We start from the raw sequence: 57,671 nt of genomic DNA on the forward strand, positions 1-57,671 counted from the left end.
ATTATGTCCTCATCTTAACCACTAAAAAATCACAAATTTCACTCAGTTAACTTCGTTATTTTTTTCCAACTCTTAACCGACAATACCAGTTTGCGAATATCAATCAGATCTTCATTCATTCTTATTAATTGGAAAACAACCATTAAATCATCACCATATAAATTCAGTGCTAAAGCATTTAATTTATCGGCAACCTCTCGATGACAACCCTCACAAAACTCATAGACCTGACCACTTAAATACGTCGATAATTCAACTAATTGACTATCAAGCTGCGCACCTATTTCATCAATTAAAGGCAAAATAGAAGGCGATGTCAGCCTGCCCCTATGTGAAGCTAATGCCGATAAATGAGAAAGATAGGCATGCAATTGGCCCGTTAATAAATAAAGTGTAGCTGATTCTACGCGTTTTGAACTAGGCTCGGCCAATAAAGCTTGCCAATGCTCACTTAAGTTCGCTTCACTCAGGCGAGCACGAAAACGAACTCTTCTATACTGTTGATCTTCAATACGTTGTTGATTTAAATATTGACTAAAAATAGCTTCTTGATACACCCGAATGCAATCAATATTATTCGCAATCACAGCCCGTGATCGCGTACGTAACCAATCTGGCCAAAGATAACTTACCGCCAAAAACGCGATACCTGCAGCACAGGTTGTAATTAAGATACGTTTTACAAATAAGGTTTCTGCATTCAAACCATAGAACTGCAAAATAATAACCACATAAATAGACACACACGCTACGGCAATACTGTACCTTTTTTGTAAATACCAAAAAAAGAAGAATTTAGCCGTCGCCGCAATAGCAATAAGCACCAGAACAGGCAAGCTGAGTAAATATAAACCAGTGGCCAATACTATCCCTAAAATCGTGCCAATAATACGTTGAGTAAGCCTCAATTTAGTGGCTGAAAATGAAGGTTTAGTAATGAAGAGTATCGTCAATAAAAACCAATAATTCTGACTATCTTCAGGTAATGTTAGAATAATTAAGTACCCAACTAACATGCAGGTCGTCAGCCTTGCCGCATGACGAAATAATGGGGTATTAGGGTTTTTAAATAAAGCCCAGTAGTAACGCCAGCCTAATGGTTTTTGTTCATCAAATAAAAAATTTTGCGATGGAAACTCAGTCTGTGTTTGCGTCAACTCACACACTTTTTTCAGATTCTCTAATAAAAATCCAAGTTGAATTGCACAGGACTCACTAAAGACCTTACGTTTTGCGAGTCGTTTTGTACTTTCTTCTAAGGCCTTTAATTCACTTTCCACATTATCATTCATCTCATAATTAGCAAAACGACGGAAACGTGGTTGTCTTAACATTCTTTTAGACAGTCCGACCATCACCCGCTGAATGCGAGCCGTTAAAGAAGTATCGGCAAGCTCTTCACGTAATTCTCGATAAACAATATGAGAAGAGCTCAAACGTTCGAGCAACACTTGCGCCTTAAAGAACTGCTCTAAATAGCCAACACCATGATTTGCACTTTTCTGTTTTTGCTGCCGTAAAATAAGTTGTTGCTGCACATTTGAAAGCTCATCGGAGGCCTGAGCACCTAGTTTTGCTAACTTTAATCGAATATCAGTGGGATCTGAATTGCTATCAAAGAAACGTGCTTTAAGAAGCTGATATTTAGCAAGTGTTGAAAATAACTGCTGATTATCATGCTCAATATTAAAATTAGGAATGACATACTGAACCAGTGTCGAAAGGACAAAATAACAAACGGATCCACCGACAATAAAGCCAGGTAATACCCAAGGTGCGGGATAATGGGAATAACTAAGCATTGAAAATATCGAAACAGCTAATGCCCCAAAGCTCATTTTTCCAAATCGAGGCCCTAAACCACTGGCAATCATTAAACAAAAAGTGCCAATACATAAACCTATCAAGAAAAAAATAGGTTTATCATACAATGCAACCACTGATACAGCGGCCCCGCCAAAACTAATTACAAGTGTAAAAAAAGCGCTCAAACGACGATGATACTGAGCCGGATGATCCGTGAGTGCCGCCGCACTGACCCCCATCGACATGGTACTCATTTGAACTAAATGATCCGTTGCTATACCAATTAACAAAAATGTAGCGGTTAAAAAACATGCCTTAATTGCAGTTACCAATAAAGGTGAACGCGTCGACGGTAATGCAAAAAAGGCTAAATACTGTATCGGTTTCACCATAAAATCAGACCTAATTAACTAGAGCCTATTGACCAAAAATCAATCCCTTAAATAGATAATAATCTAATATTTATGTTTTTGTAATAAAAGAAATATAATATTAGTACTTTGCTAATTAACGCCTCTATACTTTAAAAAAAGGACATTGATAGTTCTTAAATTTTTTAGAACCATCTTGAATACATTTCAATATCAAGGAGCACAGATCATTCTATCAATAAAATCATCATGCGCTAGATCGTCGGGAATGAATTTAACTCCTATCAAAGGTAGATGGCAGCATTACCGCTACCTTTTGCTATTTCTTCTGTTATTTGCTTTTATTCAACCGGGGACTGCACAAACGACCTCAGATGAGTTTCGCACTAGACCGTTTTTATTGGCGATTAACCGCCCAGAAGGAAGCCTTGCTTATACCTATCTAAGCTTGATTTATAGTGAAGTATTTAAACGTTTAAACATGGCATTTGAAATAAAATATATTCCTTTAAAAAGGGGGTTTGAGAATGTCGCATCTGGAAAGCTTGATGGAGAAACAACGCGAGTATTTACCTATCAAGATTCACACCCAACCTTAATACGCGTGACAGAATCACTATATAGCACCAATGTTAGTGCATTTGCGTTATCTGACGTTAAGTTACAACTTCATGGTTGGAATAGCTTAATAGGACATCACTATAAAGTTGAGTACCCAAGAGGTGTCTATATTTCAGAACTGAATTTAAACAAAGTCGTTCCCCCTGAGCATCTTTCAATGATTAAAACAGCGACACAGGGGATTAAAAAATTACTCATAGGCAGAACAGATATTTTCATTGATGATGAATTAGTTGTTTACCCATTATTAGACTCATTAAAGGATTTTTCTGCCAATACTGTTCACAAAATTGGCGTAATGCAGCCAGTCCCGCTTTATATGTACATACATGAAAAAAACAAATGGCTTGAACCGCGTTTAAGCGAAATAATCAAGGAGATGAAGGACGAGAACTTAATGAAACAATACCGAAAAATTGTTTTTAATTTTTAAATATAGGCTCATCGGAAATAATCTAATTTCCGATGAGCTCACTATTATTTTAACTTAGCAATAAACTGATCTGACTGTGCAATCGCAACATTCATTTCCTGCAACAAATCATTAATATCAACTTTTAATTGACTAAATTCCCCCTGAAGCCCAGCCACGGCTTGTGCATTAAGATTATGTTTAAGATATAACATATTATCGCGTAATGTATTTAATACGGGTGTCATTTTAGATTCAGCACGTTCCATCGAAGTAATTAACTGTTTATATTCAGATTGGGTTTGACGTAATTTTTGACGACTATCTGCCTTTAGTTTAGTCGACGTATACTGCTCTAACTCCCCTTCCCATTCAACAAACAATGCTTCAGCAACATCTTCAATATCATCGATTCGCTGCGAAACATCTTCCGCTGCGGCTTCACTTTCATCGTAAGCATCTTTAGTACTTTCATAAGCAGTCGCTAACTTTCCACCATCGAATTGGGTGAGAGAAGTTAATTGCTCAAGCGCTGAAGTAAATTGTTTTTGTGCTTCTTGCTGAGACTCTTTTGCATCTTCAACACGATCAACCAAAATTTCTCTTTTGTGAATACCAATTTTTTCCATTGCGCCGTAATAAGCCGTCGAGCAGCCCGCTAATAATAATAACGCCATTAAACTACTGACCAGTGATAGTTTCTTCATTTGTTTTATCTCCCTATTAAACTGCCTATAAATAAGTATCGTAAATAAATATTGTTCTTCTAAATATTTCTATGTTGGCGCTTCTTGCGAAATACAATAAACAGGCCCATTGCAAATAAAACAATGCCCATCAACACACCACTAAAATTACTAATTAATTCATTCATACCTTCCAAACGACTGCTGAAAGTATAACCCAAACTACCAAATAAAAGCAGCCAAGTTACTTGTCCTGCAACACCAAACAAAATAAAGCGAGGAAAAGCATAACCGGCAGTCCCGGCAACTAAGTTCGTCGGTAATGCTAATGGTGTCAATAACCAACGAGTCAAATAAATTGCAACACCACCTCGACGATGAAGGTTTTCCTGTGCTTTTTGCCAAACTTTTAATTCACCAAAACGGGTTAATGTAAATTGCTTTGCACTATGTCCTATCCAATAGCTGAGTGAATCGCCAAGAATAGCCCCTAATAAAGCGGTTATAAAAACCGTATATAGATCTAATACGCCTTGGTGGACAAACGCCCCTGCCGCCAACACCAAAAAAGTGGTTGGCATCGGAATGCCCATTGCACCAATCAAGATCACCAGAAAAATTAAAGGTGAACCATAAATAACGGTATAAGTAAGTAAATAATCTGATAATTCAACAGCTGAAAACATTATTGGTTACCTTGGTCTCGACTTAATACATTTTCTATATTGTCGATCAAATGTGTTATTCCACCTTCAAAATCTGATTCGTTGACTAAATTTTTAAGTGGTTTAAATCCATTATTATTATCCGCAGTGATATTTAACTGAGAAAAAAGATCTTCAATCGGCGTTCCCGTGCTATTCGCGATATATTGAAGCGTCATCCAAGGACGTATATCTTTTAAACCTGATGCTACAGGGTTTTGTCTATAAGCCGTGATAGTATCACCAACAATAAGAATAAACGTCGAAACATTATTGTTTTCACTTTGTGGTTGAAATTGGAATTGTTGTGTCAAAGAGCCGAGTGTTTTATTACTGTTTTGACGGTTATGAGGTATATTCAAACTATCAAAAATATATTCCTGAGGAACCGCATAGGCAACACTCACATAGCGCATGGTCATCCAAGGTCTAATTGCACCAACATTAGCACCACCGGTATTTATCCCTTGGTGTTGAATATATTGCCATTGTTGGTAAGCATGATAAGCGCGTAAACTGTAAACAGAGATGCACATCCCGCCGATCACTAACAACGCAATCGCGATACATTTTTTATTATTTAATATTTTTTTCATTCAAAAATGCCTCTATTGCGTTGTTCCATGAAGATACCTATAAAACAAATTGCTTTAAAACTTCACCGGAAAAATCCAATACTTTTAACGTATTATGTTCAAAAATACCATAACTTGGTAGAAACCCACCCTTCGGAAAAGTGATTGACCCAGGGTTATAGACAAAAAACGAATCAACTTGCTCAGCAACGGGGATATGAGTATGACCATGAACAATAATATCACCCTCCTTTAATGATGGATGATTATCGCCATTGTAAATATGCCCATGGGTTAAAAATAATCGTTTACCATCCTCAAGTAATACCCAGGCATAACTTTCTAACATCGGGAAATCCAATAGCATTTGATCAACTTCACTATCACAATTACCACGTACAGCAATGATTTGGCTACTGTAATTATTTAACAGTTCAGCCACGGCTGCTGGTTGATACCCATCAGGCACCGGATTCCTTGGACCGTGATTTAAAATATCCCCTAAAATCACCAAATGTTGTGCACCCGATTGATTATACTTTTCCAACATTTGCTTCGTTGCGGGTAGCGAACCGTGTAAATCCGATGCAAAAAACAATTGCATGTTAATGACTCCTATGGTTAATCGAGGACATGGTCTTCAAGATAATGAGCAACGGCTTGGTCATTACAACTGCCAATAACGTCGTTGTCGGGTAAAGCAGCTTTCACCTTATGATGTGCACTGCCCATTACTAAACCTTTACCGGCCATGGTCAGCATTTCAACATCATTCATACCATCACCAAAGGCGATACAGTCTTTTAATTGATAACCTAACATTGTTGCTATTTCGTCAAGTGCATAACCCTTTGACACCCCCGCATCCATGACTTCCAGACAATAAGGTGAAGAAAATGTAATATTCACTTTATCGCCAAGCAATGCTTTAATTTTATCTTCCCATATCACCAGTTTCTCATGGTCTTTATCTTCGCGAATAAAGAAAAGTTTAACCACGTCTTCTACTGGCGGATTGTTAAGATCAAAGAAGTCGTAGGTAAAATGCCCTTTACCGAACTTTAATTTTTCCTCTTTTCGATTCACTAACCAATCATCTTTACGGAAGATATTAATCAATATTTCTTGATCACCTTTCACTAACTCAAGGATCTGACTAACAATATCAGTCGGGATATATTGTTGAAAAATCATTTCATTATCACTGTTATGTACACAGGCCCCATTCGAAGTAATCATATAAGCTGGGATGCCCAATTTGTCACGCATTTTTCCTACATCAACATGATGACGACCCGTTGCAAAAATAAATTGTTTTCCCTGTTGATGTAATTGCGTCAATATTTGCTGAGTAAAGGGGAGAATTTGATGGTCAGAAGTCAGTAAAGTGCCATCTAAATCAGATGCTACAATCTTATACATATTATTGTCTCTTAATTATTACGTATTAAAAACACGCTCAATAAGTGTCAGTTTAAGGTCGAAATACAAACACATATCAAGCGTTATGAAACAATCTACTCCAATATAGATTTCTCTTCTAAATCATCCATTGAAAAACTAAATATAGGGGTAGAAAAACGATCGGTTTTCGCTCTTGCAATGATACTTGGATGTTGTTTTACCTTGCCCGTTTGCGTGTTTTTAGTGTAGTAATACATCTCACTCACACCATGATACATATGCACAGCAAGTACGTCTAAATAAGAGGTTTCACCAGAGGTATCTACCCAAAAAATAGGAATTGTCAAACCAAAGGTGTCACTATCCGTACCGAGAGAAGTAAAGAAAAAATCCAATTGATAATCGGCTTTATCGGGTGAATTAACCAAATTTAAATTGAAACGACTCGTTAACTCTGCATATAAACGTTGAGTGGCATAGGTTAATACAGGAGAACGTTCAATAAAATGACTTTGAACATAAACGGGTTTTCCTTCGAACTCGTTAAAATCAGTTGAGGGAATTTGAACCATCAGATCATTAATACTGTAGGTTAACAAACGTTGGCTAGTTGATCCTTTGTACTTATCTGTACTCTCACGTGTAGAACAGGCACTCAGTAAACTTCCTATTAATAACACCAACAAAATCCGTATTTTAAACTGCATAAGTACTCCTTAAAGTTATTATCTTTTAAAGCTTAACACAGTTAAAAGTACAAGGGGTATTACTGAACGCATTGTCACTGAACATTTTTCTGCCATAAAAAAACACGTCGAAGAATCTCTTCCTAGACGTGTTTAAAAATGATGACCGGACATTCAAAATAAATCTATACCCGTTACCATTCAAGATGCAAAATCAACCCTAACTACGTTGTGAGTTTTGAAGTGAGAACAACTATCTCCTGCAACTCACGCCTTGTTAGTGCTTATTTTTCCTGCGCAAGACTTGATCACTTACTTAATTCCTTTGGTATTAGTTGTAACTGATATTTACTCAGCAATAATATACATATCCTTTGAATAAAGTTTATCTTCGGCATTATGAGCGGCATAACCCCCAACATGAGGATTAACAAGACGTGTTTGTACATATTGATAGATAGGAGCAATCGGCATATCTTTTGCCAGTAAAGTTTCTTCCTGGTTATAGATTTGCGAACGCTCAGCTTCTGAAGTAGAGGCTATTGCTTGTTTTACTAGATTGTCGTACTCGGCGCTTTGGTAAAGTGTACCGCCAGTACTATTACTGCCTTCCATTAGAGATGTAAAGGTAGATGCTTCATTATAATCACCACTCCAACCTGAGCGAGAAACCTGGAAATTACCCTCGCGTGCTGATTCTAAGTAGGTTTTCCACTCTTGATTTTCCAGCGCGACCTCTACGCCCAATGTTTTTTTCCACATAGAAGCAATAGCAACGGCTAGTTTCTTATGGTTTTCACTGGTGTTATATAACAAACTAAATTTAAGTGGATGAGATTTATCATACCCCGCTTCAGCCAATAACTCTTTTGCCTTAGCATTACGCTCTTTTTGCGTCCATTTGGCATACTCAGGTAGCTCAGGATTAAAGCCCGCAACAATTTCAGGCGTTAAGAAATAAGCTGGTTTCTGGCCCTGCCCCAATATCGCTTTAGTAATGATATCGCGGTCGATGGCATAAGAAATGGCCTTACGCACTCGTACATCATCAAAGGGTTTTTTATGGGTATTAAATTGGTAATAATAGGTTCCCAATATACCTTTTGTTTTAACCTCTTCAGGATGTTTTTTAACTAGATTACGATAATGTTCATTAGAAATTTCATAGGTCATATCGATTTCACCGGAAAAAAACCGGTTCATTTCAGCAACCTGGTTTTCAATCGGCAGATAAGTCACTTTGGTTAAGACGGTATGCGCATTATCCCAGTACTGTTTATTAGGCGTTAATACTAGGCGTTCATTAACTACCCACTTATTGACGACAAAGGCACCATTACCCACAAAGTGCTCTGGTTTAGTCCATTGATCGCCATACTTCTCGACCGTTTCCTTATGTACAGGCTTCATGCTTGTATGACCCATCATCATTACAAAATAAGGAACAGCATGCTCTAGTTGTACTTGAAAGGTGTAATCATCTATGGCCTTAACACCTAAAGTCGACTTATCTTTTTTACCGTTAACAATATCGGCAGCATTCAGCATGGAAGACATTTCCAGATACCAAGCATAGGGAGAAGCCGTTAACGGATCAACTAAGCGCTCAAAACTATAAACAAAATCATGTGCAGTAACGGGATCACCATTAGACCATTTAGCATCTTTGCGCAGGTAGAAGGTAAAGGTTTTATTATCCTTTGTTTCCCAACGCTCGGCAACACCAGGAATAGTATTACCATCGGCATCTTGGTTGACCAATCCTTCCAAAAGATCACGAATAACCATGGCTTCAGGCAAGCCATCTACCTTTTGTGGATCAAGTGATGCGACCTCGGATCCATTACCACGAACCAACTCTTGTTTTACAGCTAATTTAACACCTGCTGGTACGACAGCAGCCGTGGTTGAGAATGACGTAGCAGCAAAGGAGAGCCCCGCAGCTAAAAGCATTATTTTAGTAATTTTATTTTTGTACATAGTTAATATCTCTTGTTTTGTACATATTTAAGATTAAGTACTCCCAAAGTAATTCCCATATTGAAAATCGATAAAAAAGTACAAATATCAATGAAAAATAGGGTAATTATTAGCATCCAGAGTACCAAAAAACAAAACATAGACAGAAAACACCAACAAAAACCACAAGAAAAGACAAACCCACTACAAAATAACAAATGAGCAGCTTTTCCGGCCAAACACTTTACATTAAAACAGAATAAAATAAAGATATAACAAACAAAAAAGCACCTGAAAACAAACTAGTTTTATCTAACAAAAAAGTCGATCGCAGATCTAACCTAAAGATAGTTTTAAAGAGAATAGTAAAAAGAGAGGAGTTTTAGACAATACATTTTAAATGTTGATAGCTCATAAAAAAGACGCATTAAGATTTCTCCTCATGCGTCTTTTTAGATTAATCAATTAAGCCCGCAATAAGCAGGATTGATAGTGTGAATCATCACCTTTTAACTGAGGTTTTTCAGTACCGCATCTTTCCGTTGCTATCGGGCAACGGGTTCTAAAAACACAGCCCGATGGGGGATTGATAGGTGAAGGTAAATCCCCTTCTAGCATTTGAATTGTTTTACTACGTTCCAATTTAGGATCGGGAATCGGAACCGCCGACATCAAGGCTTGTGTATAGGGATGTTTAGGATTAGCAAACAGTTTATCACATTCAGCGAACTCAACTGGGTTACCTAAGTACATAACTAATACACGGTCAGAAATATGCTTCACAACCGATAAATCATGGGCGATAAAGACCAGACTCAAACCAAGTTCATTCTGTAACTCTTTAAGTAAATTAACCACCTGCGCTTGAATCGATACATCTAATGCAGATACAGGTTCATCACAAATAATCATTTTAGGTTTGAGAATTAATGCACGAGCAATACCAATACGTTGACACTGGCCACCAGAAAATTCATGTGGATAACGGTTAATTACGTTGGGCAATAAACCGACCTTCGACATCATTTCCTTAACCTGCGCTTTTACTTCATCTTTACTTAAATTAGGGTAAAAAGTACGTAATGGTTCAGCAATAATATCCCCGACATTCATACGAGGGTTCAATGATGCAAGCGGATCCTGGAAAATCATTTGAATTTCTTTACGCTTAAGACGAAGTGATTTGTGATCAAGTTTAGTCAGATCTTCTCCCATCCAAACAACACTACCTTCACTAGCAGGCACAAGCCCAATAATGGCCCGTGCTAATGTAGATTTACCACAACCAGACTCACCAACTACCCCGAGTGTTTCACCTTCATAGAGTTTTAAACTCACACCATCAACAGCTTTCAAGCTAGATGGTTTTGCCCAAGGCAACATCGACTTAGAAGGAATATTAAATTTTACTTTCAGATCTTTAATATCAAGAATTAATTTTTTTGAACTACTCATGACCAAGTCTCCCAGTCAGAAAAACAAGCACGTGAACGCTGTTCTGCAAAAGGTGTTAATACCGGTGCTTCTTTCTTACAACGATCCATCACGCGATGACAACGATCTTGATAAGGACACCCTTCAGGTAGAGATAATAAGTTTGGTGGATTACCAGGAATAGTCGGTAAAATATCACCTTCAGTATCAAGACGCGGAATGGATTTTAATAATCCTTCCGTATACGGATGACTTGGTTTATAGAAAATTTCATCAACGGTACCATATTCCATCGTACGGCCCGCATACATCACTAATACTTTGTCACAACTTCCGGCAACCACACCGAGATCATGGGTGATCATGATAATTGCAGTATTAAACTCGTCTTTCAATTCATTCAATAATGCCATAATTTGTGCTTGAATAGTTACATCTAGCGCCGTCGTAGGTTCATCTGCAATCAACAATTTAGGACGACATAAAAGCGCCATCGCAATCATCACACGCTGACGCATACCACCTGAGAACTCATGGGGATACATATTAATCCGCGCACGTGCTTCTGGTATTTTAACCGACTCTAACATTTTAACTGACTCTTCAAAGGCTTCATTTTTGGACATGCCTTTATGCAGAGTGAGTACTTCCATCATCTGTGTACTCACTTTCAAATACGGATTCAATGATGTCATTGGATCCTGAAAAATCATTGAAATTTGTTGTGCACGTACTTTATTTAACTCTTTCTCGGGAAGGTTAAGGATCTCTTTACCTTCAAATTTAGCACTACCAGAAATAATCCCGTTCTTTGCTAACAGGCCCATTAACGCAAATACCGTTTGCGATTTACCCGAACCTGACTCACCAACAATCCCCAAGGTTTCACCAGGTTTTAGTGAGAAATTTAAATCATTGACTGCGGTTACGTCACCATCTTGGGTGGTAAATTCTACACGCAGATCTTTAACATCTAATAAATTCATTATTTTTCCTTTTATCTGTCTTTAGGATCAAGTGCGTCGCGTAAACCGTCACCGATATAGTTAAAACAGAACAGGGTGATCACCATAAATACAGCCGGGAAAGCAAGCTGCCAAATAGCTACTTCCATGGTCTGAGCTCCCTCTTGTAATAAAGCGCCCCAACTAGTCATTGGCTCTTGCACGCCTAAGCCCAAAAAGCTCAGAAAAGATTCAGTCAAAATCATGCTTGGCACAAGCAGTGTTGAATATACCGCCACAATACCTAGTACATTAGGGATAATATGGCGACGAATAATATTCCAATTACTGACCCCACAAACATGTGCCGCTTCAATAAACTCTTTATTACGAAGACTCAAGGTTTGACCACGTACAATACGAGCCATATCCAGCCAAGAGATTGCCCCAATCGCCACAAAGATTAAAACAATGTGACGACCAAAAAAGGTCACCAGTACAATCACTAAAAACATAAAGGGAATTGAGCTAAGGATCTCAAGAAATCGCATCATCACGCGATCCAGTTTGCCACCGATAAACCCCGACGTTGCCCCATAAACCGTACCGATAACAACGGCAACCAAGGCACCTAACACCCCCACCATCATGGAGATACGGCCACCAATAAAGGTCCGCACAAACAGATCGCGACCGAGACTATCGGTGCCAAAGAGATGTACAAAAGAAGGTGCTTCATGTAATGCATACCAATCGGTATCATCAAAAGAAAATTCAGCAAACATAGGCACGAAAATAACTGCAAGTGTGATCAGGCAAAGGATCATTAAGCTTACCATCGCCGCTTTATTACGCATAAAACGAATTCGACCATCCTGCCACAGACTTCGCCCTTCAATTTCTAAATTTTCAGAGAAGTTATCAAGCGCTTCTACATTTTGTTTTTTAGTTAACATAAGCTCCGTCCTTTATAAACGAATTTTAGGATCGACATAGGCGAGAAGAATATCGACAATGGCATTAAAAAGAATAAACAACAAGCCGATAAGAATGGTCACTCCCATCACTAATGAATAATCACGGTTAAATGCAGCATTAACGAATAATTTACCAATCCCCGGTAAACCAAAAATTGTTTCAATAACAACGGATCCGGTAATAATACCAACAAACGCAGGTCCCATATAAGAAACAACGGGTAACATTGCAGGTTTTAAGGCGTGTTTAAAAACGATATAAGAAAAACTCAATCCCTTAGAGCGAGCAGTACGAATAAAGTTACTGTTTAAGGTTTCGATCATACTACCACGTGTAATACGTGCAAAGGTCGCCACATACATCATTGACATACCTAATACGGGTAACACCATATATTTAGCTGAGCCATCTAACCATCCCCCTGCTTGCAACCAACCTAACTTAATAGGGAAGATATAAATCAATACCGGTGCCAATACAAACGAGGGCATCACAATCCCCAACATGGCCGTTGACATTACACTGTAATCTAGCCAAGTATTTTGCCGTAGCGCGGCAATAGTGCCGATCCCCACGCCCAAAAAAACAGCAAACAGAAAAGCGACCGAGCCAATTTTTGCAGAAACAGGTAACGCGGCACCAACCAGTTCATTCACGGTGTAATCTTTATATTTAAATGATGGACCAAAATCTCCCTGGAGTACATTGGTCAGATAAGTCGTATATTGCTCCATCACAGGTTTATCAAGACCATATTTAGCATTAATATTGGCCATTACCTGTGGTGGTAAAGTACGTTCGCTTGAAAATGGACTGCCCGGGGCGAAACGCATTAAAAAGAAAGAAACGGTAATAAGGATTAGCAATGTAGGAATTGCTTCAATCACTCTTTTGAGTATGAATTTAAACATAATTAACTCAGTTTAGTTAAACGAAAAAAGAGGCTAAAAAAGCCTCTTCACTTGGAACTATGTATTGTTATTTAGCAATAATATACATATCTTTTGAATAAAGTTTATCTTCAGCATTATTTGCTGGGTAACCACCTACATGAGGATTTACCAAACGTGTTGTAACATATTGATAAATTGGTGCAAGAGGCATGTCTTTTGCTAGTAGCTTCTCTTCTGCGTAGTAAAGTTTAGTACGCTCTGCATCGGAAGTTGTTTCCATTGCAGCTTTGACTAATTTATCGTAATCAGCACTTTGGTAATGAATACCACCAGATGTGTTACTGCCTTCCATTAAGCTCGTGAACGTAGAGGGTTCATTATAATCACCACACCAACCTGCACGAGAAGCTTGGAAATCACCTTGTTTTTTCGTTTCAAGATACGTTTTCCACTCTTGGTTTTCAAGCGTCACTTCAGCACCCAATGTTTTTTTCCACATTGAAGAAATAGCAACCGCTAATTTCTTATGATTTTCACTCGTATTGTATAACAGGCTGAATTTTAATGGATTAGATGAATCGTAGCCTGCTGCTGCTAATAATTCTTTAGCCGCTGCGTTACGTTCTTTTTGGGTCATTTTACCATATTCAGGCAATTCAGGCGTAAAGCCAGAAATGATTTCAGGAGTAAGGAAGTAAGCCGGCTTTTGACCTTGACCTAATAATGCATCGGTCACGATATTACGGTCAATCGCATAGGAAACCGCTTTACGAACGCGAACATCGTCGAAAGGTGCTTTTTTAGTATTGAAGTTATAGTAATAAGTACACAAGTTACCTTTAATTTGAACATCTTCAGGGTGTTCTTTCTGTAAACGCCTGAAGTGCTCACTTGGGACTTCGTTAGTCATATCAATTTCACCAGAAAGGAAACGATTCATTTCCGCAACTTGATTTTCAATTGGCAGGTAAGTGACTTTAGTTAGCACGGTATGTGCATTATCCCAGTATTCTTTATTTGGTACCATTTCGATACGTTCATTCACTACCCATTTGCTGATAACAAAGGCGCCGTTACCCACAAAGTGTTCAGGTTTAGTCCATTGATCTCCATATTTTTCAACGGTTGCCTTATGAACAGGTTTAACCGTTGTATGGCCCATCATCATAACAAAATAAGGAATGGCATGTTCTAGCGTCACTTGGAATGTATGCGCATCAATGGCTTTAACGCCTAACGTGGATTTATCTTTTTTCCCCGCAATAATATCTGCAGCATTAACCATGGTTGTCATTTCTAAATACCATGAATACGGTGATGCAGTAGCAGGATCAACTGCGCGCTCAAAACTATAAACGAAATCATCAGCTGTTACAGGGTCACCATTTGACCATTTAGCATCTTCACGTAGATGGAATGTAAATACTTTATTATCTTTATTTTCCCAACTTTCAGCAACACCAGGAATAACATTCCCCTCGGCATCTTGGTTCACTAAGCCTTCTAATAGATCACGAATAACATGTGATTCAGGCACACCTTCAGTCTTATGAGGGTCAAGTGATGCTACTTCAGTCCCGTTACCACGAACGAGTTCTTGTTTCGCTGCCAATTTAACACCTGCAGGTACATTCGCTGCAATCGTTGAAAATGATGTTGCTGCAAATGCAACGCCAGTTGCGAGAAGCATCCCTTTAAATATTTTATTTTTTTCCATTTTTACTTTATCTCCATTGTTATGAAAGCCCTTTCCCAATAATAAGCAATTAACATACCATATAACAAAACATAAGAAACACTGCAAAATAAAAGGTTTCTTATCTAACTCTAAAAGTTTGAGCTCCATCACAGTGCAAAAACAGAAGAAAACGCACCAATATAATGCAGCCTGTTTTTTAATCAATATAATTTATTGAAAGAAAAGATAAATATAAAACACCATTATAGTGCATAACTATTCATTTAGTTTGAATAAACATATAAAACACGTATTTTCGACTAAATTTTAAAACTGATCTTTTTTATTAAAAATTCAGTATATAATCATATTAGGTTGCTCAAAAGGAAGCCACATGCAAATATTACTTACTGGTGGAACAGGTTTTATTGGTTCTGAATTAATTAAACTTTTATCCGATCAAAATATTATTTTATTAACCCGCAACATCGAAAAGGCACAGTTAAAACTCCGCCAAATAGATTCGGGAAATATTTCTTATATCAATAGCCTAGATCACTATTCAAATCTCGATGAAGTGGATGCAATCATCAATCTTGCGGGTGAACCTATTGCAGGTCGTCGATGGACAGCAAATCAAAAAGAAAAAATATGCAAGAGTCGTTGGGCAATCACTGAAAAGTTAGTTGACTTAAATAACGTAAGTGCTAATCCACCATCGGTTTTTATCAGTGGCTCTGCTGTCGGATACTACGGCGATCAAACAATCAATATCGTTGATGAATCAACTGAATATAACGACGATTGTTTTACACACCAAGTTTGTTCGAAGTGGGAGTCAATTGCACTTAAAGTACAATCTGACAAAACACGAGTTTGTATTATAAGAACGGGATTAGTCTTTGGCAACACCGGTGGCGCATTTCCTATGATGCTACCTCCCTTCAAGTTTGGCGTAGGCAGTCGACTTGGTGATGGTAAACAATATATGCCTTGGATTCATATACAAGATATGGTGCGCGGTATAATGTTCTTATTAACCACATCAAAATTGAATGGATATTTTAATTTTAGTGCACCTCACCCAGTCACTAATCAAGAGTTTACAACAACCTTAGCAAAGGTCCTTAAACGTCCACAATTATTAGCAATGCCCAAATTTTGCTTTGATCTATTAATGGGTGAGGCAAGTTGCTTACTGTTTGATAGCATTCGCGCTGAACCAACACATTTGCTTGCCTCTGGTTTCACCTTTAATTACCCAACATTACGTCCTGCATTACAGGCACTATTATCAGTAAATGAATAATTAATGGATAAGATTAACGTTAATAAGTGAATATTTCTTAATCTAGTCGGTTAAATTCTTTTTTAGAAAGTACATAATCGCTATTCGTATCACCATTAAGAAACAACTGATTGACTGGCATCGAATTAGAAAACTCCTGTTGTGAGAGCACGTGATCGCCATTTTTATCCGCATCCACAAATGCTTGTTTTCCTACTAATAATCGGGAAAATTCTTTTTCTGAAATAACGTAATCTCCATTTAAATCCGTTCTCGAAAAAAAATTGTCCACCGATAAAGAACGTGAAAACTCCTCTCGCGATAAAAAGTGATCGCCATTAATATCTGCACTATTAAAAGGTTGATACACGGGCTCTCTTGTATGAGATGGTGCACCATGGTCGACGGCAACAACGGGCACAATTGGAAATATAGGTATAATCGGAATAATTGGCCCACCGCGATACATTGGCGCACAAGCAGAAAGCGTTGCAACGGTCACTATGGCTGTGGTTAGCTTTGATATAATTGAAGTTTTCATAATAACCCTCTGATATGTATTTATGGTTATTGTACGAAAAAACAGTGTAAATAAAGCACAAACAACTTGGAAAAATAGCGCCTATTCTATTTTGTCTTTGGCGAATTAAAGACAAAAAAATACCGAGTAATCAACTCGGTATTTTTAAGACAAAGTTATCATTTACGGCGTTTATCCGTAAACTGGACACTCTTTACAGAAAGCAGCAACTTTCACTTTAACAGCTTCAATTGTCGCAGCTAATTTTTCTTCATCTTTAATCGCATCAAGTACATCACAAATCCAACCTGCTAATTCAGTCGAATGTTGTTCATTTGCACCGCGACGTGTAAACGCAGGTGTACCAAGGCGTAAACCAGATGTAACAAAAGGAGAACGCGGGTCATTGGGTACTGAGTTTTTATTGACAGTAATATGTGCATTGCCTAATGCAGCATCTGCTTCTTTACCCGTAATATCCTGTGCGATTAAATCAACAAGGAATAAGTGATTGTCCGTACCATCAGAAACGATTTTATAACCACGCTCTTGAAATACTTTAACCATGGCTTTTGCATTGTCTAGCACAGCTTGTTGATACATTTTAAATTCAGGCTCAGCACATTCTTTAAATGCAACGGCTTTAGCAGCAATAACGTGCATTAATGGGCCACCTTGACCGCCTGGGAAAACCGCTGAGTTTAATTTTTTCTCAATCGCTTCATTTGCTTTAGCAATGATCAGACCACCACGAGGGCCACCTAATGTTTTATGCGTTGTTGTTGTAACAACATCCGCAAAAGGCACAGGGTTAGGGTAAAGACCTGCAGCAACCAAACCGGCTACGTGTGCCATATCAACAAATAGGTAAGCACCTACTTTATCTGCAATTTCACGGAATTTAGCCCAATCAACGATACCTGAATAAGCAGAAAAACCAGCAACAATCATGGTTGGTTTGTGCTCAAGAGCTAGACGTTCAACTTCTGCATAATCTAAAATACCCGTTTCAGGATTAATACCATACTGAATCGCATTATAGGTTTTACCTGAGAAACTAACCGATGCACCGTGTGTTAGGTGACCACCATGAGCAAGACTCATGCCTAGGATAGTATCGCCAGGCTTACAAAGAGCTTGGTAAACCGCGCCGTTTGCCTGTGAACCAGAATGAGGTTGTACATTCGCGTAATCTGCGCCAAATAAAGATTTTGCACGCTCGATTGCCAATGATTCTGCAACATCGACATACTCACAACCGCCGTAGTAACGTTTGCCAGGGTAACCTTCCGCATACTTATTAGTTAACTGACTGCCTTGCGCTTGCATTACACGTGGGCTAGTGTAATTTTCAGATGCAATTAGTTCGATGTGATCTTCCTGACGTTGAACTTCATCAGTGATGGATTGCCATAATTCGGGATCGTAATCTGCAATATTCATATCGCGGTTAAACATGCTTCTCTCCTGGTAGGAATGGTAAATTCAAATAACTCCATTGATGCTCCGCATTTTACGCAAACTTTGCGCTATTGCATAGCCTAAATCGTGTGAAATATATCGACGGTTAACTTGAAAAAAAATAATGGTAATAAATCCTAAGGACTTATTACCATTTGATCAGTGCTTTTATTGAACAAGAATTAAATAATACGCTCTAACGCCAAATCCTCTGCAGGCGTAATAACAATCGCAATAGATTTAGAATTAGGTGTGAAGGTATAATCGCCATAATTTCCCAATGCAACTAATGGATTAGTTTCAGGATAATAAGCAGCTGCGTTGCCCTTCGGAATATCATAACCAATAAGGGTAAAGTTAGTCACTTTTCGTATCACCTCATCTCCCCATAATGCTTCAATATCCACTTTATCACCGGATTTCATGCCCAGTGCACTAATATCGTCTTCATTTAAAAGAATAATATTACGATCACCACTTAACCCACGATAACGGTCACTAAAGCCATAAATAGTCGTATTGTACTGATCATGAGAGCGCAATGTCTGTAGGACAAAAATACGGTTATTGGTTAATGCACGCTGTGATGCTTGAACAATAGCGTCGGGCAAAGGATAACTATGAAATTGTGCTTTATTATCCGTTGTATTCCATTCGCGACGCCCTGCGGCATTGCCTAAATAAAAACCACCCGCACCTTCAATGCGTTTATTCATATCATCAAAACCGGGAATGGTTTTAGTAATTAACTCGCGGATTTTTCCGTAATCATCAATCAACTCTTGCCAATTGACTGGGGTATCACCCAATGTTGCCTTTGCAATTTGAGCGAGAATAGCAGGCTCAGAACGCATTTGTCTGATATCACTTTTTACGACACCTTGAGAGGCATGTACCATCGAGAAAGAATCTTCTACGGTGATACGTTGTAAATTGCCCGCCTGCATATCAATATCTGTTCGGCCCAAACAAGGCAATATTAATGCCGCTTTACCAGGGTATAAGTGAGTTCGATTTAGTTTTGTTGCAATATTAACCGTTAAATCACATTGACTCATCGCTTGTTGAGTCACTTTAGTATCGGGCATCGCTGTTACAAAATTCCCACCTAAACCAATAAATACTTTACTTTCTCCGCGTAGCATCGCTTCAACGGCTTGCACCGCGTTATGCCCTTCTTCAACGTAAGGTGTAAAATGAAAGTTTTTTTCAATGCTATCTAAAAAAGCTTTATTGGGTTTTTCATTAATCCCCATGGTTCGATCGCCTTGAACATTAGAATGTCCGCGAACAGGGCATAAACCCGCCCCTGGTTTACCTACATTACCAAACAACAATTGAAGATTAGTTAATTCATTAATCGTCGGCACCGAATGTTTATGCTGCGTCACGCCCATTGCCCAGGTAACAATGACACTTTTTGCAGCTTGATAAACATCCGCAGCTGCTGTTATTTCTTCCATCGACAACCCTGACTGGCTAATAATTAAATCCCAGGGTGTTTGTCTTACTTGTTCAAGGTACGTTTCTAAACCACTAGTATGTTCGGCAATAAAATCAACATCAAAGACATGCTGGTCTTTTAATAAGGCCTGTTCATGACGCTCAAGTAAGATTTTAACCATACCGCGCACTGCCGCCATATCACCACCAAGGTTAGGTGTAAAATATTGACTACTTAATTTTGTATCTGTACCGAATACCATATCAATAGGATTTTGAGGGTTTGCAAAACGTTGTAAACCACGCTCTTTCAAGGTGTTAAAACTAACAATACGTGCACCACGATCAGCAGCATGCAGCAAAGTATGCAGCATACGCGGATGATTCGTTCCTGGATTCTGACCAAAAATAAAAATAGCATCTGCGTGTTTAAAGTCTTCCATGGTAACCGTACCCTTGCCGACACCAAGCGCCTGACCTAGGGCATAACCACTGGCTTCATGGCACATATTTGAACAGTCAGGGAAATTATTGGTACCAAATTTACGGACAAACAATTGATACACAAAAGCCGCTTCATTACTTGCACGACCAGAGGTATAAAACTCTGCTTGATGTGGACTGTCCAACCCATTCAGGTGCTTGGCAATCAGTGCATAGGCATCGTCCCAACTAATGGCCTCATATTTATCAGTTTCCGCATTGTATGACATAGGATCAGAAAGGCGGCCTTGATCTTCTAAAAAGTAATCCGTTTGCTTACGTAATGAATTTACCGAATGCGCAGCAAAAAACTCGGGAGTTAATCGACGAGAAGTTGCTTCCCAATTAACCGCCTTTGCACCATTTTCACAAAAACGGAAACGGTCATTTTTATCTTCTTCGCCCCACGCACAACCAGGACAATCAAAACCTTGGTCTTGATTAGTTTTAAGTAAATTCCTCACGTTTTTCGCTACATTTTCACTATGTAGGATATGTTTTGCCGTACTTGCTAGGGAACCCCATCCGCCTGCAGCGCCCTTATATTTTTTAATAGTCATGAAAGCCTACCTATTGGTTTTGGTTGTGTGTTCTTTACTTAAACGAAAATTACCGTGATAGACATTGCAAGTCCGATTACTCACAAACCCTATTAAGGTAATATTGAATTGTTTTGCCACTTCGATTGCTAAGCTAGATGGTGCGCCAATAGCCACCACAACGGGTATTTTTGCGGCCACGGCCTTTTGCATCAATTCAAAACTGATACGCCCGCTTAACATCAGAATATTTTTTTTACCTATTTCGCCTCGGCCAAGTACATCACCGACGACTTTATCAACCGCATTATGGCGGCCAACATCTTCATGCACAGACAAACATTTATTCAAATTAAAAATACCGGCGCTGTGCACCCCGCCCGTGGTTGAGAATAACGATTGTTGTTGTCTTAATTTATCTGGGAAAGTAAGCAGTGTTTCAAAAGGAAGCCAATGCGCTGTTTCATCTATCCTGACATTAAATGTATTGGCGAGTTTTTTAACATTATTTGCACCACAAATACCGCAGCCAGAATGACTGACAAATTGACGCGTTAATGATTTCCAGTCTAAAACGACTGATTGTGAAAGTGTGATATCACATTGATTAAATTCAGATGTGGTAATCGATTCAATTTGTGCTGCATGGCTAATAATTGCGTAGGAAAGTAATAATCCAGTTACTAAAAATTCATCTTTTCCGGGGGTTCTCATGGTGACCATAAAGGTTTTTTCAAGCGCTTCACCTGTTTTTTGATCCGTCCAGTGCAATACAATATTCAAAGGCTCTTCACTAATGACCACATCTTCGCTTAACCACGCATCAACCTTTCCCTCGGTAACAAGTTGATAACGTTGTCGATTAATCATTTGAGATGGTTCTGCGCCCATTTATCTACCTTATTTAGTGGTTATATTTGAAGAAAGAATGTTGACTGGTGCTCAACTCAATAAGACTTTTCTATGCGAATGACAGTGTCTTATTAAAGATCATCTTTATAACATATTTTTGATGGATTTGTGAGTTAAAACAATGCACTTTATTGTCATTTTTTTATCTTATAAAATTAACATATTTAACATCATGCAAGAAAATGTTAATAATTATTGCGATCTACTCGATAAAATGGATAGGTGAAACCTACAAATTGGACCGGTCGTTTAATAATCAACCAACACAAAACAAATAAAAATGTGTTTAATTAAATATAATGCTCAGTTTGATATAAACTAAATAGTTAAAACCATGCACAACACATTTATAAAAGGGATAACAATATGTCTAACTTACTCGATACGGTTAATCAGCGTACTAACTTAGTCGGTGAAAATCGTTTAGAACTATTATTATTCCACCTTACCGGTCGACAATTATTTGCATTAAATGTATTTAAAGTAAAAGAAGTGGTCAAACTACCAACATTAAGCAAGCTCCCTAACTCTCATATGCATATTGATGGCGTCGCGACGATTCGTGGTGAATCAATTCCGGTCATCAATTTAAAAGCGGCTATCGGATTACAACCACTGCAGCCTGATCATGAATCCAACCTAATCATCACTGAATACAATCGCAGTATACAAGGTTTTTTAGTCGGTAAAGTTGAGCATATTGTTAATATGACCTGGGATGAAATTATGGCCCCCCCTTCAACAATTGGCCGTCAGCACTATTTAACAGCAATTACTAAGCTTAAGGAAAAAGATAAAGAAGAGTTAGTTGAAATCATCGATGTAGAAAAAGTACTGGCCGATATTATTGAGTATAAAGTAGATATTTCAGAGGGTATTGTCGATCAAAATATTCTATCAGAATTTGTTGGTAGAAAAATACTGCATGCCGATGACTCACCGACAGCAAGAAATCAAGTTGCAAGTACCTTAACACAATTGGGTATCGAGATTGTAACCGCTAAAAATGGCAAAGAAGCATTATCTATTTTAAAAAATTGGGCTGACCAAGGTAAAACAGTGACCGATGAAATATTAATGCTGATTACCGATGCGGAGATGCCGGAAATGGATGGCTATAAATTAACCGATGAAATTCGTCATGATCCACGTATGGCTGATTTATTTATCGTATTAAATACTTCCTTGAGTGGAGAATTTAATAAAGCCATGGTCAAAAAAGTAGGCTGTGATGAATTTCTTTCTAAATTTCAACCAGACTTATTAGTCGAAGTTGTTCAAAATCGTCTTAAAAGTAAACTAGCTGAATAATCGTCTTCTTCCAAAGAAGCTGTTAAGGCATCACTCTTCCTTACATTTATCTAATACAAACTGGTTTTTATATAACCACTAACAAATATGAAAATCAGTTACTCCCCTTATTGATGTTTACTATGGCTCCCCCTACAATAGCAAACATCATTTATTCACTATAAGGATCCTCCATGGCTGCGCCATTACCAGATAAATTCATTTTTTCGATGAATCGAGTCAGTAAAGTTGTCCCTCCCAAACGTACAATTTTAAAAGATATTTCCCTCAGTTTCTTCCCCGGTGCAAAAATTGGTGTTTTAGGTCTCAATGGTGCGGGTAAATCAACTCTGTTACGTATTATGGCCGGTGTTGATACGGAATTTGAAGGCGATGCACAGGCTTTATCTGGCACTAAAATCGGTTATCTACAACAGGAACCCGTATTAGATTTAGAAAAAAATGTTCGTGAAGTGGTTGAGGAAGCCGTCAGTGAAGTCAAAAATGCCCTAACTGAACTTGATAAAGTGTATGCTGATTACGCTGAAGAAGGGGCTGATTTTGACGCACTCGCAAAACGTCAGGGTGAATTAGAAGATATTATCCAAGCCCATGATGGCCATAATCTGGACAATCAATTAGAACGTGCAGCAGATGCTTTACGCCTTCCTCCTTGGGATCAACCTGTTAAGGTCTTATCGGGTGGTGAACGACGCCGAGTTGCACTATGTCGCTTATTACTTGAAAAACCGGATATGCTGCTACTCGACGAACCAACCAACCACTTAGATGCAGAATCTGTTGCTTGGTTAGAACGATTCTTACATGACTACGAAGGTACCGTTGTCGCTATTACCCATGACCGTTACTTCCTTGATAATGTAGCAGGTTGGATTTTAGAGTTAGACCGTGGTTACGGTATTCCATGGGAAGGTAACTATTCATCCTGGCTTGAACAAAAAGATGCACGTTTAAAACAAGAAGCATCGCAAGAAAAAGCACGTCAACGTCAAATAGAACAAGAGTTAGAATGGGTGCGTTCGAATGCGAAGGGACGTCAATCTAAAAGTAAAGCGCGTTTATCTCGCTTTGAAGAATTAAATAACCAAGATTTCCAAAAACGTAACGAAACCAATGAATTGTTTATACCCACTGGACAACGTTTGGGCGATCAAGTCGTTGATGTCACCAACCTAACAAAATCATTCGATGGTCGCGTATTAATCGATGATTTAAGTTTTAGCATACCGAAAGGCGCCATTGTCGGCATTATCGGTGCCAACGGGGCAGGTAAATCAACGCTATTCAAAATGTTATCTGGTGTTGAAAAACCTGATTCTGGCGAAATTAAAATCGGTGAAACGGTTCAAATGGCTAGCGTTGATCAGTTCCGTGATCATATGGATGATAAAGTCAGTGTTTTCCAAGAAGTATCCGGAGGAAGCGATATTATTCAAGTGGGCAATATTGAAATTCCGAGTCGTGCTTATTTGGGGCGATTTAACTTTAAAGGTTCGGATCAATCAAAAATAGTCGGTGATTTATCAGGGGGTGAGCGTGGTCGTTTACATTTAGCTAAATTGCTTAAATCTGGCGGTAACCTATTACTACTCGATGAACCAACCAATGACCTTGATATCGAAACATTACGTGCACTTGAAGATGCCCTACTTGGTTTTGCAGGTTGTGCCATGGTTATTTCCCATGACCGTTGGTTCTTAGACCGCATTGCTACGCATATCATTGATTACCGCGATGAAGGACAAGTTAACTTTTATGAAGGTAACTTTACTGATTACGAAGCATGGTTGAAGAAAACCTTGGGTTCTGCGGCAATCGAACCACATCGCATAAAATATAAACGTATTTCTTAATGCTAATGGCCTCGGATAGTCTATATCCGAGGCCATTCTACTTATTAATCACTTTAACGCGCTAGACCGTCCCGCTTTCTAAGCGTACTTGCATCCCATGAGGATGATTAGATGAATTGGTTAAAATATCCACTGCGCTGATCTTGTTTTAATACCAATTGTATTAAATATGTGACCTAAATTTTGCTCTGGAAAAATGGTTTAGTTTGAGGAGAAAGTTGATGTAAATGGTTGTTCCCTTAACGAAACTTTCAACAAAAAAATAAACTATTTTAACCAGCAAAATAGATCAGCTAATTATTACGATTGGTATAATACAATCGAAACCGATAACCCCTTTTTGATAATACTTCGATTTGTACCACTGATTATTTAGCCTATTTTATTTAATATCCAGAAACAAAAAAGCCAAGGCATTCACCTTGGCTCTTAATGATATTATCACTTACTTCATAAATTTATTTATGAACGTGTACATCCATTTGTGGGTATGGAATATTAAGACCATGACCAGGGAATGTTTTGTAGATGTTTTCATTCATATCGAAGAATACACCCCAGTAATCAGGTGCTTTAACCCAAGCACGCACCGTGAAGTTAACTGAGCTATCAGCGAGTGCAGCAACAGCGATAACAACAGGTTTTTCAGTAGAGATACGTGTATCCGCATCACATAGTGCTTTAATCGCAGCACGAGCAACATCTAAATCGTCACCGTAGCCAACACCAACAGTCCAATCTACACGACGAGTATCTTCAGTTGAAAAGTTAACCATAGAACCAGAAGATAACCCTGCATTAGGTAGGATAATTGTTTTATTATCGCCTGTTTTTAGGATTGTGTTGAAGATTTGGATTTCTTTAACTGTACCTGCATGACCCTGTGCATCGATAAAATCACCAACTTTGAAAGGTTTGAAGATAAGAATCATCACGCCACCAGCAAAGTTCTGTAATGTGCCAGATAAAGCCATACCAACAGCTAAACCAGCAGATGCTAAAATTGCAACAAACGATGTCATTTCAATACTTAGCATACCAAGCACAGAAATAGCTAACATCACTTTAAGTAATGTTCCAATCAAACTACTTAGAAAAGGTTTTAAAGAAGCGTCTAATTTACTTTTATCGACAACTTTCCCAAAGCCTTTAACCAATAGCTTAATTACCCAACTACCAATAACCCAAACAACAATCGCACCGATTAATTTAGGTCCGTAAAGTACAGCAAGATTTAATGCTGTATTCATCAATTGTTCTACATCAATTTCCATAATTATTCCTTTAATATAAAGTAGATAATACTTTTAAAATTTATTGCCTGCTAAATAACCAAAATGAGAGGCGTAAATAATCCTTTATACGGTATATTTATTTATCAAATTGACTTATATTAGACAGCTCCGAAAGGATGTTAACGTTTTGTTATAAAAAAGTACAGAGCTTTAATCCACAAAATTATCAGGTGAATATAAATAAAGTAGAGTAAATACTAAAAAACCTTTTAATAACAAAGAGTAATATATTCTTATATTATAGAAATAAAAGTATATTAATCACTAATTTTATCGAAAATTTAATATAGGACTGTAAATATGTCATTTATCAGAATTTGTTTGTTGTCTCTCTTCGCACTATTATCGGGTTGTACCAACCTTAATAACTTACAAAATTTAGACGTAACATTGACCAAAATAAGTCCTACTTCTTCACAGGGATTATCACCACGGTTTAACATTCAATTATTAATTTCTAATCCAAATCCACAGGCATTAGAAATACAAGGTGTCAGCTTTGTGTTGGATATAGCAGGGGAAAAAGTCTTAACGGGTGTGTCGAATCAAATACCAACATTACTTGCCTATGGTGAAACGCCCGTTGACATTCAATCAACTATCGATTTATTTTCTTTATATAAGCTAGTAACCTATTTAAGTCGACATACAAATGAAGATATTCACTATCAATTGACGAGTAAAATTGATCCAAAAGGATTTATTGCGTTTAATATCACTAAGGAAGGTATTCTAAACGATGATTTTTTACAAACGTTAACCAATCAATCTAAATAAAGAATACAACTAATAATGAAATCAATCTCTAAATTCCCAATTATTCTTGATGGCGGTATGGGTCGAGAACTTGAAAGTCTTGGCGCACCTTTTAAACAACCAGAATGGTCTGCACAAGCATTAATGGACTCACCTGAATTTATCTCTCAAGCGCATCGTAACTTTATCGATGCCGGTGCAGAAGTGATAACCACCAATACCTATGCATTAGTCCCATTCCATATTGGTCAACAACGCTATGACGAGCGAGGCGCGGCATTAATAAAACAAGCTGCTCAACTTGCACGAACCTGTATTAAAGATAATGAAGATATACAAGTTGCGGGCTGCATTCCCCCGGTTTTAGGATCATACCGACCAGACTTATTTTCTACACAGCAAGCTCAACCTATTATTGACCTGCACATACAGCAACAACGCAATGACGTCGACTTTTGGTTAGCAGAGACAATTTCATCGATTGCAGAAGCAAAATTAATTAAAGATCTTACCGCACCAACTCAAAAATCAACGTGGATATCATTTACCGTCAAAGACAATCAAACTGATGTCTCTGTATTGCGTTCAGGTGAAACCGTCTACGATGCAGTAACCCAAATTGCAGGACAAAATGTATCCGCTATTTTATTTAATTGTAGTTGTGTCGAAGTAATGGAATCTGCATTAATAAGTGCGAAGGAAGCATTGAACGATTTAACCGACGGTAAACATATTCTCTTGGGGGTTTACGCAAATAATTTTCCACCTATTGATGAACACCATCAAGCTAATAATGGCGTCACTAAAATTAGAGCAGATGTATCAGTCGAAAAATACAGCCAATTTGCAAAAACTTGGTTACAAGCAGGTGCTTCTATTATTGGCGGATGTTGTGGTGTTTCTCCCCAACATATTCAAAAACTAGCCAGTATAAAGTATGACAATAACCAATAAACAATCTGTTCTAATGTTCACTTAACCCCACCATTTAAATCAATAATTAACAAACAAAGCCTAAAATACACTCGGTTTTGTTTGTTAATTAATGAAAAATAGCTTTTTATATAAGAAATATTAATCATTTTTTATTGCATCTATGTGCGTAAGTCAATAAATATGGCTTTTTATTTGTGTTACAATTAGCGAGTAAACTAACCACTGTTAGAAAATCCTAAGCAACTATCATTGAATAGCTGTAAAGGTTGGTAGCCAATATGAAATCACGTTGTCATATCGCCCTTCTATCAGAAAGGAATTCCAGCGAATCGCTATATTAGGCGAATATTGTTTAATCAAAATATGAGAAATGTAATGACTAAAGATAAATCTTTTGACGCTATCAAAGCCATTAAGTTAGAAAACGACAAATCTGCCGGTAATCTTATTGATGTGATGCCAGTTAAAGTTGAAACAGCTAAAATCGATCTTACTTTCCTTGATAACTTAAGCGTCGAGCATCCTCGCCTATTGGTTCAAAGCAAAGATCTTCCTGCATTCAAAGCAAACCTAAAAAATGACCCAGGCTACTGTAAATTTGATGCTTTCATGAACAACTCTACAAACAAGTTCTTAGATGTAGCCCCTTATGCAGAGCCTAAAGCTTACCCAGAAGAAACCGTTGGTAAAGCTTCATTATGGCGTCCTTACTGGCGTCAAATGTACGTTAGCTGTCAAGAAGCATTCAATGCGACACGTAACCTTTCAATCGCAGGTATTGTGTTAGAAGACGAAGCTATTATCGCAAAAGCTAAAGCTTGGACATTACAACTCGCTTCTTACGATCCAGAAGGTGTTACATCTCGTGGTTATAATGATGAAGCCGCTTTCCGTGTTATCGCTGCAATGGCTTGGGGTTATGACTGGCTACATGCTTACTTCTCAGATGAAGAACGTGAAACAGTGAAAAAAGCACTGATCGTGCGCTTAGAAGAAATCATGCATCATTTAAAAGTGACAGTTGATTTATTAGCAAACCCACTAAACAGCCACGGTGTTCGTAGTATCAGTTCTGCGGTTATTCCTACTTGTATCGCGTTATACAATGAATACCCTAAAGCACGTGAATACATCGAATACGGCATCGAATACTATGCAGTACATTACCCACCATGGGGCGGCAAAGACGGTGCGTGGGCGGAAGGTCCAGATTACTGGAACACACAAATGGCATTCCTAGGTGAGTCTTTTGATCTACTAAAAAGCTACACCAATATCAATATGTTCAATAAAGAGTTCTACAAAAATACAGGTGACTTCCCGCTTTACTGTATGCCTGTTCATTCTCGTCGTGCAAGCTTCTGTGACCAATCAAGTATTGGTGACTTCCCAGGTCTAAAACTTGCTTATAACATCAAACACTTTGCTGGCGTCAACAACAAACCTGAATACATTTGGTACTACAACCAATTAAAAGCACGTGATACTGAAGCACATACAAAATTCTACAACTTCGGTTGGTGGGACTTTGGTTACGATGATCTACGTTTTGATTACTTATGGAACGATATGCCTGAAGTTGCGCCTTCTAACAAGCCGCTACTAAAAGTATTTCCAATCACAGGTTGGGCAGCATTCCACAGCAATATGACCAATCGTGAAGAGCATATCCATATGATTTACAAATGTAGCCCATTTGGTTCAATCAGCCACTCACACGGTGACCAAAACGCATACACATTACATGCATTTGGAGACACATTAGCGGCAATCACAGGTTATTACGGTGGCTTCGGTGTTGACATGCATATCAAATGGCGTCGTCGTACCTTCTCTAAAAACCTACCATTATTTGGTGGTAAAGGTCAGTACGCAGAGAACACAACCACTAAATTTGAAGGTATTCATCAAGATCGTTACTGTATTGAAGCAGGCGGTAAAATCAGCGATTACGATACAGAATCTGACGTGTTATTTGTTGAAGGTGATGCATCAACTTCATACCAATTCCACACCCCAGATCTTGAATCTTACAAACGTAAAATCTGGTTTGCTAAAGGTAAGGTATTTGTAATGCGTGATACTGCAACACTCAAATCAGAGCAAGATCTGACTTGGTTATTGCACACTACATTCAAAACTGAAACAGCGAAAGATGCTTTCCAAATCATTGGCGAGAATGCCGTATTAGACGTGTCATTTATCAACGATTGTACAAATGACTTACTTTCAATTGAAAATGTAGAAGGTTTTGGTGAAGTTGACCCAGCTGAATACAAAGACATGGAAGTTCATCGTCATGTTGAAGCTAAGTTTAAAGCGAAGAAAGAACACAATATCTTAACGCTATTAGTACCAAGTAAAATCAATGGTCCTAAAACTGAAGTCTCACATAAATTAGTGGGTAACACGCTAGAGCTTGTTATCGACGGTGAAGCCGTAACTATCGAACTTTAATCATTAATCCTGATTAAAAAAAGTAATAAAAGAGCGCATTGATTGCGCTCTTTTTGTTTTTAAACTTCATCATTAATTCCGAAGGGGGTTCTTGTGATTCCGCCCCCCCTAAATAAAACAATCATTTAACGCATTAACTTGCCAATGAAAATCCATAGATATATAAATCTATTTTTTATTATCAAGTAAAAGCTGATTGATCCACTGGTCACTATTAGGGCCAACTACACATTGATTATCGACTCGCATTGCTAACCGTTTTATACACAGAGAGGAAACATCGGAGAAGCGCTCGGAAGGAAGACTACGTACAGATTCTACAATAAAAGACCAATGAGGACGCTTTTGTTCTGCAAGGGTATAGTAAACCCATTTTCCACATTTTTCTTGAGTCAGCAATCCGGCTTTATAAAGCATTTTTAGGTTACGAGAGACATTATATTGTGTATCTTTCGTGACATCCATCGCCTCCGCCACCGTAATACGTTGATCAACATGTATTAATAACCAAAATAAACGTAATCGATGTGGCTCAGCCAACGCCTTTAAGGCATCTATATATTGTTCATTATTCATTTGTCTTTATTCTTTTGAAAACTGACCAACATTATAACAATTCCCATTAAGAAAACGATGCCTGAATGAGCAGCATGAAACAAAACTGTAGATAAATTTGCACCGGAAACCAAAGAAAACCAGAAAAAAGGACAGAAGAGACCCAGTAACGCAATATTTCGACCAGCCTTAGCTTGATCGGTTAATTTTCCTCTATTAATAAATAACTTATAGAGATAACTATAAGCACAAAATTGACTTAATTTAGTAGCAACCTTTCTGAACAACATAAATATCTCCCTTACCGTTCAAAAAGAAATTGATTCATTATTCGGATAAAGTCATCGCTATCCTTCGCGCTATTGCCTTCTTCACTGTGAACATTTGATTCTTGTTGCGATAAAATGTCTTTTCTCTGGTTTAATAAAGCCAAAAAGAAATGAAAATGAAACTCAGGGTGCCCCTGAATAGTTAAGACCTGTTTTTTAAATCTAGTCATATAATTGGGGCAAAAATCATTTCCAGCAACAACATTAAAGCCATGAGCAGGTTTAACAACTTGATCTTGATGCATAGACAACAATGACATGGTTTTTCCCATTTTTACCTGATTGAAATCTTGTGAAAATGTCACACTATATGCCCCCACTCCCCAGCCAAAATAGGATCTATCCACTGCACCACCTAATGCGTGGTGAATTATTTGGTGTCCAAAACAAATACCAAAAAGTTTTTTACCATTATAAAAAGCGTTACGAATAAACCGAGATAATGAATCGATCCAATCGACATCATCATTTACACCAACAGGGCTACCACCAATGATGTAAACATCGCACTCGTCATCATTTTTAGGCAATTCAGATTTTTCAAACACATTCCACGTCGATACATCACCATATCGCTTAAGATGTAACTTTCGTTGTAGACAACTTGCATAATCACCAAATTGATCAATTAACGTGTGCGGCACATTTCCACAAAGTAAAATTCCAATTTTCATACTTACCTCAACAAACATAAAGCCATGAAAATATTGCGCAGCACGCATTAAGGTCATGGCAAAATTTACACTTCAAAAATCAAATATAAACGATGAGTATGTTTAAATGACATATTGAAATAAAAGTCCGCCAATGATGGCTGTTATTAATACAATTGAAACAAATGCTATAACTGCTTTTGGTTTAAGCAAAGAGGAAACAATTGCAATTTCAGGAAGGCTTGCGCCCGTTCCACCAATAATAAGTGCCATTGCAGGTCCAATGCCCATTCCTTTAACAATTAAAACTTTAAGAAGAGGAATTGCCATTTCAATACGTAAATAGAGTGGAACGCCGATAATTGCAGCAATCATGATAGAAAATACATTATCGCCACCAACATATTCAGCAACTAACTCTGAAGGTAAATAAGCTGCCGAGACACCACTGATTAATGCGCCAAGTAACACATAAGGGATAATCCGCTTAAATAAAACCATGGCAAAACGTAAAGCACTTACCTGCTTACTCGGCGTGCTTTCGACACCGCACTGAGTGTCATCGGATTCGCTACAGCTATTCGTACTGCCGCAGCTTGGTGCTGGCTCAGATACGCTGTGACAAGGCGTTGTAGATGCAGCGCAACTTGGCTGTGTTTTTTTATTATTTAATTCTCCTTCACGTTTAATTTCATTGCGCCAAGGCGTTTTACTAATGATCCATCCCCCCAAAATAGCGGCCGTTAAAGTAATAACAAGATAATAAGCCGTTATTTTTAGGCCAAAGGCAACATAAAGCATGGCTAAAACAATAAAATTACAAAGCGGTGCTGAAATCAAAAAACTCATTACAGTCCCTAACGATATCCCCATACTTGCCATTCCCATGGAAACTGGCACTACTGAAGCACTACAAAATGGCGTCAACATACCCAGTAAGGCCGCGAATACAGGCCCCCACTTTTCATGTTTTGTTAATTTTTTTTGTAATTTATCCTGCGGAATATACTCACGCATAAAACCGGTTAAGACAGACACAACAGCTATGATTAGAACAAGTGCACCACCAACATGAATGAATTCATTTAGTGCGATCATTAATTTTTCCATATTTCTATTATCACTCTTTAAATTTTAAGTTGGATTAATATATGATCACTTGCGCATTCATGCAAGTATTAATATGAAGAAATTTTTAGCGCGTTGAATTTCTATTTAACGCGCTTTTACTGCGTTGATTAATTACGGTTAGGTAGAATTGATAAACTAACTCAAAAAATATGATTCACTGAATTAATTTGAAGTTAAAGGGTTTATTAGCTGGATTGGTCTCTTATTGCCTTAAAAAATAAGCCCTCTGTAAATATGACAGAGACAGAGAAAACAAGGTTAATGGCAAGACATTAACCCGATCTCAAGTTATTTACTCTTCACTATTTAATCTAAACTTACAAAATTTAGATTAAATACCCAATAAAAATGGCTAAGATATTTTAAAACGTTTAAGAATTTCTATCAGTTCCGTATTTGAATCAGAAAGGTGTAATGTACTTTGAGCTGTCTCTTGCCCATTTTGGTTTATATTATGACTGACCTCCTGCATCGTCTTCATATTTTGACTAATTTCTTCACTTACTGAACTTTGCTCCTCTGCAGAAGTTGCAATATTAGCCGTAATAACACTTATTTCACTAACAAATTTACTCACCGTATCAAGGGATTCCGTCACTTTCTCAGTCGTTGCCGACGCTTTTAAACCAAGACTTTGTGTTAAAGACATCGCTTCAACGACAGATTTATTACCACTACGTAATTTACCTAACATATCATTAATTTCTGATGTACTTTTTTGTGTTCTTGAAGCTAGAGCTCGTACTTCATCAGCGACAACTGCAAAACCTCTTCCCTGCTCCCCTGCTCTAGCTGCTTCTATGGCCGCATTTAATGCTAATAAATTAGTTTGGTCTGCAATATCTCCAATAACACTTAATACTGTAGCAATCTCTTCAGTATCATTGCTCATAACGGAGATAGAATCAGACATTGCGGAAACTTCATTAACAAGAACAGAGACATTATTTACAGCCTCGGATACAACCTCCTTAGACTGATCTGCTTCATGATTCGCTTGTTGGGTTAACTCTGCAGCAGATGCAGCACTTTGTGCTACAGAATCTGCGGAGGAACTCATCTCAGCAATTGCAGATACAACCAGATCCGTTTCTTGAGCATACGAATCAAGTAATTGTTGATTTGACTCAGTTTTATCGCTTACTTGTTTTATTTCATGCTCAATTTTCTGGCTAGCTAATGATACATCCTGAATCATTCCCTGCAATTTTTCAGTAAACAAGTTAATGCCACCTGCTATTTTACCGAGATGATCATTGTTTTTCACTTCCAAACGACGCGTCAAATCACCTTCACCTTGCGCCAAATCTGTAACTAATCCATGTAACGATACGATTGGCTTAAATGCGATATTAATAGCAATAATACTAATTGGAATAATAATAATAATGGCAATCAATAATACCACCGTAATAACATGATTAAGTTTAGCCGTATGCCCCTGGATAAATTCTTGATTAACAAAACCAGTTAATTTCCATGGTTTACCTTGAACATCAACTTCATTTTCCAATGCTAACAATTCCCCAGGCTCGACATTTGAAAATAACTGATTTCCCACAGAATCGAGCAATTCCATATAACTTCCATCAACGGTAGAGTTACTTAACATTTTTTGAGTCGAACTAAGATCAACATAGAATATATCTGCGTTTCCTTTTGTTCTTGGTATAGTAATTCGAATTAATGGTACTTCTCCTTCATAAAAAAGATTACTAATATCTATTTTCCCATTTGCTGCATTAACAACATCAACATAACCTTTAATCTTATCGGGATTATTTTCTGGCCCACTAGAAGTCACAATATAATCTTGAACTACTTTTACAACAAAATGAAAACCAGACTTTTCTTTCACTTTTTGCACGCCGGTAAAACTGAAATTGAGATTATCGGCCAGGATTATTTTGTTATTAATGTCTTCAACTAACTTATCTTTCACAAGGTTAAGTTGTTTATTAATAGCTTGTGTTTCCGATTTATTAATATAATCACCAATAACATAATTAACACTGAAATACGAAGTTACAACGGTTAAAGAAATTACAATAAAAAAAATACTTAATATTATTATTTTGAATGAAGGCTTTTTAAACATAGTTTACCTTTGTAGTAAATCGGAAGGTTAAGGAATATTGTATAGAATGAACACTCCACAGAAACTTAATTGCAGGCATTCATATTTTTATACTCACCTGAAGAAAAATCTGTTAATAAAAATGAATAACAACACTAATTGTATAAGAATAAAGATTTTTCAAAGGATCAAAAAACTCATAACCTGACAAATATCACTTTAAATTCAATAAGCTTTTGTCATTTAAAATGATAAAAAATCTAACCTGCAATTAATTATTCATAAATTAAATACATCTAAATTCTATTTGATAATACAAGTTGAACTTAGCTATCTTCTTTTTATCAAATTTGATTAATTGGTTTTTACACGTATTTACGTTACGAAGACCTCACCCATCAACATTCTCAATCAATCCTACAAAACAACTCTGTAAAAAAATTTTCCTCAAAAAAATAACTCTTTTGTTTCCAGATATAATCTAAAAAAGTATCTTACTTAGCTGCTTTTCATCAATCGTAAGCATAACCACTGTTTATGATTATTTTTCATGGGTTCTCAATAATCTTAAGCAAAAATTTTACGCAAATACTTGGGTATCTCTACAAAGTGAGAACTTACCGTAAAAATCTGATGTAAGTTTCTTTGAAGTACCATGCATTTATTGATACGGGCAGGAGCAAGTCCTACCTGCATTATCTAGCAGGAGACAAGCGATGATGAGAGATAATCAATAAGCATCCGAGAAAGAAAAAACACTTCATATTCGTTTAAAATTTTTCGGCTACCTATTCATAACGTAGTGGAAAATACATTGCCCCAAATTGGTCATACATTATTTCATATTAACCAAATACTGGACCCGTTAATATTTCTGCTGGTTTACGTTCAAGTAACACATTCCCTTCTTTCACCGACAACAAGACTTCACCTTGTTTTTGTATAACTTCGAGATCATTACCACCTTCTAGAATAATAAAGTTAGCCGGTTTACCGATTTCAATGCCGTATTGCTCTTCTATTTGTAGCGTGCGTGCACCATTGTTTGTAATCAAATCTAAGCCGTTTTCAAGTTCGTTGTACCCCATCATATGACAACTATGAATGGCAGAATCAAGCACCCGTAGTAATTTCCCATTGCCTAATGTATACCAGGGATCTTGAATTGAATCTTCAGCTAAACAAACATTCAGTCCGGCTTCCCGCATCTCTTTCACTCGCGTAATGCCACGTACTTTGGGATAACCATCAAAGCGCCCCTGTAAATGCATGCTTTCAGTTGGACAAGAAACAAAATTAATTTTCGACATTTTAAGTAACCGGAACAGCTTCGAGCAGTAGGCATTGTTATAGGAATGCATTGCTGTGGTGTGACTTGCCGTAACACGTTCACCGATTCCCGCTTCAAGTGCGGCCGTTGCAAGCACCTCTAAAAAACGCGCTGCACCATCATCAATTTCATCGCAATGAACATCCACTAATTTTCCGGTCTTTTGTGCTAATTCAATCACCCAACGCATCGACTCTACACCGTATTCACGTGTAAATTCAAAATGTGGAATACCGCCAATCACATCTGCGCCCTCTTTTATTGCCTGCTCCATTAACCCTTTACCATTGGGGTAGGATAAAATCCCTTCCTGAGGAAACGCCACAATTTGTAAATGAAGTTTATCTTTAATTTGTTCTCTTATTTTCACCAATGCCTTTAGTGCGACTAAGTTTGGATCAGTAACATCAACGTGCGTGCGAATAAATTGAACACCATTAGCGACTAATAATTCGATAGTTTTTAACGCTCGTGTTTGAACATCTTCTTCCGTGAGCAATGGCTTTCGCTCAGCCCAGCGTTCAATACCTTCAAATAAAGTGCCACTGATATTCCAATTTGGCTCCCCTGCCGTCAACGCAGCATCTAAATGAATATGAGGTTCAACAAAGGGGACACTGCAAAGGTTGCCATTCGCATCATAACTTTCCAGATCTGAAAATAAAATCCCTTCTTGGGGCGAGATACGGCTAAATTTTCCAGCTTCAATTTGTAGCGTAAATAACTGTTCATCACCACGTAAGCGAGCATTAATTATTTTCATTGCATTATTTTCCATTATTATTGTCATCCAGAATCAGCGATTCCATTATTAAGGCGTTTTGTATTGATAACCTTTGTTGTGCGATATTTAATTTTCGTTGTGTTATTTGTTCAAATTTTTGCAAACGATGCTGCAGTGTATTTCGGTGTATCGCTAGGCATTCAGCCGTTTTTCTCGCACTGCACAGGTTTTCAAAATATGCTGTTAACGTTTGTTTTATTTGTATAGCTTGTGTCGTTTCATTTGCAAATAATGGTCCTAATTGCTGGCGACAAAAATCAGCGAGTAACGCCTGGTTATCTACTGCGATAAATATTTTATTAATCCCAAGTTCACTATAATGCAGCATAGTTTTACCTGCATTATTTCGTGCAAATTGTGCGGCCTGCTTCGCCTGTTGTGCAGCAAGCCCGAGTTGAGTGATTCCCTGTGCTGTATCACTAATCCCCAATGCACAAGGAAAGCCTTGTGACGTTAGTGACACTTTAATATCACGCCATAATTGCATTTGCTGTTCATCATCACGTTCCGTTTTATTATCGACAAATAAATACCAACCATCTTGATATTCTAAAACCGGCAACTGACAATCAAAGGGTTCGAGTAATCGATTCAGGGTATAAGTCCATGCACTTAAATCAATCTGACTCTCATCCAAGGGTAAAATAAGTGCCACCATTAATGGTGTATCGATAGTTAAATTTAATTTAGATGCACGCTGTAAAAATAAGGAAGATAAGGCACGAGGCGATTCAATGACTTGATTTAAAAACCAACGTAACGAATGTTCTGCTAAATCAATTTGAATAATGCGATTACAAATAAGCTCGGTAACTTTCACCATCGGTAAAGAATAGGGTTGCTCAAAAATAGGAAAATCATGTTGTTCAGCAAAGGTTAATACTGCTTCTGGAATAACATGAATAAACTCAGGCCCAATCAGAATAACTAAACCAGCCGCATGATACTCAAGTGCTTCTTCAATTAATCGTTGGTAGTCAGCAATGCTATATTGTAAATTAATTCCCGTAACAAAAATCAATTCGCCGCCAGAAAGCCACGGCCCTACTTCACGGTTTTCTGCAACGTAGGGCCAACGAACATTGTTATTTCTGCCAACATCTCCAGTACAAAGTTGAAAAGCTTCTAAACCGGGAATATCTGTTATTTCACTTATTTTTAATGGCACATTAAGCCTCTTTTGCTACGTGCGTTTCAGCAGAATAAGCAAAAACAAAAATACTGTATGCCACACTCGAAACAACAATGCCGACTAATGGTGCAATCCAAGGTGAAAAATAAGCAGCTGCAGAGCCGATAGCATAAGCCACTAAACCTTGCATATTAAACGACGGGATGACGGCTTGTTCTAATGTAGGCGGTGCTGATTTATATTTAACCCAGTAATCGGTCATAATAATTGCCCCAATTGGCGGGATAAAAGTCCCCAACAAAATTAGGAAGGGAATAAGCATATTGTACATACCAAATATAGCTAACAAGGTACCAATAAATGCACCACCAATGGTAATCAAACGGCGTTTATCGGTACGTAATAAGTTACAACCAGCCGCTGCAAAATTGTAAATCGTATTATCTTGCGTAGTCCAAATATTTGCAAATAACATCAAAATTGCCACCAGCATAAAGCCCTGAGCCACTAACACATCAACAATATCAGCCTGTTGATAAATTAATGAACCAAATGCCCCAACAAACACCATTAAACCATTTCCGAGGAAAAAGGCCGCCAATGTTGTGATCACAGCAATTTTTCCGCTTCTAGAAAAACGACTCCAGTTAGTTGCTTGTGTGCCGCCACTCACAAAGGTACCAAACACCAAGGTAATCGCTGCTCCAATCGACATTTCAGTGGTTGGTTCAATACCAATTAAACTGACAAAGCCACCCACATCGATAATTCCTTTATACAATGATATTGCGATAAAAATAAGCATGGCGGGTACCGATACCTTAGACATTAACTCAATGCCTCGATACCCAATAGTCGCGGTGATACAAAAACCAAATCCAAACAATATCATTAGTGGAATAGTGAATCCTTCTGGCAAAGCTAATAGCTTCACGATAATAATGGCAATCGTTGCAGTTCCCCATGCGTACCAACCTATTTGCGTAAAACCTAAAACAAAGTCAGATAACATAGACCCCTTTGAACCAAAACAGTAACGCCCTAGCAATACCGTATTTAAACCAGTTTTATAGGCAACATAAGCCAACCCAGCCGCATAGCTCCCCAATAAAAGATTGCCAATGCCAATAATCCAAATTAACTCCCCAAAGTTAAAGGCACTTCCAAGTGTGCCACCTGCCCACATGGTTGCGGTAAAAAAAGTAAAACCAAGTAATACGGAGGCCATTGACCACCACCCTTTACGCTGGTCAACTGGCACAGCAGATAAAGGGAAATCATTTTTTTCATTCATTGCAACTATCCTTATTTATTAATGAACCACGCCTTTCTACAATCAAGATGATTATTAATAAACTAATCAAGATACATGCCAAAAATGGTTAAAAATAAAACAGGACAACACTAACAAATAACTAATTAATTTATGTACCAACTGCACATTAATTTTTAATGCCTGAACTTTAGTGACAATTCACCATTATAAAATCGAATAACAAAGCACCAAAAGTTATCAAAGCAGTGCATCCCTGGTGCATCATTATTTCGTATGAAAAATACTGGACATCGACATCATATATTGAAATTATGCAATTTCCGTTTCTGTTAAAGGATAAACAATGATGACATTAAACATTCAAGCACTCACGACTCAGTTTCCTTTACTTAAACAATTAATCCAATTAAAGGAAGTGACTTGGTTTAACCCTAATATAACCTCAGTAAAAGAAGCATTGCCCTATGTTGGGCTTAATAAAAACGACATTGAAGATGCAACTGAACGATTAAACCGTTTCGCGCCTTATCTTGCCAAAGCATTTCCTGAAACAGCTGTAACCGGCGGTATCATTGAATCTGACGTGATAGATATTCCAAACATGAAATCCTCGCTAGAACAACAATACGGAACCCGTATTAGTGGCCGTTTAATGTTAAAAAAAGACAGCCATTTACCGATTTCTGGTTCAATCAAGGCGCGCGGTGGCATCTATGAAGTACTCTCCCATGCGGAAAAGCTCGCTATCAATGCTGGTTTACTCACAATAACCGACGATTATGGCAAACTTAATAGTGATGAATTTAAGGCTTTTTTCAGTCGCTATAAAATAGCGGTGGGGTCAACGGGTAACTTAGGTATGTCGATTGGGATCATGAGTGCCAAACTTGGGTTTTCTGTGTCAGTTCATATGTCTGCCGATGCACGACAATGGAAGAAAAACAAACTGAGCGAGCATGGTGTTGATGTAATTGAATATGAGCAAGATTATAGCGTAGCAGTGGAAACCGGCAGACAAGAAGCTGAGAATGATCAAACTTGTTTCTTTATCGATGACGAAAACTCGCAAACACTCTTTCTTGGTTATGCAGTTGCGGGCGAACGCCTTAAACAGCAATTTAATAAATTGACCATTAGTGTTGATAAAAATCACCCGCTATTTGTGTATTTACCCTGCGGTGTTGGCGGCGGACCGGGTGGTGTAGCATTTGGGTTAAAAATGGCCTTTGGTAATCATGTTCATTGTATTTTTGCCGAACCTACTCACTCACCTTGTATGTTACTTGGCGTACATACGGGCTTGCATGACCAAATTTCTGTGCAAGATATTGGCATCGATAATATAACCGCTGCCGATGGCCTTGCCGTCGGACGCGCATCTGGATTTGTCGGTCGCGCAATGGAACGATTACTCGATGGCTATTACACCATCACGGATACTTCAATGTACCAACACTTAAGTAATATGCATAAATTAGAAGGGATCAAACTTGAGCCTTCAGCCCTTGCTGGTATAACTGGCCCAATTAACGTTTCTGAAAATCAAGAATATAAAACACGGATGAAGTTCAGTGAAACAACCATGGCAAATGCCACCCATCTAGTTTGGGCAACAGGCGGCGGTATGGTACCGGAAAAAGAAATGCAGTCGTATTTACAAAAAGCGGCACCAATGTCTAGTTGATTTACGCGATAAATTTAATGACCAAGGCTTATTTATTTCATTTACAGCATCCGTATGTGTAATTAGTAAGTCGCACAATTAGCAAAGCAACAAGGTATTTTCTCATGCCTGAAATGGATTTTTCAAATCAGGTCGAACAAAAAGCAAAACAGCCCCTTTTACGATTAACATCATGATTAGTTCAAATTAACAAAACGTGAGTGTCTAATAATTAATATCTATATTTAACCACTCACCGTCTATACATTACATGGTTACTTTCATATACTGGCATTTCATAGAAACTCCCCTTTACGCCCCTAACATACGCTTTTAAGGCTCAGCAATGGATACTATTATTTTCATTTCTCTGGTTATTGTTCTCGGTTTTTTAACTGGTCAAATTTTAAAACAGCAATTACCCGATCGACTCGATCAAATTCGTACGTTAACCGTATATATTGCAATGCGCGTTACTATTCCTTTATCCGTTATGTTGGCAATTTGGCAATTAGATATTACAAGTTGGTTATTTGCTTGGCTGCCTGTTATTGGTACGGTTTTTCTTTTATCCGGCTTTCTAATTGGTTGGCTAGTCTCGAAACTATTTAAACTAAAGGACATTCAACACGCGGTAGTTGCACCAGCAGGTAGCTTTACCAATATGGGAGCCATCGGTTCCTTCGTTGTATTTGTGTATCTTGGCGAGTCAGGGTTTGCCCTTGTGCCTTTATTTAAACTTTTTGAGGAAGTGGTTTACTTTGCTTTTCTGTTTCCCTATGCAAGCAAATTCTCGTCATTGCCCAATCTAAAAAAACGAAAAGTATGGCAAGATCCGGTGCTTCAAACCATGTTTGTCGCGTTACTTCTAGGGGCTATTTTAAATTTAACGGATATGGCCAGACCAGAATGGTTTAAATCAGTCACTTCAGTGCTAATCCCAACTGGCACATTCAGCTTAATGATATCCATTGGTTTAGTCTTTCGCTTTAAAGCAATATTTCAACATTGGCGTATTGCATTGACATTAGCACTATGCAAGCAAATACTCTTGCCAATTATTGTCTTAGGATTAATTGTTCTGACGGGACAAGCACATTTCTATGATGGGTTAATGCTGCAAGTTGCGGTAGTACTCTCTGCAATGCCGATTGCATTTTTAGTTATTCTACCGGCTGCGTTATATAAATTAGATCAGGACTTAGCCAATTCCTGTTGGGTCATCAGTTCATTGGCTTTCTTGGTCATGTTACCTTTCTTTCCAACGCTATTAGTTTGGTTACAATCGTTAAATTAATTGGATGGTGCTTAACTGCTAAGGTTTTGCACCAATGACGATCTTTCAAGCTAGCGAGTTAATATTTAACTTTTATTTATTACAACACCCATTCAATAAAACGCGGTTTTCGCCATAACATATCGCTTTTATCGTTTTGATTATAAATGGAAATTAATTTTGTCATCAGATTACAGTACCTCATGGAAGCTTTTACTGCGAAATCACAATCTTCAGAAGATGTTTTTCGCCTACTTTATTTCTTTTACCGGTACATCCATGGCTCCCATTGCAATGGCCTTCGGCATATTAGAACTTACCGGTTCAACAAAAGAAACCGCGTTTGTTATTGCAATGCCAACTTTAGCTAGCATACTCGTCCTAGTATTAGGCGGTGTGATTGCAGATAGAAGTTCCCGTCAAAGGGTTATCGTTCGAGCTGAAAGTGCTGCGATGCTTGTGCAACTTATTATTGCCACATTATTTTTAACCGGCTACGCAAGTATTACTGCAATGATAATACTGATGTTAATTAACGGTGTCGCAATTGCTTTTAATGCCCCAGCCTCCTCCGGCTTCATCACTCAACTCGTTGCTCAAAAAGATTTACAGGCGACAAATGCACTATTGGGAATGGCCCGTAATATGGCATTAATTATAGGTGCAGCCTTAGGGGGGACATTAGTGGCATTGATTGGTGCAGGTTGGACTATTTTAATTGATGCAATTTCCTTTGGTTTGTCGGGTTTGTTGGTATATACCATCGTGCCAAATCAACAAATCAAACATCAACCTGATTCTATTGTGAAAGAATTAGTACTGGGTTGGAAAGAATTTACAGCACATAAATGGATATGGGTCATTGTATTGCAATTTGCATTTGTCGTTGCGGGTATTGATGCTTTTATGGGGTTAATTGGCCCTTCCGTTGCTAAGGAATATTTTAATGGTCCCAGTGATTGGGGATTAATTGCAGGTGCTGTTGGATGTGGCACACTAATTGGCGGGGTAATCGCATTTAAACTAACGGTTAACTACCCCATGCGTTTAGCCACTATTTGTGTTTTATTTTTTAGTTTAATCCCGCTTGCCATGGCTATTTCTTCACCACTTTATATCATTATTTTATCGGCGATATTAGCAGGCTTAGGCATGCAAATATTTAATGTTATTTGGTTCACCATGCTACAAACAAAAATACCTGCTGAAATGCTATCGCGGGTATGTGCTTATGATCATATTGGCTCAATTTCTTTAGCTCCCTTAGGTATCGTGATTTTTGGTTTCTTATATGATTTTTTAGGGCATCAATTTGTACTTATATTAATGGCGTTCATTATTATAGTACCAACTTTATTAGTTTTACTGGTAAAAGATGTATGGAAAATGCGAGCAATTTCACCTTTGCCGTCTCGGCTATAAACGAATATTTAAGCATAGATAGAAGCATAAAAAATGCCGATTTAACGCCCATTAAAATATAAAATAAAAACAAAAATTATATTTTACTTTTGTGAATTCGGAGTATGCTATTAATATTAGTTAGGGTTATCGCTAGCTAATCATTTATTGCAAACAATAAAAATGAACATACCAATCCCATTAATTTATTGGTTTATATCCTTATCGTTGAATTGTTAATTAATGGAATTTGTATAAACACCTTCCACATTCACTATCATAGGAGAATAAAATCATGGCGAAAGGACAAGATTTACACAAATCATCGAAGAAAAAACCAGCTAAAACGATGAAAGAGAAACGCCAAGCGAAGAAAGCTAAAAAAGCACTCCATAGTCGAGATTTAATGGAATAAATGATTATTCCTACAGTACGTTAGTATAATCACTATGGCCTATGTAGTAGTCATAGTGATTATATTCAAACTCGTTACCGATCAATATCATCTTGATAATGATGCACAACCACCTCAGACTGAGACACCCTTAACAAAAGACTGTTAGCTTGATTAGTTGTTACAGAAGTGGTTTCATCCTGAGACTCACACCATCCAATGTCCGTTTCCATCATAATAGGTTCCGATGAATCATCTGGCAGGTCCGAACTAATATCTCGACCTAATATCATCCCACCAACCAACGCTGTACGTACTTTGATAGTCGCATCTGCTAAACGATTTCGTTGTCCCCACTCAATAAGGTAGTCATCGCAACTATAACTGTCTCCCGAGGGCACCGTCGTAAAGGCAACATATTTAACTGCACCATATAAATAAGTGAAAAATCAGGCTTTAATAAAGATATTAATTAAAATTGTTGAAAACATCACAAAACACCTGAAATTAAAGCGATCTTTATAAAATCAAAATAATAGTAATGTGTTGTTGGTTATTATAAAAAGCATCTAAAGGTTGCAAATTGTTAAATTTTGGTTAAAGTTTAAATGAAATGTTCATTTTTTGAATGTTTATTGACTTAATATTAATCTAAAAAGATAACAAGGAGTTAGCATGGCATACGTAAGTATTGATGGTGAAAAATACGAAAAAGAATTACTTGAATTAGCCAAAGAACATACGACAGGGAAAGGAGAAGGTAAATTATCAAAAGATGAAGTTGCCGATCTTTTTAAATCAGCGAATGATGGTCAAGGTGTTACGGATATTGAAAAAGCAACATTAGCTTATATTCGTGCCAATTTTGAATTTACATCCGCTGCAGCAAAAGACTTCGACGAAGCATTTTCAGCACTGTAAAAATAGTTAATTGTGAATAACCCATGTAATCATTACATGGGTTTTATAACCTCCGTTAGTCCCCATTACATTAACATCATTTATTTTAACTGCCTTGCAAGCAAGGTAGCCAGATGAATAACCTGACGATGACCCAATACCGATATTTGATGACGACAGGAAAACCCCGTACAAATAACCATTGCATTAGGATCGGCTGCAAGCGCCGGTAATAAATCTTGCTCAGCCATTAGACGTGATTTTTTTGCATGTTCAGCTTCGAAACCGTAACTCCCCGCCATACCACAGCAAGACGCTTCAATAAATGTAAAAGGTAAATCAGGAATTAATCTTAATACCTTACGCATCGATTTCATTGCTCCCACCGCTTTTTGATGACAATGGCCATGAATTAATACATTTTGATTTGTGTTAATGGCAATAAAATCCGCTTTAAATCGCCCCGCTACTTTTTCCCTGGCGATAAATTCTTCAAATAATAAGGCATTGTTTGCTAAACCCGTAGCTTCTTCACCTAAGTTAAGCATCAAATATTCATCGCGCAGCATAAGTAATGCCGATGGCTCTAGTCCGATAATTCGTCGATTACATAGTAAATGTGGTTTTAAAATAGACATTAAATCATTGGCTTGTTGACGTGTTCGTTCAATAAATCCTTGAGAAAATAAACTACGTCCGCTATCAATGATCACCTTTGAGCCTAATGATTTAGGGTGAATTGTTAAGACATGATAATCGGCAGCGGTTAATACCTTGATGGCATCGTCAACAACTTCAGGATTAAACTGGGCAGTAAAGCTATCGATAAGTAACACGACACAACGTGGATCATCGGCTAATTCACTACTCATTAGATTACGCTGTTGTTGACTGATATCATCGCGATAGGGATTTTTTGCTGGCTGAGGAAGGTCAATATCTGGATTTATTTTTAATAGTTGACCTCCTAACTTTGCTAACCATTTATTATTATTCCGTAAAGCGATACTGGCTTTTAAAATAGGAAATCGATACAACAAATAAGGAAATTCAGCAAATAACCAACTTCGTAATGAACGATAACCCGCTTGACGCCGTTGTGCTAAATATTCGACTTTGATTGCTGCGATATCAATATTACTTTCACACTCGCGTTTACACCCTTTGCAGGAAACACAATCAGCTAATGATTCGGCAAGCTCTGGATTATCAACAAAAGCATGGCCATCTTGATTTAATAATGTTTTAAATAATGTAACGCGACCACCTGGCGATAAGCGAGGATCATTGCTTATTCGATAACTTGGGCACATTACCCCACGATTGTTTGATTCCTGACAAACACCACTATTAATACATACCGAAATCGCCTTTGCAAAATTACCACCATGTTTAGGGATATCTGCATAGGCGTCTCCCATACCTTGATCATGATAATTAGACCAGTCTAAACACTTTTTCATCAAAAAATTTATCCTTTATTATATAAATTGATATTCACCTTAAACAGACTTATTTCACTTAAAACAAAGGTAAATCAGCGTACATATATTGATAACAATCATGAAATATGCCAACTAATCATCATCGACATACTCATCTCTCCTGAAGGTCATAAATCTGTAACAAAAACGCCCTATATTGCACCTTCTTTATGGTGTGACTTAGCACCTGATTGGATATTCAATTTAACTTAAAGATAATATTATGATGCGCATTTCCCGATTTTCCACACTAAGCTCATCCACACTTATTTTGGCTAGTGCCATCTTATTTGTTGGACTATACATTTCCCTTCAACAGTTAAACCAAGCAAATAAGAAACTTTCTGACTATCAAATACTCAAACAACGGGCCAGCATTACCGATCAGACGAATTTATTGGCGTTGAATGCTGCCATTGAATCTGCTCGTGCTGGTGAATATGGAAGAGGTTTTTCAGTGGTGGGCGGTGAAGTACGTAATCTAGCACAACAAACTCAAGACTCCTTAAAAAAGTCACCGGCATTTTAGAAAATCTGAAACAATCGTATCAACATCTTGAAGAAAATATTAACGGTATCCAACAAGCCAGTGATTACCAAGAGAAAATAGCGATAGAACTCAAGGACACAACTGAAGACGTTAGCCAACAAGCACAAGAGTCAGCACGAATAGCTAATTCTGCAGGTAACTGTGTTCGTCAACAGGGACAATATATGACCGAATTTACCCATCATTTCGAGACGGTTAAATTGCAAGTTGATTCTACTTTTCAACTAGCAAGTGAAATAGAAAAATAAGTAAAAAGTAATGGGGTTTAGAAAAATTTTACGTTAAAATCCACGCATATTTTCTTCTCCCTATTTACTCAGGATAAAGTGTGAATATTGACATCCCTTCCTTACTGCTTCGCAATGACATTTTATTATTATTTGTTGTATTAACGATTGGTTTATTAATCGCCAAATTACGTATTGGTAGTTTTAAACTTGGTGGCTCTATTGGTGTTTTATTAGCAGCAATTTTACTCGGTCACCTCGGTTATTCATTTACCGATCAAGCATTAGATATTGGTTTTATGTTATTTATCTTCTGTGTTGGTATTGAAGCTGGGCCGAATTTTTTTGGGATATTCCTTCGTGATGGCGCACATTATCTTGTCTTAGTCTTATTGGTTCTCGTTTCCTCCATTGGATTAACGTATTTTTTAAATTATTATTTCAATTTAAATTATGGATTAGCAACGGGCATGATGGCAGGCTCATTAACCGCAACGCCTGTATTAGTTGGCGCAAAAGATGCGATTAACTCAGGCTTAGTTGTTTTGCCCGATGGCATTAAATACCAACAGGTTATCGATAACTTAAGTGTCGGCTATGCGTTATCTTATTTAGCCGGATTAACTAGCCTGATTCTCTTTGCTCGATTACTTCCCAAACTTCAACGTCAGAACCTTCAAGATAGCGCCCAACAAATAGCCAAAGAACGCGGTATTGGAGGAGAAGGCAAACATAAAATTTATCTCCCCATTATACGTGCTTATCGTGTTGATCCTGAATTAGTGGCGTGGACCAATGGACAAACACTCCGTGAACTAGGATTACATCGCAAAACAGGTTGTCATATTGAACGTATTCGCCGAAATGGAATTTTAGCTAACCCAGATGGAAATTATACATTTCAGGAAAAAGATGAAATTGCCTTAGTAGGTTACCCAGAAAGCCACGCTAGACTTGACCCGAGCTTTCGAAACGGAAAGGAAGTGTTTGATCGAAACTTATTAGACTTACGCATTATTGAAGAAGCGATTGTTGTTAAAAATGATAATGTTGCCGATAAACGACTTTCCGAACTTAACCTTTCACAACATCGTTGTTTTTTACACAGTGTTATTCGAGCTCAAATTGAAATGCCGCTGGAGCACGATATTGTATTATCGAAAGGCGACATTCTTCATGTCAGCGGTGAAAAAAGTAAAGTAAATAGCTTAGCGGATGAAATCGGCTTTATCTCTGTACACAGCCAAGTTTCCGATCTTCTCGCATTTTGTGCCTTTTTTATTTTTGGCATTATGTTTGGCATGGTCACTGTGTCTTTTGGTCAATTAACCTTTGGTCTCGGGAGCGCAGTTGGACTATTAATTTCTGGTATTGCGCTTGGCTTTTTACGGGCAAATCACCCTACTTTTGGTTATGTACCTCAAGGGGCGTTAAATATGATGAAAGATTTTGGTCTCTTGGTCTTTATGGTTGGCATTGGTTTAAGTGCAGGCGGCAATGTGTTTATTTATTTTGCAGACTTTGGGTTTAAAATCTTATTTGCATCGGTCATTGTTAGTGTTGTACCGGTTATCATTGCTTATTTAGCTGGGGCTTATATCTTAAATATGAATCGTGCATTATTAGTTGGCGCTATTATTGGCGCACGTACCTGTGCCCCTGCAATGGATGTTGTTAATGAACATGCACGAAGTACCGTTCCAGCATTAGGTTATGCAGGCACCTATGCCATTGCGAATGTATTAATGACCGTAGCAGGTACGATTATCATTCTGTTAAGCTAAACATCCATAATTGGAAACGATAAAAGGTAAGCTATTGTTATACATCTTGATATTGCTGGCGTATTTTCTTAAATGATTCAATATTAGCAAAAAAGATATCCACTAATTCAGGATCAAAATGTTTACCTCGTTCACGTTTAAAAAATGCCCAAATATCATCATCTTTCCAGGCTTTTTTATAACAACGCTCGGAGCCTAATGCATCGAAGACATCTGCAATTGCAGTGATCCGTCCATATAAACTAATTTCTGTTCCGGATAAGCCCTGCGGATAACCACTACCATCCCATTTTTCATGGTGTTCATGTGCCATGGTTGCCGCTAACATTAAAATAGGTCGTTTAGAATGTTTCAACATATTGTAACCAAGTTCAGCATGGGTTTTCATAATAACAAATTCATCACTGGTCAGTCGACCTGGCTTATTTAATATTGCATCGAGAATACCGACTTTACCGATATCATGCATGGGTGAAGCGAGCTTTATCATTTCAGCTGTTTTTTCATCAAGCCCACATTTTAATGCAAATATTTTAGAGTATTCTGCTACACGAATAACGTGATTCCCAGTTTCCTTGGAACGGGTTTCAGCGATTGCGCCCATCGTAAAAATAACTTCTTTCTGGGTATCAATAATCTCTTTATTAAGCTCGGTAATATCCGTTAATTGGGCATTTACTTTTTCTTCTAAACCTATTTTATATTCATCTAATTGCATTAATGCATTATTTAAATCCCGTGAAGTTCGTTGTAATAAACTCGATAAAGCCAACTTCTGTTCTTGAAGCTTTATAATCATTGCATTCTTATCAACAACCTCAGTAACCTCCACTTTTTCTTCGTGGTATTTTATATTTTTTGAAGGCACACCGGTCGCGGCAGACGCAGTCAAGTCTTTAAAGAAAACAACGGTAATACAATTATTATGCAACACCGATGACTCGGTCATAGAAACTTCATCGTTGTAACGCCCAATCTCGCCATGACTGAAAAAACCAACGTGTTTTTCTCCCCACATTTCATTAAAGGAGCGTAATTCATTTTGAATATAAAAACCGAAGGATTGCAGCCGCGCGTTACATGAGAAAACCAAAACAGCCGCACTGTCCATCAATGCATTTTGTTGCTGAAAGTCATTTATTTCATTAATTGAGCTGCTCATTGTTTGTGTGATTGAAGGCGAACAAAAATACACTTTAGTCCCCTCCGGAATATGCCCGGAATAACAAAAACCATCGGGCTCTATTTTAGAAATTGATCGTAAAAACTTACCGCCATTTTTACTCGTCACCTGAATCGGAAATTCTAAATAGCGCGAAGTTAACGAATCCTGAGTATCATTAAAATAGTCATAATAAACATCTTTAACTGGCTTATTGTCAATTTCAAAAACTTTTTTACCAACGGATTTGGTCACGGTTTTATAAGTACCAATCGCTTCCCATCCACCAGTAACAACACCTTGTAATGCGATTTTAGAACGATCAAAGACAACGATACCGACAGAATTTTGGCTAACAACACCATCAATACCAACAATATTTTCATTGGTGTCTAAACTATTACTGGCCAATCCGCCAAAAATAGGCACTTTGTTATTAGCACCTTGATCAAAACCATCCAAAATAGCTTCATGGTCGATACTTGAGTAGGAATTAACAAAAATCAGTGCATCAGCATGCTCAAATGCCCTTTGAGCAAAACAACCAAGCTCTAGACCTCGATCAAAAAATAACCGTCAATATCACAACGTTTCACTTTAAAACTATTTTCAGGTAACACTAATATCATGCAAACGATACCGGAATAAAATAATTCATTATCAAGAAACTGACCACCAGAGCTAGATGTGACTGCATGATACCCTTTTTCAACGAGTAATTTATAGAATTCAACATGATCGATATCGGAAGAAGCGAAACCAAAAACCAAGGTATGTGAATGACTTGTCGTTACTAATTTTTGTTGAAGTTCTTCGAGTGAGCTTGCTTTTATTGTATCTATAATCATTAATGATGCGCCTTTAATTTATAGGTATAGAACATTTTTATATCCTCGATACTAATATAAAAATGAATTAGAAAATTTAAAATAAAAACTGGTACAACGTTATATAGAACGATTTCATGCTGAAGTAGAATAAAAGTCATATATTGAAAGACGAAGGCACTTTTATCCTAATAACCGTATAAATGTAGTTGTTTTACATGTAAAAACAAATAAAAATAGAGATAAAAAATAATTTTTAAATAAAATTATGGCATCTTTCACAATAAAATATTAAGCCAATAAGTCATTAATATTTAACACAACAAATAAAATATTATAGAGTGGATAGGGAGTCACCCTAAATACTAATATCAACTCGATAGCATTCACTACATGCTTACCAAAATTCAAAATATAAAAATCAATACGATCTGCAAAAACAGATTCTAGACATAAAGATGATGATCTAAGAGGTATAATAAATAACAGAATGAATCAATAAAGATTCCAAATTCATCGTTAAGTCATGTAGCGGATACTTTAAGGAGTGCGCATGAATTCAAAAAATAATAATATAACATCAGAGAGCAGCCCACTACCATCACTGTCAATTGCTAATGAATGGGTAGATAGATTAGCCGATGAACCGGGTAAAAAACGCCGCCTTGATCAACGTACCCCCTTTCATCGAGATAAAGCAAGGGTGTTACATTCAGCAGCTTTTCGTCGCCTACAATCGAAAACACAAATTCATAATAATGGGCTAAGCGATTTTTATCGCACTCGACTAACCCATTCTTTAGAAGTATCACAAATCGGTTCGGGGATTGTTGCACGCCTAGATTTAGCACAACCCGAATTTACTAATATATTACCAAGCAGTAATTTAATTGAAACCATTTGCCTATGCCATGATATTGGCCATCCCCCCTTCGGACATGGTGGAGAGACGGCACTCAATTATATGATGTTAAAACACGGCGGCTTTGAAGGGAATGGGCAAACGTTCCGCATTGTCACTCAACTTGAACCCTACACTGAGTTTAACGGCATGAATTTAACACGCCGCTCTTTACTTGGTTTATTAAAATATCCAGTTTGCTTAAGTGAAGTAAGTGCCCCTTATCCGATTGATAGTAGCCGTAATTTTCGACAATTAAAAACCGAAGAATGGATGCCTGCTAAGGGAATCTATGACCATGATAAATGCTTACTTGATGCCGTGTTATATCCACTTTCCAGTAGCGACCAATTATTATTTAGAACACTTCGCTCTCAAGCGCAGGATGAACAAGGGCAACACAGAAAATCACGTTATAAATCATTAGATTGCTCTATTATGGAAATCGCTGACGATATCGCCTACGGTGTCCATGACCTTGAAGATGCGATTGCAATGGGCATTATTAGTAAAAACTTATGGCAAGAAAAAGTAGCGACTGAATTAGCTGAAATTAAAGATTTTTGTTTAATCGATCAAATTACAGAAATAACCAATAATTTATTCTCACAACAGCATTTTAAACGTAAAGATGCAATTGGTGCGCTGGTTAATTCTCTGATCACTTCCGTTGAGATAAAAAAAGTGGATTCTCGATTTGATGATCCCCTCTTGGCTTATAATGCATATTTATCACCGGCTATGTTTAGCGTGTTAAATATCCTTAAACAGTTCGTACTAAAGTACGTGATTAAAAGCCCTGATTTACAAATTTTAGAATACCGTGGTCAACAGATAGTGATGGAGCTTTTTGAGGCATTTAATGCAGGACCGTTGCGCTTTCTACCCGAACCAATCAAACAACATTGGCGAGCGCAGGAGGGCGATAAATCCAGAGAGATGCGCGTCATTGCTGACTATATTTCAAGTCTAACGGACAATCATGCTTTGCGTTTACATGCTAGCTTATTCAGTAGTAGCCCAACGGCGCCTATGATTGGCCAGCATGCATTTTAATCATTAAAGTTGAGGTACGTTTCGACCTGCTAATGACAAGGGATACTCTCTCTGCGTGACTAGCAGCTCGGCACGTCGATCAATATCGGCTTCACTAATGCTATTCATTATCGCGAATTCTCGATTGCCATAATCTGCTTTATCAACACATCCAAGCAACACTAATTGTTCAATAATAGCATCAGCAACGGTTAACACTGAAGAGGCTTTTACTATTTCACAACGAGCATAGCGGTCTCCAACAAAGGAAACATCGGCGGCACGTAAGGTTGGATCTTCGCCAGGGATTTGTTGTGCACCAAATAACGGTTTTGAAGCAACTTCAGCGCTTTCAAATTTAGGAATATAAGATACTAAATGCTCGATAGCCGAACGCGTACGTTCAGTAGTTTCAGCTTGTGTCCACTGTTCATCTATTTTATGAATAAAGCTGCTAGCAAGTTGAGGCTGTGCACTTGTACCATTACTTTCCACCAACCCATTTTCGAATAATGTAATGTTATTAGTCATGCCATGTAATTGAAAATATCCACCGGGATAAGGTGTAAACTGCCCCATTCCCTTTGGCGTCCCACGTTCGCCATGGAAAATGATTTCAGGCCAAAGATAATCACAGTCATCCCATTTACAGACATAAGCAGCTTTAAACTCCACCAAACGTTGACGTTTGAACCCTAATAAATCATCAATAGTGCCGCTTCTAAAACCGGCAGCATTAATCAAGTAATCACATTGAAGGGTTTTATCTTGACCCATCTGCTGATAATTAACTTCCCAATGCCCCGCTTGTGAATGAGAAACAATATTGCTTACCTTACTTCCCGTATGAATATCACAATCTGGGTTATTTTCTAATCCAAGAGAGACACTTGCTGCTAATCGAAAAACATTCAAACCAAATTCTTGCACCATCACCAATGGAAATTTTAATTTATCTAAATCAACATTTTTAGCCATGGGAATCATCCATTGAGCCAATGTTTGTGGTTTTTCTAATGGCTCTAGTTGTGCTAATGATTCGACCTCTTCACGACTGAACAATCGATAATAATCGTCACTATCGCCGAGCACTTTATTTAAAGGGTTTTCATCAATAAGGCGTTTATATTCCGCTTGCAGTTTCTCTAAACGTGGTAATAGCGCTTCGGGAGAACCTGAATCGTCCGTTGGTATGGCAATAATCGTAGGACGATAATCAGCGGCATAGGGATATAAACGTAATAAATCAACCGATTGAGTCAACAGTGTTACACATTGTTCTTCAGAAATCTCACGATATAAATTACCACCAGCATGGAGGTGACAAATAGGCGGCCCATTAACGAGACTCGGTCCTTTTTCAAGGAGATCAACATGCATGCCCAATTCACTTAAACACAAGGCAACCGTTGCGCCTGCGATTCCACCACCGACAATGGCAACTCTTGTTTGTTCGATATGATTAATATCTCTGTTTTGCTGACATTCAGCCATTCACTACCACCTGCTTTAATAATCCTAACTTAATGTATCAATAATATCAGCGAAGTCATCGAAAACGGCCTCTGGTTGATGTAGACCGATATCTTCACCGTAGTTATATCCGTAAGTTAACCCCACACTTTCCATCTTCGCTGCTTTGGCTGCTAAGATGTCATTCTTCGAATCACCAACCATTAAGCATTGTTCGACGTTAACACCATATTCTTTACATACGTGTAATAATGGTAATGGATCAGGTTTACGTTTAGATAAACTATCACCACCTAATACAGTTTCAAATAAACCATCTAATTTAAGGCCAGTTAAAATAGGTGCAACCAAGTGGAAAGGTTTATTGGTCACAATAACTAAACGATATCCTTTCTCTTTCATTGTCTTTAATGAGGCGCCCACATGTGGATAAAGCTTTGTCTCAACGCATAAATTTTGTTTATAAAAATCAAGGAAAATTGGCAGTGCTTTTTCGAACAATGCGCTATCAAGATTTTCATCAATTTCACTTGCCCCAGAAAGACCACGCTTGACGAGAATTTCAGCACCATTACCAACCCATGAACGAATAATATCTTCGCTAAAAGTAGGACGACCAATCGTGGTTAACATATGGTTAATCGCTAATGCTAAATCCGGCGCACTGTCGATAAGCGTGCCATCCAAATCGAATAAAATGACTTCTTTATTTATAAATTTCAAATTCAAAACCTTGACGTAGATCAATTAATAGAAATTATATTATGCCAGTGCCCTAATGAAAATGCGCATAGTTTTATTAAATAAATAACTAAGTTAAAAGCATTTTGCCCATAATTTATTTAGATACTCAAAAACAGACAAATATAATGCAGATTGCTGATGTAATTGTTGTAAATAATCTTCGTTATTTATTTTATTCAAAGCATAATAACGGTCAATCATTAATTTTTGTTGTTGTTTATTCAATTGATTAATCGCACAACTAAAAGCTAAATCATAAGCAGGACAAGCTAATACGCTATATTCCCAATCTAAGACTTTAATCGAACCATCATCCGCTTGAATAATATTGTTAAAAGACAAGTCGCCATGGCACAGCGTATCCTTGGGACTGTCTTTATCTAACTGTTGTGCTAATTGCCAAAAATGCGAGAATACGGCTTGATCCGTCGATTGATGTAATTGATTATTTAATGTCATTAGTTCATTAGCAAGACATTGTGGTAAAGCATAGTTAGCAGGTAATTGATGAATTTTATGTAACTGTGAAACTAATATCGAGATTGTTTCTTGCGTTGGTGAATCCGATGTAAAAACATGGCCGCTAATATATTCTAAGACCCGATACTGCTGACAGTCGGCAATAACCTTTGGACTTATCCCTTCATCACTGGCTAACTGTTGAACGCGTAACTCACTTTTTCTTATTGTTAAATCACGTGCTTTTAAATTTAAACGCTTAAAAACAACTTGTTTGCTGTTTTCAAAGGTAATTAAAAAAACCTGATTAGTTAATCCATTCGTAAATTGCGTAATATTGTCAATTTCACCAAGGGATAAACTCAATAACCAGGTTACTTCTTTCGCCGTTAACGATGACAAGTTATTGCTCACCGTTAAGCATCAAATTGACCATTCGATGATCCCGTATGTTGCGAGCGACCAGAGCTACCATTCGAACCTTCATCTATCGTTGTTGCAACCACACCAACACCACATAATTTACGATATATAATCCCCATTAAATTAAAGTAAAAAGGGATAAAAAGAAATAAGCCAAGACCATAAGGACTCAATGCAATAAAAAAGAGAAGACCTAATATCATAAACATTAAGGTAAATTGTAAAATGTTTTTATGTACCAATTTAAAGGAAAGTATCAATGCTGCCTGTGGTTTAATTTTTTTCTCTGAAATTAAAGGATATACAAAGGTAAAGGCCATATTAAGGTATAACAGCACGACAATCGAAACAACAAATCCCATCTGCCCCAGTGTTTGAGTTAATAACAGGCTAATGACATTATTAATAACACTGATCATCAAAGTAGCCGTTGATAACTTTAAAATTATCCTGAAGTAATTAAACAAATCAATCGATTTAGTTTTCAGACCAATTGAATGATGAATCCCCATCATTTGTAAACCGGTTAATAATGGCGGCGCAACGAGCAATGCAATCAAGTAATTACCCAACATTTGCCCATTACTGCTTAAATTTGCGGCCCCACCGAAGGTTAGGTGATAACACCCTGCTAATAAAATGACAGTAAACAAACTCGCAGTCACTAATGAAAGATAATGCTTTTTGGTGATTGTAATCGCGTCTTTAATCAGCGATTTAAAATCCAATTGGTAACCTTCTGTCAGGGATTTTTTTAAATCACCGCCGAGAACAAAGTGTTTTTTGTGCATAAAAAGCTAATGGCCTTGTTTTTAATAAGAACAAACTATTGTAGGGAGTTCCTTTAGCTTTTCAAGCATAGAATATTTTTATCTACATCACTATTTAACTGACAACACACTAACCAGCACCTTTTTCATGATCAACACTATTTGAGCATATTTTCCTTAATGTCTTTAGCGAATATGTTTTCGATCAAGATGGAAGTAAAAACACTTATTTATCTACTGACATCATTAATATTTTCTATTATGATGCGCGCAACAGAATATTTAACCATATTAAATATTTGTTCCAGTGAAGACTACAGGAGAGAGGTGCTTATTATAGGTTATTAACCTTACATTGCATCCACCGAAGAAGTAAATCTTTCAGGTGCTTTCTATTGGTTTAAATTCAAGCGAATTAAAACCCTGAAAGCAAGGACTGTCGTTGGAGGAACCTCTGGAGAGAGCCGTTAAATCGGACGCCGAAGGAGCAAACCTTAATTTATTAAGGTGAAACTTTCAGGCAAAA

48 protein-coding genes, 2 pseudogenes and 1 riboswitch (2 of these 51 running past the window's edge) are annotated in these 57,671 nt (G+C 37.6%); of the genes and pseudogenes, 14 read left to right on the top strand and 36 right to left on the bottom strand.

Annotated features, from left to right (window positions below):
* Both ACR30L_RS12510 and ACR30L_RS12515 read right to left on the bottom strand, forming a co-directional pair.
* On the bottom strand, positions 1 to 2 hold a 2-nt sliver of the coding sequence (locus tag ACR30L_RS12510) for a substrate-binding periplasmic protein (RefSeq protein ID WP_435234589.1). Its footprint begins 760 nt before the window's first position; a 2-nt sliver of its 762-nt coding sequence is all that appears in the window; its start codon straddles the left edge of the window (only 2 of its three bases are visible, at positions 1 to 2); its stop codon lies beyond the left edge, outside the window.
* 36 nt (positions 3 to 38) lie between these two features.
* Positions 39 to 2,198: an FUSC family membrane protein gene (locus ACR30L_RS12515; RefSeq protein WP_435234590.1), complete on the bottom strand. Its 2,160-nt coding sequence runs from the start codon at positions 2,196 to 2,198 to the stop codon at positions 39 to 41.
* Positions 2,199 to 2,445: 247 nt separating this feature from the next.
* On the opposite strand from ACR30L_RS12515, the gene ACR30L_RS12520 reads away from it, so the two are divergent.
* Entirely contained in the window at positions 2,446 to 3,231 is a 786-nt protein-coding gene (locus ACR30L_RS12520) for a substrate-binding periplasmic protein (protein ID WP_435234591.1), read from the top strand.
* A gap of 44 nt (positions 3,232 to 3,275) precedes the next feature.
* Here the strand turns inward: ACR30L_RS12520 and ACR30L_RS12525 are convergent, their stop codons facing one another.
* The 12 genes from ACR30L_RS12525 to ACR30L_RS12580 all read right to left on the bottom strand — a co-directional run bounded on the left by ACR30L_RS12525 (position 3,276) and on the right by ACR30L_RS12580 (position 15,190).
* On the bottom strand, positions 3,276 to 3,917 hold the full coding sequence (locus ACR30L_RS12525) for a DUF2959 domain-containing protein (protein WP_435234592.1): 642 nt from the start codon (positions 3,915 to 3,917) through the stop codon (positions 3,276 to 3,278).
* Positions 3,918 to 3,976: 59 nt separating this feature from the next.
* On the bottom strand, positions 3,977 to 4,582 hold the full coding sequence (locus ACR30L_RS12530) for a DedA family protein (protein WP_435234593.1): 606 nt from the start codon (positions 4,580 to 4,582) through the stop codon (positions 3,977 to 3,979).
* Positions 4,582 to 5,196, bottom strand: coding sequence for a hypothetical protein (locus ACR30L_RS12535; protein ID WP_435234594.1), 615 nt, complete (start codon positions 5,194 to 5,196; stop codon positions 4,582 to 4,584). Before ACR30L_RS12535 ends, ACR30L_RS12530 begins: the two co-directional genes overlap by 1 nt.
* Before the next feature lie 37 nt (positions 5,197 to 5,233).
* Positions 5,234 to 5,779, bottom strand: a complete 546-nt coding sequence (yfcE, locus tag ACR30L_RS12540) for a phosphodiesterase (protein ID WP_435234595.1) — start codon at positions 5,777 to 5,779, stop codon at positions 5,234 to 5,236.
* Positions 5,780 to 5,796: 17 nt separating this feature from the next.
* Positions 5,797 to 6,597, bottom strand: coding sequence for a Cof-type HAD-IIB family hydrolase (locus ACR30L_RS12545; protein ID WP_435234596.1), 801 nt, complete (start codon positions 6,595 to 6,597; stop codon positions 5,797 to 5,799).
* A 95-nt stretch (positions 6,598 to 6,692) separates the two neighbouring features.
* Positions 6,693 to 7,286 (bottom strand): hypothetical protein, encoded by a 594-nt coding sequence (locus tag ACR30L_RS12550; protein WP_435234597.1) that lies wholly within the window; start codon positions 7,284 to 7,286, stop codon positions 6,693 to 6,695.
* A gap of 327 nt (positions 7,287 to 7,613) precedes the next feature.
* On the bottom strand, positions 7,614 to 9,245 hold the full coding sequence (locus ACR30L_RS12555) for an ABC transporter substrate-binding protein (protein WP_435234598.1): 1,632 nt from the start codon (positions 9,243 to 9,245) through the stop codon (positions 7,614 to 7,616).
* A gap of 444 nt (positions 9,246 to 9,689) precedes the next feature.
* The gene (gene oppF, locus ACR30L_RS12560) at positions 9,690 to 10,679 is read right to left on the bottom strand and encodes a murein tripeptide/oligopeptide ABC transporter ATP binding protein OppF (RefSeq protein ID WP_435234599.1); all 990 of its coding nucleotides are present in this window, start codon (positions 10,677 to 10,679) and stop codon (positions 9,690 to 9,692) included.
* Positions 10,676 to 11,644, bottom strand: a complete 969-nt coding sequence (locus ACR30L_RS12565) for an ABC transporter ATP-binding protein (RefSeq protein ID WP_435234600.1) — start codon at positions 11,642 to 11,644, stop codon at positions 10,676 to 10,678. Before ACR30L_RS12565 ends, oppF begins: the two co-directional genes overlap by 4 nt.
* Positions 11,645 to 11,655: 11 nt before the next feature.
* Complete coding sequence (oppC, locus tag ACR30L_RS12570; RefSeq protein ID WP_435234601.1) at positions 11,656 to 12,558, bottom strand: oligopeptide ABC transporter permease OppC; 903 nt, start codon at positions 12,556 to 12,558, stop codon at positions 11,656 to 11,658.
* A gap of 12 nt (positions 12,559 to 12,570) precedes the next feature.
* Positions 12,571 to 13,491, bottom strand: coding sequence for an oligopeptide ABC transporter permease OppB (oppB, locus tag ACR30L_RS12575; protein ID WP_435234602.1), 921 nt, complete (start codon positions 13,489 to 13,491; stop codon positions 12,571 to 12,573).
* A gap of 67 nt (positions 13,492 to 13,558) precedes the next feature.
* Positions 13,559 to 15,190, bottom strand: a complete 1,632-nt coding sequence (locus tag ACR30L_RS12580; protein WP_435234603.1) for an ABC transporter substrate-binding protein — start codon at positions 15,188 to 15,190, stop codon at positions 13,559 to 13,561.
* Between the two features lie 355 nt (positions 15,191 to 15,545).
* On the opposite strand from ACR30L_RS12580, the gene ACR30L_RS12585 reads away from it, so the two are divergent.
* Entirely contained in the window at positions 15,546 to 16,460 is a 915-nt protein-coding gene (locus tag ACR30L_RS12585) for a TIGR01777 family oxidoreductase (protein WP_435234604.1), read from the top strand.
* Positions 16,461 to 16,497: 37 nt separating this feature from the next.
* On the opposite strand, the gene ACR30L_RS12590 is transcribed toward ACR30L_RS12585, so the two are convergent.
* The 4 genes from ACR30L_RS12590 to fdhD form a co-directional block, all read right to left on the bottom strand.
* Entirely contained in the window at positions 16,498 to 16,980 is a 483-nt protein-coding gene (locus ACR30L_RS12590) for a hypothetical protein (RefSeq protein WP_435234605.1), read from the bottom strand.
* Positions 16,981 to 17,151: 171 nt separating this feature from the next.
* Positions 17,152 to 18,417, bottom strand: a complete 1,266-nt coding sequence (glyA, locus tag ACR30L_RS12595) for a serine hydroxymethyltransferase (protein WP_435234606.1) — start codon at positions 18,415 to 18,417, stop codon at positions 17,152 to 17,154.
* A 185-nt stretch (positions 18,418 to 18,602) separates the two neighbouring features.
* Positions 18,603 to 20,906, bottom strand: a complete 2,304-nt coding sequence (locus ACR30L_RS12600) for an FdhF/YdeP family oxidoreductase (protein ID WP_435234607.1) — start codon at positions 20,904 to 20,906, stop codon at positions 18,603 to 18,605.
* Positions 20,907 to 20,912: 6 nt separating this feature from the next.
* The gene (gene fdhD / locus ACR30L_RS12605) at positions 20,913 to 21,776 is read right to left on the bottom strand and encodes a formate dehydrogenase accessory sulfurtransferase FdhD (RefSeq protein WP_435234608.1); all 864 of its coding nucleotides are present in this window, start codon (positions 21,774 to 21,776) and stop codon (positions 20,913 to 20,915) included.
* Positions 21,777 to 22,163: 387 nt separating this feature from the next.
* Here fdhD and ACR30L_RS12610 point away from each other — a divergent pair, with 387 nt between their 5' ends.
* Both ACR30L_RS12610 and ettA read left to right on the top strand, forming a co-directional pair.
* Positions 22,164 to 23,108: a chemotaxis protein CheV gene (locus ACR30L_RS12610; protein ID WP_435234609.1), complete on the top strand. Its 945-nt coding sequence runs from the start codon at positions 22,164 to 22,166 to the stop codon at positions 23,106 to 23,108.
* 173 nt (positions 23,109 to 23,281) lie between these two features.
* Complete coding sequence (ettA, locus tag ACR30L_RS12615; RefSeq protein WP_435234610.1) at positions 23,282 to 24,961, top strand: energy-dependent translational throttle protein EttA; 1,680 nt, start codon at positions 23,282 to 23,284, stop codon at positions 24,959 to 24,961.
* Positions 24,962 to 25,022: 61 nt separating this feature from the next.
* Here ettA and ACR30L_RS12620 read toward each other — a convergent pair.
* A pseudogene (locus ACR30L_RS12620) lies at positions 25,023 to 25,125 on the bottom strand (DUF2196 domain-containing protein).
* A gap of 294 nt (positions 25,126 to 25,419) precedes the next feature.
* Positions 25,420 to 26,235 (bottom strand): mechanosensitive ion channel family protein, encoded by an 816-nt coding sequence (locus tag ACR30L_RS12625; protein WP_435234611.1) that lies wholly within the window; start codon positions 26,233 to 26,235, stop codon positions 25,420 to 25,422.
* A 321-nt stretch (positions 26,236 to 26,556) separates the two neighbouring features.
* On the opposite strand from ACR30L_RS12625, the gene ACR30L_RS12630 reads away from it, so the two are divergent.
* From ACR30L_RS12630 to ACR30L_RS12640, 3 genes are all read left to right on the top strand, one after another.
* Positions 26,557 to 27,033, top strand: a complete 477-nt coding sequence (locus ACR30L_RS12630) for an LEA type 2 family protein (protein WP_435234612.1) — start codon at positions 26,557 to 26,559, stop codon at positions 27,031 to 27,033.
* 15 nt (positions 27,034 to 27,048) lie between these two features.
* Positions 27,049 to 27,966, top strand: coding sequence for a homocysteine S-methyltransferase family protein (locus tag ACR30L_RS12635; RefSeq protein ID WP_435234613.1), 918 nt, complete (start codon positions 27,049 to 27,051; stop codon positions 27,964 to 27,966).
* Positions 27,967 to 28,323: 357 nt separating this feature from the next.
* On the top strand, positions 28,324 to 30,405 hold the full coding sequence (locus ACR30L_RS12640; protein WP_435234614.1) for a DUF4962 domain-containing protein: 2,082 nt from the start codon (positions 28,324 to 28,326) through the stop codon (positions 30,403 to 30,405).
* Between the two features lie 168 nt (positions 30,406 to 30,573).
* On the opposite strand, the gene ACR30L_RS12645 is transcribed toward ACR30L_RS12640, so the two are convergent.
* The 8 genes from ACR30L_RS12645 to codB form a co-directional block, all read right to left on the bottom strand.
* A complete protein-coding gene (locus ACR30L_RS12645; RefSeq protein WP_435234615.1) occupies positions 30,574 to 30,981 on the bottom strand; it encodes an ArsR/SmtB family transcription factor in 408 nt (135 codons plus the stop codon).
* Positions 30,978 to 31,250 (bottom strand): hypothetical protein, encoded by a 273-nt coding sequence (locus ACR30L_RS12650; RefSeq protein WP_435234616.1) that lies wholly within the window; start codon positions 31,248 to 31,250, stop codon positions 30,978 to 30,980. Before ACR30L_RS12650 ends, ACR30L_RS12645 begins: the two co-directional genes overlap by 4 nt.
* 11 nt (positions 31,251 to 31,261) lie before the next feature.
* Positions 31,262 to 31,963, bottom strand: coding sequence for a type 1 glutamine amidotransferase (locus ACR30L_RS12655; protein WP_435234617.1), 702 nt, complete (start codon positions 31,961 to 31,963; stop codon positions 31,262 to 31,264).
* 102 nt (positions 31,964 to 32,065) lie between these two features.
* Positions 32,066 to 33,052: a permease gene (locus ACR30L_RS12660; RefSeq protein WP_435234618.1), complete on the bottom strand. Its 987-nt coding sequence runs from the start codon at positions 33,050 to 33,052 to the stop codon at positions 32,066 to 32,068.
* A 373-nt stretch (positions 33,053 to 33,425) separates the two neighbouring features.
* Entirely contained in the window at positions 33,426 to 35,171 is a 1,746-nt protein-coding gene (locus ACR30L_RS12665; RefSeq protein ID WP_435234619.1) for a methyl-accepting chemotaxis protein, read from the bottom strand.
* An 824-nt stretch (positions 35,172 to 35,995) separates the two neighbouring features.
* Entirely contained in the window at positions 35,996 to 37,243 is a 1,248-nt protein-coding gene (gene codA, locus ACR30L_RS12670) for a cytosine deaminase (protein WP_435234620.1), read from the bottom strand.
* Positions 37,244 to 37,247: 4 nt separating this feature from the next.
* Positions 37,248 to 38,432: a PucR family transcriptional regulator gene (locus tag ACR30L_RS12675; RefSeq protein ID WP_435234621.1), complete on the bottom strand. Its 1,185-nt coding sequence runs from the start codon at positions 38,430 to 38,432 to the stop codon at positions 37,248 to 37,250.
* Between the two features lies 1 nt (position 38,433).
* Positions 38,434 to 39,690, bottom strand: a complete 1,257-nt coding sequence (gene codB / locus ACR30L_RS12680) for a cytosine permease (RefSeq protein WP_435234622.1) — start codon at positions 39,688 to 39,690, stop codon at positions 38,434 to 38,436.
* Between the two features lie 325 nt (positions 39,691 to 40,015).
* On the opposite strand from codB, the gene ACR30L_RS12685 reads away from it, so the two are divergent.
* The 3 genes from ACR30L_RS12685 (at position 40,016) to ACR30L_RS12695 (ending at position 44,033) form a co-directional block, all read left to right on the top strand.
* The gene (locus tag ACR30L_RS12685) at positions 40,016 to 41,356 is read left to right on the top strand and encodes a D-serine ammonia-lyase (protein ID WP_435234623.1); all 1,341 of its coding nucleotides are present in this window, start codon (positions 40,016 to 40,018) and stop codon (positions 41,354 to 41,356) included.
* A 325-nt stretch (positions 41,357 to 41,681) separates the two neighbouring features.
* Complete coding sequence (locus tag ACR30L_RS12690; protein ID WP_435234624.1) at positions 41,682 to 42,632, top strand: AEC family transporter; 951 nt, start codon at positions 41,682 to 41,684, stop codon at positions 42,630 to 42,632.
* 159 nt (positions 42,633 to 42,791) lie between these two features.
* Complete coding sequence (locus ACR30L_RS12695) at positions 42,792 to 44,033, top strand: MFS transporter (protein ID WP_435234625.1); 1,242 nt, start codon at positions 42,792 to 42,794, stop codon at positions 44,031 to 44,033.
* Positions 44,034 to 44,501: 468 nt separating this feature from the next.
* On the opposite strand, the gene ACR30L_RS12700 is transcribed toward ACR30L_RS12695, so the two are convergent.
* Positions 44,502 to 44,807: a hypothetical protein gene (locus ACR30L_RS12700; protein WP_435234626.1), complete on the bottom strand. Its 306-nt coding sequence runs from the start codon at positions 44,805 to 44,807 to the stop codon at positions 44,502 to 44,504.
* Positions 44,808 to 45,081: 274 nt separating this feature from the next.
* Between ACR30L_RS12700 and ACR30L_RS12705 the strand changes: the two genes are divergently transcribed.
* A complete protein-coding gene (locus ACR30L_RS12705; protein WP_435234627.1) occupies positions 45,082 to 45,327 on the top strand; it encodes a hypothetical protein in 246 nt (81 codons plus the stop codon).
* A gap of 80 nt (positions 45,328 to 45,407) precedes the next feature.
* On the opposite strand, the gene ACR30L_RS12710 is transcribed toward ACR30L_RS12705, so the two are convergent.
* Positions 45,408 to 46,769 carry a (Fe-S)-binding protein gene (locus tag ACR30L_RS12710; RefSeq protein WP_435234628.1) on the bottom strand — a complete coding sequence of 454 codons (1,362 nt, stop codon included), beginning with the start codon at positions 46,767 to 46,769 and terminating at the stop codon, positions 45,408 to 45,410.
* Positions 46,770 to 47,163: 394 nt separating this feature from the next.
* Between ACR30L_RS12710 and ACR30L_RS12715 the strand changes: the two are divergent.
* Both ACR30L_RS12715 and ACR30L_RS12720 read left to right on the top strand, forming a co-directional pair.
* Positions 47,164 to 47,298: pseudogene (locus tag ACR30L_RS12715) on the top strand (methyl-accepting chemotaxis protein); the annotation flags it as partial.
* Positions 47,299 to 47,668: 370 nt separating this feature from the next.
* A complete protein-coding gene (locus tag ACR30L_RS12720; protein WP_435234629.1) occupies positions 47,669 to 49,351 on the top strand; it encodes an aspartate:alanine antiporter in 1,683 nt (560 codons plus the stop codon).
* A gap of 37 nt (positions 49,352 to 49,388) precedes the next feature.
* Here ACR30L_RS12720 and ACR30L_RS12725 read toward each other — a convergent pair whose 3' ends face one another.
* Positions 49,389 to 51,020 carry an HD domain-containing phosphohydrolase gene (locus tag ACR30L_RS12725; protein ID WP_435237906.1) on the bottom strand — a complete coding sequence of 544 codons (1,632 nt, stop codon included), beginning with the start codon at positions 51,018 to 51,020 and terminating at the stop codon, positions 49,389 to 49,391.
* Positions 51,021 to 51,064: 44 nt separating this feature from the next.
* Positions 51,065 to 51,361 (bottom strand): hypothetical protein, encoded by a 297-nt coding sequence (locus ACR30L_RS12730; RefSeq protein ID WP_435234630.1) that lies wholly within the window; start codon positions 51,359 to 51,361, stop codon positions 51,065 to 51,067.
* Positions 51,362 to 51,893: 532 nt separating this feature from the next.
* On the opposite strand from ACR30L_RS12730, the gene ACR30L_RS12735 reads away from it, so the two are divergent.
* Positions 51,894 to 53,297: an anti-phage deoxyguanosine triphosphatase gene (locus ACR30L_RS12735; RefSeq protein ID WP_435234631.1), complete on the top strand. Its 1,404-nt coding sequence runs from the start codon at positions 51,894 to 51,896 to the stop codon at positions 53,295 to 53,297.
* Between the two features lie 3 nt (positions 53,298 to 53,300).
* Here ACR30L_RS12735 and ACR30L_RS12740 read toward each other — a convergent pair whose 3' ends face one another.
* The 4 genes from ACR30L_RS12740 to ACR30L_RS12755 form a co-directional block, all read right to left on the bottom strand.
* Positions 53,301 to 54,770 (bottom strand): FAD-dependent oxidoreductase, encoded by a 1,470-nt coding sequence (locus tag ACR30L_RS12740; protein ID WP_435234632.1) that lies wholly within the window; start codon positions 54,768 to 54,770, stop codon positions 53,301 to 53,303.
* Positions 54,771 to 54,794: 24 nt separating this feature from the next.
* Positions 54,795 to 55,472 carry a phosphoglycolate phosphatase gene (locus tag ACR30L_RS12745; RefSeq protein ID WP_435234633.1) on the bottom strand — a complete coding sequence of 226 codons (678 nt, stop codon included), beginning with the start codon at positions 55,470 to 55,472 and terminating at the stop codon, positions 54,795 to 54,797.
* Between the two features lie 93 nt (positions 55,473 to 55,565).
* Positions 55,566 to 56,354, bottom strand: a complete 789-nt coding sequence (locus ACR30L_RS12750; RefSeq protein ID WP_435234634.1) for a phosphotransferase — start codon at positions 56,352 to 56,354, stop codon at positions 55,566 to 55,568.
* A gap of 14 nt (positions 56,355 to 56,368) precedes the next feature.
* On the bottom strand, positions 56,369 to 57,166 hold the full coding sequence (locus tag ACR30L_RS12755; RefSeq protein WP_435234635.1) for a hypothetical protein: 798 nt from the start codon (positions 57,164 to 57,166) through the stop codon (positions 56,369 to 56,371).
* Positions 57,167 to 57,589: 423 nt separating this feature from the next.
* Positions 57,590 to 57,671: riboswitch (glycine riboswitch) on the top strand (it continues 17 nt past the right edge of the window).

The organism is Psychromonas saccharinae (assembly GCF_051201515.1).
In the GTDB taxonomy this organism is placed as follows: Bacteria; Pseudomonadota; Gammaproteobacteria; order Enterobacterales; family Psychromonadaceae; genus Psychromonas.

Coding starts and splice junctions, on each gene's coding strand:
- ACR30L_RS12515 (WP_435234590.1), bottom strand. CDS start 2,198: ATGGTGAAACCGATACAGTATTTAGCCTTTTTTGCATTACCGTCGACG.
- ACR30L_RS12520 (WP_435234591.1), top strand. CDS start 2,446: ATGAATTTAACTCCTATCAAAGGTAGATGGCAGCATTACCGCTACCTT.
- ACR30L_RS12525 (WP_435234592.1), bottom strand. CDS start 3,917: ATGAAGAAACTATCACTGGTCAGTAGTTTAATGGCGTTATTATTATTA.
- ACR30L_RS12530 (WP_435234593.1), bottom strand. CDS start 4,582: ATGTTTTCAGCTGTTGAATTATCAGATTATTTACTTACTTATACCGTT.
- ACR30L_RS12535 (WP_435234594.1), bottom strand. CDS start 5,196: ATGAAAAAAATATTAAATAATAAAAAATGTATCGCGATTGCGTTGTTA.
- yfcE (WP_435234595.1), bottom strand. CDS start 5,779: ATGCAATTGTTTTTTGCATCGGATTTACACGGTTCGCTACCCGCAACG.
- ACR30L_RS12545 (WP_435234596.1), bottom strand. CDS start 6,597: ATGTATAAGATTGTAGCATCTGATTTAGATGGCACTTTACTGACTTCT.
- ACR30L_RS12550 (WP_435234597.1), bottom strand. CDS start 7,286: ATGCAGTTTAAAATACGGATTTTGTTGGTGTTATTAATAGGAAGTTTA.
- ACR30L_RS12555 (WP_435234598.1), bottom strand. CDS start 9,245: ATGTACAAAAATAAAATTACTAAAATAATGCTTTTAGCTGCGGGGCTC.
- oppF (WP_435234599.1), bottom strand. CDS start 10,679: ATGAGTAGTTCAAAAAAATTAATTCTTGATATTAAAGATCTGAAAGTA.
- ACR30L_RS12565 (WP_435234600.1), bottom strand. CDS start 11,644: ATGAATTTATTAGATGTTAAAGATCTGCGTGTAGAATTTACCACCCAA.
- oppC (WP_435234601.1), bottom strand. CDS start 12,558: ATGTTAACTAAAAAACAAAATGTAGAAGCGCTTGATAACTTCTCTGAA.
- oppB (WP_435234602.1), bottom strand. CDS start 13,491: ATGTTTAAATTCATACTCAAAAGAGTGATTGAAGCAATTCCTACATTG.
- ACR30L_RS12580 (WP_435234603.1), bottom strand. CDS start 15,190: ATGGAAAAAAATAAAATATTTAAAGGGATGCTTCTCGCAACTGGCGTT.
- ACR30L_RS12585 (WP_435234604.1), top strand. CDS start 15,546: ATGCAAATATTACTTACTGGTGGAACAGGTTTTATTGGTTCTGAATTA.
- ACR30L_RS12590 (WP_435234605.1), bottom strand. CDS start 16,980: ATGAAAACTTCAATTATATCAAAGCTAACCACAGCCATAGTGACCGTT.
- glyA (WP_435234606.1), bottom strand. CDS start 18,417: ATGTTTAACCGCGATATGAATATTGCAGATTACGATCCCGAATTATGG.
- ACR30L_RS12600 (WP_435234607.1), bottom strand. CDS start 20,906: ATGACTATTAAAAAATATAAGGGCGCTGCAGGCGGATGGGGTTCCCTA.
- fdhD (WP_435234608.1), bottom strand. CDS start 21,776: ATGGGCGCAGAACCATCTCAAATGATTAATCGACAACGTTATCAACTT.
- ACR30L_RS12610 (WP_435234609.1), top strand. CDS start 22,164: ATGTCTAACTTACTCGATACGGTTAATCAGCGTACTAACTTAGTCGGT.
- ettA (WP_435234610.1), top strand. CDS start 23,282: ATGGCTGCGCCATTACCAGATAAATTCATTTTTTCGATGAATCGAGTC.
- ACR30L_RS12625 (WP_435234611.1), bottom strand. CDS start 26,235: ATGGAAATTGATGTAGAACAATTGATGAATACAGCATTAAATCTTGCT.
- ACR30L_RS12630 (WP_435234612.1), top strand. CDS start 26,557: ATGTCATTTATCAGAATTTGTTTGTTGTCTCTCTTCGCACTATTATCG.
- ACR30L_RS12635 (WP_435234613.1), top strand. CDS start 27,049: ATGAAATCAATCTCTAAATTCCCAATTATTCTTGATGGCGGTATGGGT.
- ACR30L_RS12640 (WP_435234614.1), top strand. CDS start 28,324: ATGACTAAAGATAAATCTTTTGACGCTATCAAAGCCATTAAGTTAGAA.
- ACR30L_RS12645 (WP_435234615.1), bottom strand. CDS start 30,981: ATGAATAATGAACAATATATAGATGCCTTAAAGGCGTTGGCTGAGCCA.
- ACR30L_RS12650 (WP_435234616.1), bottom strand. CDS start 31,250: ATGTTGTTCAGAAAGGTTGCTACTAAATTAAGTCAATTTTGTGCTTAT.
- ACR30L_RS12655 (WP_435234617.1), bottom strand. CDS start 31,963: ATGAAAATTGGAATTTTACTTTGTGGAAATGTGCCGCACACGTTAATT.
- ACR30L_RS12660 (WP_435234618.1), bottom strand. CDS start 33,052: ATGGAAAAATTAATGATCGCACTAAATGAATTCATTCATGTTGGTGGT.
- ACR30L_RS12665 (WP_435234619.1), bottom strand. CDS start 35,171: ATGTTTAAAAAGCCTTCATTCAAAATAATAATATTAAGTATTTTTTTT.
- codA (WP_435234620.1), bottom strand. CDS start 37,243: ATGAAAATAATTAATGCTCGCTTACGTGGTGATGAACAGTTATTTACG.
- codB (WP_435234622.1), bottom strand. CDS start 39,690: ATGAATGAAAAAAATGATTTCCCTTTATCTGCTGTGCCAGTTGACCAG.
- ACR30L_RS12685 (WP_435234623.1), top strand. CDS start 40,016: ATGATGACATTAAACATTCAAGCACTCACGACTCAGTTTCCTTTACTT.
- ACR30L_RS12690 (WP_435234624.1), top strand. CDS start 41,682: ATGGATACTATTATTTTCATTTCTCTGGTTATTGTTCTCGGTTTTTTA.
- ACR30L_RS12705 (WP_435234627.1), top strand. CDS start 45,082: ATGGCATACGTAAGTATTGATGGTGAAAAATACGAAAAAGAATTACTT.
- ACR30L_RS12710 (WP_435234628.1), bottom strand. CDS start 46,769: ATGAAAAAGTGTTTAGACTGGTCTAATTATCATGATCAAGGTATGGGA.
- ACR30L_RS12730 (WP_435234630.1), bottom strand. CDS start 51,361: ATGATTATAGATACAATAAAAGCAAGCTCACTCGAAGAACTTCAACAA.
- ACR30L_RS12735 (WP_435234631.1), top strand. CDS start 51,894: ATGAATTCAAAAAATAATAATATAACATCAGAGAGCAGCCCACTACCA.
- ACR30L_RS12740 (WP_435234632.1), bottom strand. CDS start 54,770: ATGGCTGAATGTCAGCAAAACAGAGATATTAATCATATCGAACAAACA.
- ACR30L_RS12755 (WP_435234635.1), bottom strand. CDS start 57,166: ATGCACAAAAAACACTTTGTTCTCGGCGGTGATTTAAAAAAATCCCTG.